Here is a 57,671-nt window from a genome sequence, read left to right on the forward strand (position 1 = left end):
TAGACAGCCAGTAAATCGAATTTATCTTGCTTGGTGGCAATTGCCAGTCGGCCCGCTAAGTCATCGCCCGAAAAATTAGAGTTATCACTTCTGGTACGATTCTTTTTATAAATATCGGGGTCGTATTTCGCCCCGTTCATGTCGATCCAAGGCGTTGTGTCATCGTAGTTTTGGCCTACTTTACTCATGTCTGGCAAAGATGGATCAATTGAGTTGGTTGAGCCTTCTACTCTTAACTCTGCACCAAAAGACTTACCCGGACGAACAATATCATCGGCCTCTAGCGTTTTGACCACCACACCACCGCCAACAGAAGTCGTGGTATTGCGCTCTAAAGATGGGCCTTTAATAACTTCGATGCCCGCAATGAGATTGGGGTCAATATAGTTTCGGTTGTTTACCCCGTTGTAACCACGCCATACGGCAATTGACTGTTCAGTGCCATCAATGGTTAAAGGCACACGGCCAACGCCCTGCACACCACGTACACTTGGGTCGAGTGCACCACTATTACGGGCATCGCCGCTATAGACTCCCACCATGCCTTGTAAAACATCGGCTGGGTTGGTTCCCTTAAAGCGCTCGACATAGTCTTTGCCCGCATAGACCGAAGAACGGCTTGCATCATAAACTTTGTTATAGCCTTCTGTGTCACGGTCTTCTTTGCCGTACACCACAATTGGGGTGAGTCGTACCGATGCATCTTCTTCAATTACGGCACCACTTGGTGGCAGGCTAGCGGCCTGAACCTTAGATGAAGCTACCCGAGGCGTAGATTTTTTGCTGAGTGTGTAGCCCTGCCCAACTTTTACAGCGCTAAATTCAGTTGTCTTTAGAAGCTGCTCAAAACCTTGCTCGACAGCAAAATTGCCTTTTAAGCCTAGGCTATGTAACCCTTGGAGTTGCTGGGCATCCATTGCAATTGAAGTACCGGATTGTTCTGCAAACTGATTGAGTACGTTGGCAAGACGGCCCGCAGGAATGTTATAGCTTTTAACTCCGGCTGTTTGTGCATAGGCCTGCTGCATAGGCAGCACAACAAGCCCACCCATCGACACAGCATGTATGGCAAACGCCAGTGTTGAGAATCGAAAAATCGATCGATTCCGCTTTTGCCCCGTTCCCGCTTTTTTCATTTGCCCGCCCCAGTAAATCGTAATAAGAATCATTCAATACAACAGATTAAAATGATCCATATTTATTGCTTCTACTTACTATGACGGACGACTTTCAAAAAAGTGGAACCTAAAATTGAAAATAAATTTAATTTTTTATTATTTTAAAGAAACCATGACCACAAACGGCGTGATTTGCTTAATTTTCAGGTCAGGAAAAACCGTAGCCAAAAGTTTAAGCGACTCCGTGGTTTGATCTAAAGGCAACACAGCATTGACCCGTACATGTTGCAGTGCCGCATCATTAAAAATAATTTTGCCTTTGTAATTACGTTCTAGCTCTTGTAGCACTTGATTCAGCGGCAGGTTTTCTACCATAAGCTGATGCTTTTGCCATTTTTGTTGTTCGTTATACACATTTAGTGCAGGCAGTTTTTGCACACCGTTTTGGTCCATTTTAATGGCTTGCCCTGCTTCAACAATAGCCTGACGAGTAGTATGCAATTGGGTCTTTTTAACCTGTGTAGCTTCTACTTTTACCTTTGAGTGGACCATTTTGAGTTCGGTTGCCGAAGGGTCATAACGGACACTAAAAGCTGTGCCGAGTGCCTGAATTTGTCCATGGCTGGTTTTGACCAAAAACGGTCTGGTCTTATCTTTGGCAACATCAACATAAATTTGACCTTGCACCAACTCAACCACTCGCTGGTTGGTTTTAAAATCAAGATTGACCGCGCTTTTGCCACGTAAAATTAAACGTGAACCATCTGGTAAGGTTTGCGTAGTCCACTGCCCCGATTGCCCTTGAATGTCGGCCGTAACATAGGCCACTGTAGTATCGGTTAAATAAAATAACGCCCCACTCATGGCAACAAACACAACGGCAAAAGCTGTTCCTGCACGTAAATGTTTATAGGCTTTGCCTGAGCTTAGGCCAGCTTTAAGGGCAACTTTGGTAACTTTTTTATGTCCGCTGGTTTGAGAAAGTTTTTGAATCGAACCAATACACTGTTCAATATCGGCAGCCACTTGACGATGTTGCTCACTGTTTTTTTTCCACTCTTCAAATTTTTGTTTGGCGGTTTTTCGTGAGCTTTCATCATCCGAACTCAGTTGAACAATCCAATGTGCGGCTTCTTCAACCAGTTGGTGATGTTTGCTTTTATCCATGGCCATTTAAATGCAAGCGTCCATGTCTTGTCGGTTTTGGTAGCACTGAATTAAACAGCTCGCCAAATATTTTTGAATCATTTTGGTCGACACATTTAAACGCTCGGCAATTTCTTTATGGGTATAGCCTTCTAGATAATGCAAAATAAAAGCTTGCTGTGCTTTTTCAGATACACCTTCGAGTGCTTTGCAAAGCTGGTTAATTGCCTGAATAATTTGCATTTGGTCTTCGGGCGAAGCCACCGCGTCAAGCATATATTCCATTTGACTCAAGCCATCTAAATAAGCCTGTTCAATGCGTTTACGGCGAACTTGGTCAATCAGCAGGTTTTTAGCAATCGAGGTTAAATAAGCACGCGGTTCCTTAATGCCAAATAGCTCGTCACGCGTTTGTAGCAGTTTAATAAATGTGTCCTGAACCAGATCTGCGGCCTGTTCAGTATTACCTAATTTTTGTCTCAACCATTGGTGAAGCCAACTTTGGTGACTTCTATATAACTGATCTACAAGCAAAGAAGTTTTGTTCACAGCAATTGGACTCAAAACAAGGAACCCACAAATGATAATAATTATCATTTAAACAAGTCAAGCAATAATTCAAGTAAAACTTAAATCACTGTTTAATAAATTGAATTAATTGCTCCCTTACTTTGCTGCACTTCTCTTAAAGCAAATGAGCCAAATTTTTAATTTCTTCCATCACTGCCTTACAAGCAGGCGTTAAATAACCATGCTTAGAAATAGACAAGGAAATATAGCGCTTTAGCTCGGGACTTATAATTTTTGCGGCTTGAATTGAGGTGTATTGACTGGCCTTTTTTAAAGCCTGTGGCCCAAGCATGGTGTAAATGCCAGATTCGGAAACTAAATGCGTTTGTAAACTAATCGAGTCAGCTTCAAACACAATATTGAGCTCCACCCCATTTTCATAGGCCATGTGGTCTAAAAAGTTTCGCCAGTTACTTGGCCTGCAAAACGTGACCAGCGGTAACTGATTTATTGCTTTAAAGTCGACTTCATTTGCCTGAGTGAGCACATCTCCTTCACAGCCCACCAAATAGGTATCGGCTTCGGAAAGATAAACATCGCCCTGTTTAGGCGTCGGGTTAAACCGATAGAGTATAGCTAAATCGACGCTACCATCTTCGAGCCATTTTTCTAAATGCACCCCTTGCCCTTCACGCACCGACAGCTTAATTAGGGGATATTTTTGTTGAAGCACTTTATAGAGGGTCGATAACAACGGATGTGCAGTAGATGGCAAACTGGCAATACGAACCGTCCCGATCGGGGTATCGGTCGAGTGCAAAATTTCATTATTGAGCTGGTCGGTCACGTTCAGCCATGAACGAATTTTAGGAAGTAAATGCTGGCCTAAATCGGTAAGCTCAACACCACGTCCGGTTCGGTTAAACAAACGACCACCACATTGCGCCTCAAGCTCATTCATTTGCCGACTAATTTGCGGTTGGTTGGTGTTATGCAGCATGGCGACTTTGCTTAAGCTACCGAGTTCCACCGCGTCTAAAAATATTTTCCATAAATCATAATTCATCGATTCTTCCTAAATCGTAAACTAGCACTTTTGAGCTATACATTTTCAGTATAACTGAAATTCAAGAATTGGTAATTCCTACATAGCTCACCTATTTCTATACTCCAATCATGTTCTCTACAACACGATTTAAATCAGATTAAGAACCAGAGAATATTTAATTACACTGTATAGGAAGTACGATTATGAGTTTAGATTTACGTGGATTAACCCCAGCACCTGTGACTCCTTTTACCCGTGACGGACAAGTAGACCATGATGCAATTCAACGTTTAGGTTCATGGTTAGGCAGTATTGATGGTGTGAAAGGCTTGGTTGTTCTTGGGCATGCAGGTGAAGGAACATTCTTGTCGCAAAAAGAACAAATGCAGGTCATCGAAAGCTTTGTTAAATCGGTAGATGACAAAATTCCGGTAATTGCAGGGATTACACTCGAAGGTACTTCGGTTGCAGCAGAAGAAGCAAAACGTGCCGTAAGTGCGGGTGCTTCAGCAGGTTTAATTTACCCTTCACATGGCTGGTTGCGTTTTGGCTATCAAAAAGGCGCACCACAAGACCGCTATAAAGCAATTTATGAAGAAAGTGGTTTGCCATCTATTTTATTCCAATATCCAGATGCAACGAAGGCCACTTACGACCTAGAAACTCTACTCGATATTTCTGCACAGCCGGGTGTGTTTGCCATGAAAAATGGCGTGCGTAACATGCGCCGTTGGGATGTCGAAATTCCAATTATTCGCCGTGAACGTCCAGACTTACAGATTTTGACGTGCCACGATGAATATTTGCTTCACACCATGTTTGATGTAGACGGCGCTTTGGTTGGCTATGGCAACATTGCCCCTGAACTATTAATTGAAATGATTAAAGCAGGTAAAGCCAAAGATTATGCCAAAGCGCGCGCACTTCACGATCAGCTTTTACCAGTGACTCGCAATGTCTATCACCGTGGTTCACATATGGAAGGCACGGTAGCGCTTAAACATGCATTGGTTGCTCGCGGAATTTTGGACCATGCCACTGTGCGTTCACCACTGCTTCCACTGGCAGATGGTGCTGAGCAAGAAATTCATGATGCGATGCGTCAAGCCGGAATTGGCAAGGTCGATTTAACCCAAGCCGTTGCTTAAATTCTATTCGGGCTAGCATATACGCTAGCCTTTTTTTCCTGTACGCTGCCTGAGGCCAAACATCGGGCATGTCACTTAAAAATAATAATAAAAGCATGCAAACTGTGGTGAACAGGTAGTGCGAAATAGAACAAAAAAACTACGAGGAATGTAGTCATAAGGAGATAGAAGATGACAAATCTAGCGGATGTAGAACCAATTAGTCATCATCAAAAAAATGCGGAAATTATTGCAAGACTCGAACGGCTTCCTGTGACCGGTCGATTGCAATTTATGCGAATTACCATTGGTATAGCGACCTTTTTTGACGCCTATACTGTTCTTGCGATTGCCTTTGCTTTACCCCAACTCATTACCGAATGGCATCTTACCCCTGCCTATGTCGGTGCGATCATTGCCGCGGGCTATGTCGGTCAACTGGTTGGTGCCATCTTTTTTGGTTCTCTTGCCGAAAAAGTTGGTCGTTTAAAAGTACTGTCTTTTACCATTTTACTGTTTGTGGCAATGGACATTTCTTGTCTGTTTGCGTGGAGCGGAATGTCACTGTTAATTTTCCGTTTCTTACAAGGCATAGGAACAGGTGGCGAAGTGCCTGTTGCCAGTGCCTATATTAACGAGTTTATTGGTGCAGAAAAGCGCGGTAAGTTTTTCTTGCTCTATGAAGTTTTATTTCCAATGGGCCTGATGTTTGCAGGCATGGCAGCATTTTTCCTGATGCCAATTTATGGCTGGAAAGTCATGTTTATTGTAGGCCTAGTTCCATCTTTACTGGTCATTCCTTTACGGTTTTTCTTGCCTGAGTCACCACGTTGGCTTGCTTCAAAAGGCCGTTTTAAAGAAGCCGATAAAGTTGTCAAAAGTTTTGAAGATGGTGCGATTAAAAGCGGTAAAACTTTGCCTGAACCTGTGGTTAAAGACATTAACCCGCAAGGCATGGCAAAAACCGACTGGCGTGAACTGTTCCAAGGCATTTACCGCAAACGTACCTTTACCCTGTGGGGCATGTGGTTCTGCGTCTATATGATTAACAATGCCATGGTGACTTGGCTGCCATCTCTCTACAAACAACACTTTGGTCTGTCGCTTCAAACCAGTTTAGGTTATGGCTGGATTACGTCGGGCGTAGGTGTGATTGCCTCTATTATCTGTGCGTTAATGATTGATAAAGTCGGCCGCCGTCCTTGGTACAGTGCAGCGTTTTTCTTGGCAATCATTCCACTCATGAGCCTCTCGATTTTAGGTGCAAAATCGGCGATGGAAGTTGTGATTTTGGCAACGCTGAGCTATGCCATTTTGCAGACCATTTCATTCTCTTTATATCTTTACGCTGCCGAACTTTACCCAACTCGCCTACGTGCTATGGGTATTGGTTTTAGTACCGCTTGGTTACGGGCAGGCTCTGCGATTGGACCTGTGATGGTCGGTCTGGTGGTTGGTGGCTATGGCATTCAATATGTATTTAGTGTGCTGGCAGTTGTGGCGCTGATTGGTGGCCTAGTGACCTTCTTGTTTGCCATTGAAACCAAAGGCCAAGTGCTCGAAAAACTCTCTCCTTAATTCATCCATTTCATAAAAAGCTTGCCTAACCTCAGCGTTAGGCAAAGGGCTTATTCATGCTTAAAAAAGGAATTTAAAATGAATAAATATTTGCTATGGGGCTGTATTGGTTTAGGCAGTGTGAGCAACGCTTATGCAGAACTTCCTCAAGAATTTGGCAAGTTAGAATTAACACTTAACACCCGTTACTGGAATGATGAAGGCACTGCCCACCCTACACTTGCCAACCCTTCGCCTTCGTCGAGTGAATATGAACAAAGTGCGTTAGGGCTTGAGTTAAATTATCAGTCACCTTACTTGTGGGACTGGCTTGGGGTAGATGGTTCACTCTATGCAGTCACCAAGTTATTTGACTCTGGCAAGCCCAGCGCTCAGCTTATAGAAGTCGAAAATAACGGCAAGCTCGATCAAAACTTTGCAACTTTAGGACAGCTCTACATCAAAGCAAAACTGGGTGATAAAGGCGAAATTAAATTAGGCCGCCAGTTGCAAGACTCGTTGTTACTTAAAAGTACCAATAACCGCGCGGTGCCAGACACTTTTTCGGGTGCGAGTGGTCAGTTTCAACTGAATGATCAGCTACAGACTTACATTGCTTACTATGACCGCTGGAAACCGCGCAGCATGGACAGTTTTGAAAAACTGGTGACTGAAAATGACGAGCACATTGATTATGTGGGTTTGTTTGGTGCCAAATATCAGTACAAAAACTGGAGCGTGAATGCCGAATATTTAAATAGCAAAGATTATTTAAAAAAGTACGGGGCGATTGCTCAATATAAGTTGCCCTTGCATGGCCTTGTGTGGACATTTAACACAGGTGCTTTTTTCTCGCGTGATGATGGCAAGTTGTTTAAATGCGGTGCCGAAACCGAGCTGGACTGTGTAAAAGGCCAAGACATTAACAACCGCGGGCATGGTTATTTTGTCGATGTAAATGTGGCCAAGAATAATATTGAAGGTGGCATTGCCGTTTCAAAGTTTGATGGTTTTTGGATTGAAGATAACTTTGCCGTGCACTCTGACCGCAACTCGGTTTTAACGCAAGACCACGGCACCAACCCGTTTCCAACCTCTGCGACCATTGGCCCAGACTTTACCAATAACGATGAAACTGCGGTTGCCCTTCGCTTGAAATATAACTGGAAAGACTACGTGAAAGGTTTAAAAACCGAAGCGAAGTATATTTATGGCTTTGGCACTCACCAAAGTAACATCAGCAGTGATATTGAAGGTAAAGAGCGTTACTTTGACTTTACAGTGAGTTATGCCTTGCCGTGGGTGAAAAACTTAGATGTGCGTTATTCATTTTTGCATTATGAGTCAAAGTTTGAAAATGCAAACCTAGGTGAGAAAATAAATGGAATGACCCGTAAAGATTGGGACCAGCACCGTGTATTTATTAATTACCGTTATACGTTTTAAAAGTAAGCTAAGCCTTCAGCTTAGCTTTAAAAAACCGTCTTTCAATCTATGGAATTAAACTAGATATGCTTTTTTTACATTCAAAGAATGATTTATAGGCAAATTCTTTACTCGCTTCAAATGTTCCTAATGTTTTTTCATAAGTAGACTTATCATAGGCTTTATTTATTAAATACATTTCATACTTTGTGTACTCAGGAGATCTATAAGGAGTCTGCTGATTTGACTGTAGCTGCATTGTTTTACTTACACCAGCTCGACGCGTTTTCATAATATTTTCAGCCATCTCAAAGACAGCTTTACACAATAAGTCTTTTTTTTCGATCTCACGTTTCTTTATCTCCATTTGAAATAGATCTTCTTTAGTTGGTACTACATTATTTGGTTTAAGATCACTAAAGGATTTATTAGTATTCCAGTTAATCCGACTAAGATCTGTATCATTCGGATTACTTAATCTATAGGTATCATTAATTGAAGTTAAATCTTCAGCATGTAATGTAGTACAAAACACCACAACCCCACATAAAAGTAATTTTTTCATATCATCAAGACCTTTAATTTCGAAATAGAATACTCATTTTTATAGAAATAACAAATAATAAAAATTATATAGACCAAGACCTGCACTTTTTATTTATGAGATACATTCATACATTTTAAATTTTATATAATGGTTTAGTTTAACTTTATTATCTTTATTAATTTACCACTTTAAATCGATAAACTTTTGAGTTTAATTAAAATATAAATTTATATTTTAATTTTTTATAATATTTTATTTAAATTGAATTGACCTGTTAAAAACTTATGATTATTATGGTCTCGCTGGCCTACATTGCCAGTCGGTTTTAGCAGACCGTAGATCCATGGCGGGTTATAGTTCCACTATAAGTCGTTAGACCCTTGCGTCCCTTTTCTTTGCGGTAGGACGGGAGGGGGACGCGCTTGCGCGTGCTGGTTCCTTGGATCCCAGTCTGCTAACCCCTTTTCGTTCTACCACCATAATCAATTGACGGTGATCTTTGGTGGTAGAGCTCCATAAATTCTAGGAGTTGACCATGACTTTTTTTATATTAATCCCCTATCCTCTCTCGTAATTTTATTTATTTAAAATTTAGGCTTTCTCTCACCTAAAATATTTTAAATTTATAAATAATTTTATTTTAAAATTTTAATCATTTTATTTTCCTGTATTACAGGCGGGTTAACTATTCCCTTTTTAAATGATTTTAATACTTTAAATATAAGCGGCTTATTTTTTATTAATAACTTAGTGAAAATTATCACGAGAATAATATGAAACTTTATAAACCTATTTTGGCTTTAAGCCTTTTAATAGGCGATTACGGTGTTTCTGGTTGCGACATTCACACTCAGCAGGATTTTGAAGAAATTTGTCTGTCTGGTGGGCACACCCAAGCCAGTTGCGACTGTATTTACCAACGGCTTGAACAAGTGTATTCGCATAAGCTCATGCAACGTCTAGAACATGTCAGTCTGCAAAGTCCTGCTCTCCCACAGGACTTTGCCCCTACTTTTTTTAACGTGATGCGGCGGTGCGATAAAGAAGATATGGGCTAAGCGTTTGGCTTAGCTCCCTTATCTCTGTGCCGCAATGGTGGATTACTTTAAATCAGCGCAAAAATTAAAGTTCTGTTGTGGCACGGGGGCCTTGGGGGGAAATGATTTCATTACTTCTTTTTCTAAAGATTAGTTCCTACCATTTGTCTTGAAATATCTATGTTAAGCAAAAAATTTAGTCTATTCTTTTTACATAGAAAAAATGCTCAAAAAATTAATCATTTGATTCTAAAAAAATTGCTCATCTAAAATTTAATATTTCAAAGCGAGCCATTCCTATGTCAATAGAAGATTTCTTTATAAAAGACTCTCCCTCTAAGAGATATCTTTTAATGAGCTTAGCCCTATTCATGTTAATAATGGCTTTAATTGCTTACTTTAAGGGAAAGTTGGGATTTGAATATGTATTTTCACTTACTGCAGGGTACGCCTTAATATTCTTTATTTTAAAAAATGCAGCATTACCACTTTTTCCCCCACTTACGGAAAAAAGTAGTGATGCAAACGCTATGGCTAGAACAACAATAGCAATTGTTTACATCCTTGCTTTCATAACTCTAACTATTTCTTATTTTTTATAATTTAATTACTCTTCGATTTTCTTGCTTCGCTCTACAGTAATATATTCATTAGGAATCACAATCTGCTTTTCAATATCTTTCACTTTGTAAGAGACTAAAGTGTTTTTGCCGATTCCTTGAAATGGAACTTCCATTCCCCTAAAAATAAAAATTTGGTTTTGGCTTAGTTCTTTAGTGGTAATTTTGGGTAATTCAATTAAGTTTGCATAAGGTTCTTTTATGTATAAAGTCGCTTTTTCTATTCTCACACCAGTTTTTTGCATAGTGTAATGTAAGAAAATTTTGCCAACATCTCCAATCAAAAACATGAAAATTAGTGGAGTCAGAATAAGAAAAAGAGCTGATTGTATAGAGTTTTTAATCCATATCTCTAATTGCTTTAACTTTGCTTCTGCAAATTTTTTTAGGTTTTCACTCGCTTTAGGATCATTAATTATATCTCCTAAATTTTCAAACTTTAAACGGTATTCTTTGACTCTCTTCTGATTAACGTAAAAAGCATAATAAAATAAAGAGATTAGACTTACAGTAATACCAATATAAGTATTAATTTTCCAATCTAGTAAAAATAAACCACGAATAATGTATAGAAGGTAAACAGATACTCCGAATGTGATAATACTAATCTTTGGAAATGGAAGTTTTTGTCCGATTCTTACATGAGATGGCAAATATCTATCAACCACACTTAAGATGAAATAAGTCACTGGCATTAAAGAGATACCAAAGAAAAATAGCATCATGCAAAATGCAGTATAGACAATAGAAAATGCTGCAAAAATCAGTAAAAAAATGAGTGTATCGCCAAAGCTAATTTCCGATGGGATATAGCTGATCGTCAAAAGATAAGCGACTAAGCACAGCACCCCTATTGCCACTATCGCTTTAGTCGTTGTCAGCGCTACTTCATGCCACTGCCCCAGATTATTTAAATATCTCGTTATCAAGTCGTTCATTTGATCTAACCAAATCTTATAAATTATTTAAGAATCGATGATTACCCTTTTATTAAACAGCTCCCCAGCGGAGTAATCATGTTTTGAAATTTCCCCCAATAAAAAACCTGAAATTCACATTTCAGGTTTCTCTATTTCAATAGAAAATTAGATTGCTAGAGTTCATTTCCATTAAAATCAAATCGTAACTAGCTCAGCAATTTTTTCTGCAATGACAGCCATTGAGTCCTCAGAAGTGTCCAAGCCACTTCTAGAGGCAAGCATAGGGCTGACATTACGGAGTGCTTCATAAGTTGTATTGTGCACGATTGGAATTAATTGGTTACCAGCTAAAAGTGTCGAAAGCTCTTTGTCTGCAACGCTTTCTTTAGGAAGGCGAGCTAAAAGTGCTGGAGTCACTAAAACAAGCCCTATTCTAGAATTTGCTAACCCCTTATCAATGGCACGCATCATTGGTACACCAAGCCCCAAATCCTTCTCACTGAACCAAACTTTAACACCAGATGCTACAAGTAACTGATGCAGGTCCTTGGCTGCACCCTGACGATCATCCCATGCATGGCAGAGGAAAACGTCACGTAGGTCTGGCTGTTCTACTGCTCGTATCTCAATAGTTTGGCGAATTGGCGTAAGTGACATTATTTGAGCAGACGTGTACGAAATAGATGAACCAGCTCTTGCCCAACGTGGCTTTGAACTACTGCTTGATCTACTAGAACTTCCACTATTGCCGTAGCTACTGCCTGTGTAACTACTCCCACTATTACTTGATGAATAGCTTGAACCATAGCCACTATAGCGATAACTACTGCGATTACGGCATGCAGGACAAGCAGCGGCAGCAGCAGCTGAGCTATGTCCGCGGACAGGGGCTGTACATCTAGCCATGTTGTAATTCTCCCATTTGTAATTTTCCTATCAAGTAGAGATGTAATCAGACTAATGTGCTCTTATTGAAACTAAAAGACACATCGAGTATATAAGCACAATAAAATTCTAATATAGCTATTTTACTGATTTATATTTAAAAATTTACAAACCAACAAGTTTTCTTAATTTTTTACCAGTTACAGGCGAGCCTAGAAGCCTGACAAATATCCTTTCCAATCCTTCAGAATCCCCCGCAGATAATTCGTCACCATCAACCTTAATTGTACAAGGATAGCCTTGCGTACCAAATTCAATTACAGTTAGTCGTTCTGAAATTGACTTATCACTCACCAAGACAGCCTTCAAAATTTTATCAGCAGGTTTGTCTGTTCCACTATTTACTTTATTATGTTCTGCAATTGCTATTGTTTTTAAAAATACCCCTAAACCCTCGTAAGGAGATGCTAACTCTAGTGTAACTTTACCTTTAGAAAAACTTTCTACTTCATGTTTAACTTGATCAACCATGCTTAATATTTCTTTAATATTTTTTTCTTTATCCAAGGAGGCTTCTATTCCAGACTCAATAGCCGTTAAAAATTTTGTCATGGTAATTTCCTTGTTAAAATTGCACTTATTGGTAAGTGATCTGATACATTAGGGCTTAATCCATTTTTACAATCTGTCATTAATAAATCAATATCAATGATTTTGACATGCTCATCTTTTAATTCCCAATCTCCAACTAAAAAACCATGGGAGAATAAAACTTGATCTATCGTGTACCAACGATTAAATGCCCCTGATGGATAATAATAAGTCCCCTCTTTCATCACTCCTGAACTGTTTTGAATAGATGATAGAAATTTCCAGCATGGGTTATATAACACTCGTGCTGCAGCTTTATTTAGCACTAATTCTTTTTCTCGAGACGACTGTAAATGATGAACTAGAGCATCATGATAAGGTTCCACATTATAGTCTCCCATCATTATAACCTTTCTTCCCAAGGCTAGCTCTGCTTCAACATCAATCCTCAACCTCTCTGCTATTGATGTTAATTTTAGATATACATCATTCCTCTTACTCGGCCAATGCGAAAGATAAATAATAGCAACATCTCCTAGACTTAGCTGGAAAGTATATTTTTGACCATATTTAAAAGTTCTAGTTGAAGAGTACATTTCAAAATTTTTAACATCTGTATTTCCATGCCTTATTAGTGTGTTTGTTTTTTTATAATAAATACATGTATCAAAATAAACTCTTCCGGATTTTTCAACTCCCTTAGCACAATAATACCCAAGTGATTGGGGAGAAATTTCCATATCAAAAAAATCTAGGTCGCTTTGGCTAACTTCACCCAAGCAAATAAATTCATATCCAATATTCATAAATTTTTCTAATACTAGCGCTACTAATTTTTTTTTATCATTATTAGCAACCCCTCTTTTAGAACTAATAGGAGGAGATAGGCTGGTATTCCACCACAATATAGGATACAAATAATCGTTCATTTAACGTTAAATATTATCATAATAATAGATTGATAATTAATTATAGAGCTAAAAATACAGAAAACCAGTTCTCTTAACCACATGAAGCTAAAAATAATTCTAATACTTAATTCGATGAATCTATAGTTTTTAGTATCTCTATCGAATCTAGCTCTAATCTATAAAAGTAAACTATAAACTCAAAATATATCTAATCACACATTTCCACTTTATCCATAAAATATAAGTAAAAATGTTTAACTAAAGCACATTTTTAAAATCCTAATTATATAAATCCAAGAATAAATGAGAAATAGCAAAAATTATAATAAACTCTAGCCTGTCAAAATTCTGTCAATAAAAAAGCCACTTATGATAAGTGGCTTAATTATATAGAGAATTTTGGTGGAGATGGCGGGAGTTGAACCCGCGTCCGCCAGCATTACGCTCGAGAATACTACATGCTTAGATATCGTCTATTGTTTTAACACCTTGTGACCCGACGAACAGGGTACAAGTTGCGATCCTCTAAGTTTGGTATAAAGCCCCGAGGCTTGACTCTATACGGACTTGTGTGCGTGCGCTACGGTCGGGTTCCTAAACCACAAGTATTCTAGGAAGCGGACAAACTGCCCTTAGGCAGCTAGAGCGTAAGTTTCGTCGTTTGCGACTAAAATATGCAAATTTGATTTACGAGAGAAAATGCGCTCTCGGCATGCATCTATGAGTTTCATCACCAGCGTCGAAGCCAATAACATCCCCATGTATGTATGAGCATCATAGCATAACTAAAATAAAATACTGTGCATTTTATCAACAGTCCGCTACTGATGAACATATTTACATAATTGAGTGTCTTTTGTTTTTTTCAAGGGCCACATAAAAAAGCTGCCAAACATGACAGCTTTTTTTTAAGTTAGGTCTATAAAGCACCATTTCCTAGCACAATACCTTCACGGCGTGGGTCTACCCCACCAGCGTATTTGCTTTGATTATTAATGTTTACTTTCATAATCGTTGAAATACCACTGGTTTGCGCAGTGTTGGCAACACCGTGCCCTTTTGCTTTTAAGCCTTCAATCAAATCAAGCAAAGAAAGCTGCACATTCGAGCTATCAACATTGGTGTTTTTACTATTGGTCGCACCAAAGTTTACAAGCGAGGTGGCTTGCTGTGCATTTAAGTTCCAGTCCAGCGCCCCTACCAAAGTTTTAACCACATATTGAATGATTGTGCCACCACCTGGTGAACCTGTTGCCATATAAAACTCATCTGGCGTGGTGCCTTTAAACACTAAAGTTGGCGCCATGGTACTACGTGGGCGTTTGCCCCCTTCTACACGGTTGGCAACCAGTGCCCCAGTGCTATCAAGCGGGTTAGCGCTAAAGTCAGTTAACTGATTTGACAGCAAGAAACCATCCACCATGTGGAATGAACCCATGCTCGATTCAACCGTCGATGTCATTGAAACCACATTGCCATAGGCATCTACAATCGTGAACTGAGTGGTTCCGTGTTCAACAGTGGTGTCAACACCCGAAGCTGGGTTGAAATTACCCGCTGGCGCAACGCCCATACTTTGGTTCGGGTTAATCAGTGCTGCACGTTGTTTTAAGTAATTTTTATCAATAAAGCTTGCAATACCCTGTGCTGGTAAAGCAACAAAGTCAGTATCTGCCACATATTTGTCACGGTCGGCGTAGGCCAAACGTTCTGCCTCAGACACTAAATGCACGCCCATCACATCTGGCACACCGCCTTCGTTTTCAGGGTTCTTAGGTGGATAGAGCGACATATCAAAGTTTTCTAAAATACCTAGCGTTTGCGCAACCGCAATCCCTCCTGAAGATGGAGGTGGCATAGTGCAAACATAGTAACGATCACGGTAAGTGGTACAAATTGGGTCGCGTTTTTTAACCTGATAGTTCGATAAATCCTGCAAGGTCATCAAGCTTGGAGTAATTGGAGTCCGTGCTGGGTCATCCCCTAACGTCTGTGCTGCTTTCGCTACAATCGCTTGAGCAATTGGTCCCGTGTGCAACGCATTTGCGCCTTGCGTGGCAAGTGCTTCTAGGGTTTTTGCATAGGCTTTATTGGTCATGGTTTCACCCACTTTACGAGGTGAACCATCTGGGTAGAAATAGGTTACCATTGCATTTGCATCAAGCGCTAAGCTGTTTGCATTGTTTGCAATTGCATCTGCTAAACGCCCCGGAATACGGAAACCATTGTCAGCCAAACCAATTGCTTCACCAAAAAGCTGGTTCCACTTAAGCTTGCCATGTTCCTGTTGTGCTTGTTCAAGCAAACGCATCACACCCGGCACACCAATCGAGCGACCACTACGGCGCGCACTTGGTACAGGTGCAGGTGAATTTGGGTCATATATATCTTGGCGAATTAAATAATATTCATTGGCTGCGGCTGGTGCGGTTTCACGACCATCATAAGCCGTGACTTTTTTGGTTTTGGCATCGTAATACATCATAAAACCACTACCAGCAATCGTGCTCGACTGTGGTTCGACCAAACCCAGCACCGCTTGTACGGCAATGGCTGCATCGACTGCACTACCTCCTGCTCTTAAAACATCACAGCCCGCTTTTACCGCAAGTGGGTGTTTGCCACCACCATATATTTATCTGCGTATTTAACCGTGTTACCAAGCCTATAACCCGATGCACCTTCAGGCGCGGCTGGGTCACCATTTTGATTTGAACCGACCACCACGCTTGAACCGTCTTGTGCCAGCTTGCTACAACTGGTGGGATCATTATCAACAATTAAATTGGGCGGGGTTGTATTTGAATCATCCTTGGGCTGGTCTGATGAAGAGTCATCTCCACATCCTTGTAATAAACCGACTGCTAATAAACTACTGAACAAAAATGAATATCTTTTATTCACGTGATAACTCCAATATATACGCCTGCCTATCCATGCAATTGCCATGCAAGCTTCTTTGTTTTCAGGTATTAAGTTTTTTTAATCTTTGATAAAAATAAGGTTTTATAATATTGAATATTTAAGGGCGTTTTATCCTATGCCCCGTCTTATGCCTCCTTGCTTGATATCACACTCTTTTATAACTGATTTGCCCGATTCTGGCATGCTTTATTTCGCTAAATACAGGCAAAATCTGCCATTTGCAGATGCAGTTTATTTTTTAGTGGACCTAAAAAAAGCACCTCCGAAGAGATGCTTTTTTATGTCTAGTGAGAAGGCATTCCGCCGACGTCCCCTTTGGGTTTTGGACACAGCCAAATGACCAACCCCGCAAAGACAAATACCATCGCAAACAGTAAAAACACATGGTTTGCCGACATGGTAATGGCTTCTTTATCAACGAGGTTTGAAATGATGCCTAAAGTCGAGTCAGCCGTAAAACCATTTTGCAAAAGGTTATTTTGAACTTCGGCAGTATTTAGGTTTGACACCATTTCACTACGCGCAACTTTGGCGTGGTCGTCCCACACCGTGACTGCAATTGAAGCACCAATTGCCCCTGCCATGGTTCTTAAAAAGTTCATGAGGCCCGCAGCAGATGCAATTTCTTGCTGCAACACCGAACCGAGAGCAATGTTCGACAGTGGAATAAAGAAGAACGGTACGGCAAAGCCTTGCAGGATTTGTGGCCACGCCAGTGCCATAAAGTCGGCATCTGTGGTCCAAAATGCCCGCATTAAGGTCACAGCACCCAGCAAAATCAGGCCAAAACTCGCAAGTGCTCGTGGGTCATGTTTGGTCGAAAGCTTCGCCACAATCGGTGACATAGTCAAACTACCAAAGCCCATGGTTGCGGTTAAATAGCCGGCCCATGTGGCGGTATAGGAAAGGTTCATTTGCAGCCACTGCGGAATCAGTACAATACTGCCGAAGAACGCCCCAAAGCCCAGCGACAGCGCCAGTACCGAAATTGCAAAGCCCCTATGCCTGAATACCTTCACATCCACGACGGGGTGCTTATCGGTCAGCTCCCATATGAGGAACACCACAAAGCCAATGACGGCGGTTAAAGCGAGTACCACAATGCTGGTGCTGTTAAACCAATCGCGTTCATGCCCTAAGTCGAGCATGAGCTGTAGCGCACCAATCCACAGTATTAACAAACCTAAACCGACCGTATCGATTCTTAAAGAAATCGTTTCTGTTTCGGCTGGTTTGAGCAAACGGATTGCCGCTAAAACACAAATAATGCCGACCGGAATGTTAATAAAGAAAATCCAGTGCCAAGACAGGTTGTCACTAATCAGACCACCCAAAATTGGTCCTAAAATTGGTCCAACGACTGTGGTCATTGCCCAGAGGCCCATCGCCTGTGCATGCTTTTCTTTAGGGAAAATACGCATGAGCAAGGTTTGGCTGAGCGGCATAAGTGGGCCACCGCATAGACCTTGTCCAATACGGAAAAACACCAGCATTCCTAATGAGTTTGCTAGGCCGCACAAGAAAGAAAAAATGGTAAAACCAATCAGGCCAAAAATAAAGACTCGGACGGTTCCAAAGCGGCCCGCAAGCCAACCCGTTAAGGGTACACAAATCGCCTCTGCAACTGCATAGGAGGTAACAACCCATGTCCCTTGTGTACTGGAAACAGCAAGGTTACCGGTAATGTGCGGTACAGATACGTTGGCAATGGTCGTATCGAGTACGACCATAAAGTTCGACAAGGCAATAACAAACGCTGCCAGTAATAAACGGCCACCGCTCAGCTCGGCAAAAGGTGTTTGCGTTTTCATAAGCGTTTACTTCGCAGATAAGTCGACTTTTGCTTCCATCGACAAGCCAACACGCAATGGGTGTTCAGCAAGTTCTTTCGGGTCAAGTGCAATACGTACTGGTAAGCGTTGAACCACTTTAATCCAGTTACCTGTTGCATTTTGAGCCGGAATTAAGGCAAAGGCAGAGCCTGTACCACCAGAGAAGCCCATCACTTTGCCGTGATATTCAACATCATCACCATATAAATCTGAAGTAAGTGTGACGATTTGACCCGGACGGACTTTTTTCAACTGACTTTCTTTAAAGTTCGCATCTACATATAAATCGTTGAGCGGCACAATCATCATCATGCTGGTACCGGGTGCAACACGTTGGCCAACTTGAATATTACGACGCGTCACCACACCATCAACTGGTGCACGGATTACGGTACGTTCCAAATCAAGCTGAGCTTGTTCAACATGTGCTTGTGCAACTTGTACATCGGGTGTTGAAGTCTCGCTTACACCCTGAATTAAAGCTTCATTCGCTGCAAAAGTGCTTTCGGCAGCTTTACGGCTTGAAGATGCTTGCGCTAAACCTGCTTTTGCAAGCTCTAGCCCTGCTTTGGCTGTTTCAACTGCACTTTGTGATTTAGTGAGTTCTTCTTTAGACACTGCACCAGACGCGGCAAGTTGCGCACGGCGATTCAGCTCTAAAGCAGCTCTGTCGTAGTCGGCCTGTGCTTGAGCAACTTGAGCTTTGGCACTGGTAATTTCGTCGGCACGTACCACAACTTGAGAGTTTAAAGAGCTACTGTTTGCCGCAGTTTGTTTGTATTGGCGTTTTGCTTTTGCGAGTTCTGCCTCAGCTTGAGCCAGTGCAATTTTGGCATCACGATCATCAATACGAACCAGCACGTCACCACGATGTACTGTTTGGGTATCTTTTACCACAACCTGAGCGACCTGCCCGCTTACCATTGAAGTGATTTGAGCCGTTTCTGCACCGACATAGGCATTATCCGTACTCACGGAGTTGTTTAAAAATAATGCCCAGATTGCATATAAAATAGCGGCGATCAATAAAATCAGCGCAAAAAAACCAAGAAATTTTTTGCGCTTGTTTTGATTGTTGTCATCCGAGGCAGATGTTGTTGGCACTGTTTCTTGTACATTGCTTTGTGCATCAGTCATGGTATGTTCCTAAAGATGGGTTGGCTTTGCCATCAATCTCGCACTACACCTTGTTATAGAGTTTTTATTTTTCTATAAACAAGACATACCGCATTGTCAAAGGAGCTAATTTTAACGCTAAAACCTCATGATATGAGAATAAAAAATTATAACTAATGCGTTCGTTCTAATTAAATTAATGTTTATCTCAAAGTTTTTGTGAAAATTCCTGCTTTTCAAACACTAAAAAAAGCGCACTTGGCGCTTTTTAACTACTTAAATGAGCAATTTAATAGGCGTATGAAGCAATACCCGCAGCAATTGCTTTGCCTTCATCATTGACCATGGTCATGCGCATGGTGCAGCCTTTACGACCTAAACGCAGAACTTCGGCACGGGCAATAAAGTATTTACCACGCCCCGGCGCCAAATAATCTACACGCATATCGACTGTTGCCAAGCGCGATACTTGCTTAATGGTCTCGGTTAGAGTTTCCGGCGTTGAACGACGATATAAGTGTTCCATTGCCACAATACCGCCAATGCTATCGAGCAAGGTTGCAGCAACTCCACCATGCAAAATCTGAAATGCCAGATTGCCAATCAGGTCGGGTTGCATCTCGATATAGCCTTCAATCTGCCCGTCCACCACACGCATAATCATTCCACTATGCTTAAAAAAAGGAGAGCTATTAAACGCCTTACATAATTGCTTAAGAACTACATTCAGGTCAGTTTTTGCACCTAAATGAATGCTCCCAGTCCAATTTTTCTTTTCATCACTCATACGTTGCCTAAATTTAAAAGCATGATAAACACCCATAATTTTGTACAAATCCAGCATTATGGGGCTACAATACAGCAGTCGGTTGACAGTAATGGAATATCCGCCAACCTCTCCTAGTGTAATACCGAACATCGAGATTGTTATGACTTATACGTTCAATCGTCCTGCATTTCCAGCCACTCGCATGCGCCGTATTCGTAAAAATGACCAGTTGCGTGCGATGGTCAGCGAAACACAGCTCACTACCAATCACTTGATTTATCCAGTATTTGTATTACCGGGACAAAATCAGACCCAAGATATTCCAAGTATGCCAAACATTCAGCGTTTGTCGGCAGATTTATTACTGAAAAAAGCTGAAAGACTTCTGGAATTAGGCGTATCAAAACTGGCTCTTTTTCCAGTTACGCCTCAAGAAGATAAAAGCCTGACCGCAGAAGCTGCATGGCATGAAGATGGTTTAGTCCAAACCACGTGCCGTTTACTTAAAAAAGAATTACCAGAAATGGTGTTAATTACTGATGGCGCACTCGACCCATACACCACACATGGTCAAGACGGCATTATTGATGACACTGGTTATGTGCTGAATGACGAGACTGTAGAATGCTTGATTAAACAAGCGTTGAGTCATGCTGAAGCAGGTGCTGATGTGGTTGCACCAAGTGACATGATGGATGGCCGTATTGGTGCTATTCGTCAAGCTTTAGAAGCCAATGGTCACATCTATACCAACATCATGGCCTACTCTGCGAAATATGCATCTAGCTTCTATGGTCCGTTCCGTGATGCTGTTGGCTCTGCATCCAACCTAAAAGGTGGTAATAAATATAACTACCAGATGGACTTTGCCAACCGTGCCGAAGCTTTACATGAAATCGCACTTGATATTCAAGAAGGTGCCGACATGGTGATTGTAAAACCGGGCATGCCATATCTGGATGTGGTACGTGAAGTGAAAGATACCTTTGGTGTTCCGACATTCATTTACCAAGTGAGTGGCGAATACGCGATGTTAGCTGGCGCAATTCAAAATGGCTGGTTATCAGAATCAGTGATTTTAGAATCACTCATGTGCTGCCGCCGTGCTGGTGCAGATGGAATCTGGACTTACTTTGCAGAAACTGCTGCCGAAAAACTCAAGGAAATGAACTAAGTTCGCAGAGAAAGGATAACACTGCATGCATATTGCAATCATTGGCGCGGGCATTAGTGGATTGATGTCTGCGCTGGAGTTGGTTGAACAAGGCTGTACCATCAGCATTTTTGATCAACAACAAGCGGGACAAGCAGCCTCTTGGGCTGGCGGAGGCATTCTCTCTCCGATGTACCCTTGGCGCTATGTGCATGCAGTGAACCAACTCGCTCAATTTGGTAAAGCCTCTTATCAAGCATGGAACCAAAAACTCTCCCCTGTTACAGGGATTGATTTTGAAATTCATGACACAGGCATGCTAATTTTTGATGAAGAAGATTTTGACGTCGGACTTTCCTACGCCGAGCAGCATCAAGAACCGATGCAACGCTGTGAATATTTACAGCGAGATGCGCTAGAGCAAGTCAATCCGCATATTTCCGATCAGTTTCAACAAGCCATCTATTTCCCTGAACTGTCTAATATTCGCAATCCACGCGTTTTACAGTCGCTGATTAGCTATTTAAAACAACATCCAAATGTTGAGTTTTTCGAACACGCTGCTGTTAAAAAACTGATTCAACAAGGTGATGTGATACAGGCGCTACAAACTGAAGATGGTCGCAAATATACAGCAGATCATTTTGTAATAACTTCGGGCGCTTGGAGCCATTACTGGAACTCACAATTACAACTCGAAATTCCAGTCGAACCTGTTCAAGGTCAAATGTTGTTATTTAAAACCCCTGCTCACTGGCTACCGACCATGTGTATGAATCGAGTGATGTATTTGATTCCACGTATGGACGGTCATATTGTGTGTGGTTCGAGCATGGCACATCGTGGTTTCGACACGTCTACCGATGAAACAACCCAACACAATATTTTAGAAGCGTGTTTAGAAATGGTGCCTGAACTGGCAGATTTTCCAATTGTACATCGCTGGGCAGGACTCAGACCAAGTTCACCAAATGGTGTTCCGTACATTGGCAAAATGCCTGAAATGGACAACCTCTGGGCAAACTTTGGTCATTTTAGAAATGGTTTATGCATGGGCGCAGGATCAGCACAATTGCTCCGTCAGCTTATGCTAGAACAACCAACGTTAGTTGATGCCAAAGCATATTCACCAGAGCGGTTGCAAAATAAAATCTTAGCCTGACGCGAGTATATTCTCTAAAGCCATTTTTAACTGAGGATATGCAAACTCAAATCCTTCAGCTTGTAAGGCAGCAGGTTTAACGTATTGCCCATTTAAGATCAATTGCGATTGCTCCCCTAACAAACAGCGGAAAACCGTGCTTGGCGCTGACAACAGTGGTTTCTTATTTAAAACCTGTGCAGCTTGCTCAACAAATACCTTTTGAGTCACATTTTCTGGTGCCACGATATTGTGAATTTGGGCAGATTGAGGATGCTTAAATATAAACTCGATTGCGTTTAACACGTCTTTAATGTGTACCCAAACCACAGGCTGACGACCGTGACCAATTTGACCGACTAAATTGAGTCGAATTGGAAGCAACATTTTAGGCAAGATGCCACCGCCCTGCCCAAACACTACACCTAAACGAATAATTTTAGTATTTTGCTGAGGATCTGCTAAAGCTGCATGTTCCCACTCTTGGCAAAGCTCGGACATAAAAATAGGCTGTGGCGAGCTTTGTTCTATGCATACCACTGCCCACTTTTCTTGATCATCTATACCGTAATAACCAATCGCAGAACCAGACACAATCACTTCTGGGAAAATTTCAGACTGCTTGAGCCATGCATACAGTTTTCGGGTCGTGTTTACTCGGCTTTCAATCAATTGTTTTTTACGTGACTCGGTCCAACGTTTTTCGCCAATATTTGCACCCGCCAAATTCACGACATAGTCAATTTGACGTGTTGAAATATCTTCAAATTTTTGTACCCACTGTAAAGCAGGATGGTCAGATTCCTTCCCAGCCTGCCGTGTCACAGCAATCACGTTATAATTTTTTTGTAGTAGGAACTTAATTAAATGAGTTCCTATAAAGCCACTAGCACCAGTGATTAATACATTCTTATTCATATTTCCTCCAAAACTGAGGACACAAGTTTTAGTTAATTATATAAGAATCATTTATATTTAATCGTAGCGGTTTCTGTAGTGATCTATTACACATTAAACATTTTGCTTGCCATTCGCTGTGCCTGTTTCCCATAAAACCAGTAGGTAATCAAATAAAGCGGGATCGCTAACATTAAAAGCATAATGAGCATAATGCTTAAAAACTGAGGCTGTTTGAGGTAAAGCATAAAGTTCTGCAAAATCTCTGGGTCTTTTCTTGCAAATAAAAACAGGCCGAATAAAACACCACACAAGTTATAGCCCCAAAAAATCAGGGTAAAACCTAAAGTAAATTTCTTTTTTTCTTGTACAGTTGGTGCACGGCGCTCCTTCTTTAAAAATTTAAACAGGACAAAAATCATTGCGCCTAAATATGGAACGGCTGTTAAAATACCACCTACACTCGCTGGTAATAGTGCTGCAACCACACCTACAATTAAGGTGAGTCCTATGCATAAAGCAAAAAACCAGAGAAAGTAAGAGCGTAATTTGGTCATCTTTTTGCCTAATTTATGGGTTCAAAAAATAATTATAAATTTTTTTCGATTTTTTTTCATTTTTCTGTCAACCAATCCGAATCTCTTGACGTTATATAGGGTAATAAGGTCGCAGCAACCGAATACTTCCTTTGCACGGCATCCGCAAAATTGTATCGGTGACCTTTCATTACGACTCTTTTCTTCCTTCAGATTAGGTTTTGTTAGCAGCCGAAACCCTTGATGAAGTTTTTGACCGACGATTCTCTCATCACTCGAATCGTCGGTTTTTATTTTCTGGCACCTTCATTTATTTTACGCTCAACATACACAATAGTTCTTTCTCGGCTATAAACGCTATGCGTATACTTTTCACACCATAAAAATATGATTTAAATAATATGAACACGATTGCCTATTTTGAAATCCAGTCTTCCAATCCTGCCCGAGACGCGCAGTTTTATCATGCTGTGTTTGGCTGGCAATTTAAACTCGATGAAAGCTTACCAATTGAATATTACCGTATAGAAACACCATCAATCATGGGTGGTCTCTTAAAACGTCCCGCTCAAACGCCTCCAATGGAATATGGCACCAATGCATTTACTTGTTCGGTTCAAGTCGAAAACTTTGATGAAATTGCTGCAAAAATTTTAGCGCAAGGTGGCATTGTGGCTATGGATAAATTCGCCATTCCTGGTCGTGCTTGGCATGGTTACTTTGTCGATTTAGACCATAATGTTTTTGGTATTTTCCAAGTCGATGAAAATGCTGCTTAAAGATCTTATTTAACCAATTTATTCGTTTTTAATTGATAGCCACCGCATTTTTATCGGTGGCTATTTACTATTTATTCTTCGGCAAAGCTAAAACTGGCTTCACATGTAATTGGGAAATTCACCGAATTGGCAATCATACATTCGTGATGCGCTTCTCCATGCAATTTTGCAGCAAGCTCTTGGTCAGCACCTTTTTCTAAAATAACTTCTGGTCTTAAAGTAATTTGAGTAAAGTGACCGCGTTTAACTGGATCTGCATCTTCCATAAATCCAAGTGCATGGTCAACATAACTCAGCACATGAATATGATTGACTGCACACAGGTGTAAATACCAAAGCTTATGACAAGCTGAGGCAGAAGCAACCAATAAATCTTCTGGGTTCCATCTGGTCACATCGCCTAAATAGGCAGGGTCTGATGAACCTTGAATAGTGGCTTTTTGTGGATGTTGAATACTAAAGTCTCTTTTATATGAACGATAAGAAGAAGTGCCAGTTCCTGTATTGCCTTCCCACTGTATTTTTACTTCGTATTCATGAATGGTCATTTTATTCTCAAGATTCATTATTTGAACTGATAGTAACAAAGCAAAGTTTAAAGTGACAAAATTAATTCAGATTTCAGCGTAGGCTTAAATATCGAGCACTTTAAAATGTCTTGATAAAATCTCCTGCCAATTTATGCTAACGTATCTGTGTTTACTTTGGCTTGATGTCTGTTTCTATGTCCGTACATTTTCTACATACTTCTGACTGGCATTTGGGGCAGTTTTTTTATAATCATTCACGTCACTACGAACACCAACAATTTTTAAGTTGGTTACTCACTCAAATTCAAGAAAAACAACCGCATGCCCTGCTCATTGCCGGCGATATTTTTGATGTGATTAATCCTGGTTCACAAGCACAAAAACAACTCTATCAATTTTTAGCAGATGCACATCGCCTTGCACCGCACATGCAAACGCTTATGATTGCCGGTAATCATGACTCAGGCTACCGTATTGAACAGGTCGAACCGCTATTAGAAAAATACAATGCAAAAACCGTGGGCGTGGTTCGTTGGAACGAAGATAAAACCCTAGATCTCGATCGTCTGCTTTTACCTATTTATAATCAAAATCAAGAAATTGTGGCGTGGTGCCTTGCCCTACCTTTTTTACGTTCGGCAGAAATTACGGGCTTTAATGAACATACCACCAATAGCAAAAATGCAATTGCCTATTTGCATGAACAACTCATTGCTGAAGCTAAACGTCGTAAAACACCAGAGCAAGCGCTTATTTTAATGTCGCATGCTCATATGCAAGGTGGAGAAACATCCGACTCTGAACGCCCAATTATTATTGGTAATGAAGAGGCACTTTCAACGACTTTATTTGAAGATGCAATTGATTACGTGGCTTTAGGGCATTTGCATAAACCACAAAAAGTAGGTCAACCGCACATTCGTTATAGCGGCTCACCTATTCCACTTTCTTTTAGTGAAATTAACTATAAGCACCAAGTGGTTGAAGTCAAAATTGACCCTGCTCAAGAGACAGACAACCGTTTGCAGTTTGAAGCTGTTGAAATTCCGCGTTGTATCCAATTACATCGCATTCGTGGTGAGTTAAACGAAGTGCTGCAACAACTCAAAGCTTTGCCACACGGCGTGATTGAAAATATTGACCACCGTGAATATGTCGATATTGAATATTATAGTTTAACGCCACCACAGCCTAATTTACGTCAACAGTTTGAAACCGCATTGCCACCTGACCGCTATCGTTTAGTGCGTATTTCACGTCAATATGTGAGCCAAGATGCTTCGGACACAGATACCTCTCAGCACATTGCACTTGAACCACCAACACCAGAAAAACTCTTTCAAAATATTTGGGAAAAACAAGGTTACAGTGCCGATGATGCCGTCTTAAAAGATTTTCTGAGTCTGGTACAAGAAGCACAAAAAAATCTTGAAAATGATGCAACCCCTTAAGGACATGTCATGAAAATTTTATCTATTCGTATAAAAAATCTGGCATCTCTTTCTGATGAGCACTTTATTGATTTTGAAAGCGCACCTCTAGCTCACGCAGGCTTAATTGCCATTGTGGGTAAAACTGGTGCAGGTAAGTCAACCATTTTAGATGCCATGTGCCTTGCTCTTTTTAATCGCGTTCCTCGCCTTAAAGACAGCGATGGTAAATTAAAAGATGTTGATGGTTCAGAGTTACTCACCAATTCACCTTTAACTGTATTACGCCGTGGCACAGGACATGGTTTTGCTGAACTGTGCTTTATTGCACAAGATCAAAAACGCTATTTAGCACGCTGGGAAATTAAACGTGCACGTGAAAATCCGAATGGTAAATTACAAAGCGTGCAACGCCACTTAAAATGCCTGACCGATGGCGTGGTACTTGCCGATAAAGCCAAAGCAGTTGATGAAAAAGTTAAACAAATTACCCAGCTTTCATTTGAACAATTTACCCGTGCTGTTTTACTTGCCCAGTCAGAAGTCACGGCGTTTTTAAAAGCACGAGATAGTGAACGCGGTGAACTACTTGAGTACCTGACAAACTCCAGCATTTTCTCCAAAATTGGTGAACTGGCTTTTCGTAAAACGGCTGATATTGCCAAACAGCGTAAACAGCTTGAAGAGTTTTTAGGTCATATTGAGATTTTATCTGATGAAGAAATCGCAGCATTTACCGAACAATATCAACAAGCTCAAGAGAACTATCAAAAATTAGAACAACAAAAAAATGTGTTGGATAAACAACAACAATGGTTTGAACGCAAAGCCAAACTTGAGCTTGAAGTTCAAACTAAACAGCAACAGTTTCAAAACCAGCAAAACCAGCATCAGCAACTTGCGGGTGAACGTGAGCAATTAAAACGACTCGAAGTTTTCTCTGAAATACGCCCACAGGTCTTTCAGCAGACGCAAAATTTACAAACCTTGCAACAACTTGAGCCGCAAATTCAGCAAGCTCAAATTAAGTTTAATAATTTGGTGCAAATTTTTGAAACTGAACAAAAACAATATCAATCAGCAGAGCAAGAGCTCAAACAAACGCTCGATTTTGAGCAACAGCATCAACCTGCTTTAAATCAGGTTCGACAGTCCATTCAAGAGCGAACATTTATTGCAGATGAATATAAAAAGTGCAAAGAAAAAAGAAATGTTCTAGAGCAGAAACTCAACCCGTTGCAACAACAGCAAAACACGGTTCAACAACAGATTGAGCAGCTTCAACAAAATCAAATCCATCTGCAACAACAGCTTACTCAGACTGGGCAATATGCTGTATTAGATAAAGGCCTTTCAGCCCATTTACATCAACTCGGGCAATTTATTCAAAACTACGAAGCGATTGAACAACAGCTTGGAAACCCTACTCTAGCTCATCAAAAACTATCGGAAGCTAAAAGTGAACTTGAACAGCTGACGGCTTCGGTGGGGACAGTTGAACAGATTGAGGTAAAACTTGAGCAACAGCGTAAAGCTAAAGAACAAAAGCTTGTTCAAATTACTCAGCTAGACCTCATTCAACAAAAAATTAAAATTTATCATGAGCTATATGCTGAGCTTCAGCAATTCACCGAAAAACATAGCCAAACCTCAGCTCAAGAACAGCAGCTCAAAACCGTTTGCCAGTTAGCTGAGCAAGACTACCAAACAGCAAAAACAGCGCGTGAAAAGTTACAGCACATCTTGCAACAGCAACGCTTATTACATACTGAAAATATTGAACAGTTAAGAGCCAATCTTAAAGAAGGCGAAGCTTGTTTAGTCTGTGGCAGCACGCATCACCCCTACCGCATCGATGACAGCACAGTTTCCAAGGCCCTGTTCGATTTACAGCAGCAACAAGAACAGCAAGCATTAATCCTAGAGCAAACTAAATTTAACGCGTGGCAAAGCCAACAGCATGCTCTCACCCAGTGTCGTGCCGAGCTCGAACAAGTTCAAAAATATTTATCTCAACTTAAAGCAAAACAAGCAAATTTACAGCAAGATCTTGTTCAGAAATTAAGTCTCAACCAATTACAAATTGATCTTGCTCAACCTCCAGAACAAACCTTACAAACTCTTAGCGAGCTTAGACAAGCAGCTCAAATTGCAATAAGTTCATTTGACTCAGAAAACTTGCGTTTAACCCAAGCGATTAAGCAGCAGAACCAGTTACTTCAACATGTTCAGCGTAGTGAAAGCTTGTTCAATACGGCACAGCAATGGCAACAACAAGTTCAGCATATTGTTCAGTGCTTATCTGAGTCCGAGCAGCACGCATGGCAGCAGTCAATTAGCCAAACGGCTAAACAAACTTGGTCTATTCTTGATGCACGTGCTAAACAACTTGAACAACAAGAACAGCTTGCTCAGCGTTTTGAACAGCAACAACAAGAACTAAAAATGTTAGCTGCCAACCTTGAGCAAATGACCAAACAAATTAATGAGATCGATCAAAATCTCAAAGAGATTACGCTCAAGGGGCAACAAAATAATGAAAGAGCGGTATCGCTCATTCAGCAAATGACAGGCCTTTCTGACCTTAAGCCTCATGATTGGTTAATTGAGCATGATGCCAAACGTCAGCATCAACAAACGGCTTATCATGCGTCTAAACAACGTTTTGAACAGACCAGACAGCACTTCGAGCAACAAAAACAGGCGCTAGATCAGCTCAAGCATCAACACCAACACACCGAGCAACAGCAACAACAGATTAATGCGCAAATTCAAAACTGGTTAAGCGAGCATTCTGATTTTCAGGCGCAGGACTTTACGGCGCTCATACAGATTAATTCAGCACAAGAACAAGATATCCGTAACCGCCTTAATCAGGCAGAACGTCTACTCAGTGAAGCTTCATCTGCCCTTAAGACTATGCAAGAGCAATTGTCCGATCACTTACAAACTCAACCAGATATTGAGTTTGAAAAGCTCCTGAACCTGATTCAAGACAATATTGCAGAGCTTAAAGCTCAACTGGAAGTTCGTGATCAGCTCAAACTTAAGTTAGAGCTACACCAGCAAAACCTTGCGAAACAGCAACAATACGCCCAGCAAATTCAAAATATTCAGCAAGAAGAACATCGCTGGAGCAAAATTTCAGGTCTGATTGGTGATGCCAAAGGCAAAGAGTTCCGTGACTATGCCCAGCAATATCATCTGGATATTTTAGTGGAACATGCCAACCAGCAACTGGCGATGCTTTCTCAACGCTATACGTTAAAACGCCTTGACCAATCTTTAAGTCTCGCCATTATCGACCACGATATGGACGGAGAAATGCGTTCGGTTTCGTCTTTATCTGGCGGTGAATCCTTCTTGACAGCCCTCGCCTTGTCTTTAGCTATTGCCAATATGGCTTCAGGTTCAATGAAAATTGAATCTCTGTTTATTGATGAAGGTTTTGGAACCTTAGATGCATCTTCATTGCATATGGTGATGAATGCTTTAGATCAATTACAAAATCAGGGTCGTCAGGTTGTTCTCATCTCACACATTCAAGAAATGCATGAACGTATTCCTGTACAAATTCAAGTGAAACCACTTGGTGCTGGCGCAAGTACTATCGAGGTCATTGGTTAAAACTAAAAAGCCCCGACATCCTGTCGGGGCTTTTTTAGAATCTGCGTTGGTATAACTCCTGTCGTACCTGTATGCATCCATTCATCACTGTTTATTGTTATTCTTAGAAACATCCTGTCTCCTGATGAATTCATAATAAGTGAAAACCACGTCCCGCCATAGCCGCAAAAGGACGCAATGAACGTACGAAATAGCGTACATCATCCTTTTTGCGAATAGTCTCTAGCACCAAATAAAGCAGTTCCCACACGGACCATGGTTGAACCTGCAGCAATTGCAGCCTCTAAATCACCTGACATTCCCATGCTTAAAGTATCCCAGTCTTGAGGGTGAGCATGTTTTTCTTTCACCTCATCAAACAAAAGCTTAGCATCTGCAAAAGCAGCAGTATTGTCTGGCGCTGGAATCACCATCAAACCGCGTAGTCTGATTTTGGGTAATTGGCTAATTTGAGCAATTAACTCGGCAACCTCATCTGGTGCACAACCATCTTTACTATCTTGCCCGTCAATATTCACTTGCAAACAAATATTTAAGTCAGATTGATCTTGAAGCCTTTGATTAGATAATCGTTCAGCAATAATTAAACGATCTACACCGTGTACCCAATCAAACTTTTCAGCCAAATTTTTAGTCTTGTTTCGCTGAACATGACCAATAAAGTGCCATTCAATTTCTAAATCTTGTAAAGCTTCAATTTTTTCCAAAGCTTCCTGTAAATAGTTTTCGCCAAATGCTCTTTGCCCTGCTGCATACATTTCACGCAAACTTTCACTTGGATGTGTTTTTGATACGGCTAAAAGTTGCACAGTTTCAGGCGCACGCTGAGCATGTTCACAGGCACGTCGGATTTGCTGTAATACGTGCTGTCGCGCATCTTGCAGGTAATTCATTGACAAGGTTCTCATTTTCAAAAAACTTTTTTGCTTTTCACCTAAAGCGAGGTGTTGGTAAGCCTCAGTGAAAGCCGTATATTATTCTACAAAATAATGACATATTTTGATTTACTTGGGGAAATTATGGATATTACAGAGCTACTCGCTTTCTCTGTGAAAAATGGCGCGTCCGATTTACACTTATCTGCTGGCATGCCACCAATGATTCGCGTTGATGGTGAAGTCCGTCGCATTAACTTACCAGCTCTAGATCATAAAGATGTTCACCGTCTGGTCTATGACATCATGAATGATAAACAGCGCCGTGACTATGAAGAAAAGCTCGAAACAGACTTTTCTTTTGAAGTGCCAAATGTTGCGCGTTTTCGTGTCAATGCATTTAACCAAAACCGCGGTGCCGGTGCAGTGTTTCGTACCATTCCATCAAAAGTACTCACCATGGAAGATTTAGGCTTAGGGCAAATCTTTAAAGATATTTGTGATTACCCACGTGGCATTGTGTTAGTTACAGGACCAACAGGTTCTGGTAAATCAACCACCCTTGCAGCGATGATGGACTATATTAACGAAAATCGTTATGACCATATTTTAACGGTTGAAGACCCAATCGAATTTGTACACCAGTCGAAGAAATGTTTGATTAACCAACGCGAAGTGCATCGTGATACGCATGGCTTTAATGAAGCACTACGCTCAGCACTGCGTGAAGACCCCGATATTATTTTAGTCGGTGAGATGCGTGACCTTGAAACCATTCGTTTAGCACTTACTGCTGCTGAAACTGGTCACTTGGTTTTTGGTACGCTCCATACGACTTCTGCTGCAAAAACCATTGACCGTGTGATTGACGTATTCCCTGCCGAAGAAAAAGACATGGTTCGTGCCATGTTGTCAGAATCTTTACAGGCTGTTATTTCCCAAACCCTCCTTAAAAAGAATGGTGGCGGACGTGTCGCAGCACATGAAATCATGATTGGTATTCCTGCCATTCGTAACTTAATTCGTGAAAATAAAGTCGCCCAAATGTATTCATCAATTCAGACTGGTGCAAACCATGGCATGACAACACTCGACCAAAGCTTAAAAGGTTTGGTATCTCGTGGTGTGATTAGCCCACAAACTGCACGTACTGCTGCAAAACAGCCTGAATCATTCCTATAAAAATAATTAGAGAATAAATATGGATTTTAATGACCTACTCAACCTCATGGTTGAAAAAAAATCATCCGATCTTTTTATTACAGATGGTGTTGCGCCATCTATGAAAATTAACGGGCAAATTGTTCCAATTTCAAAAAATAGTCTTTCAGGAGACGTTATTGGTCAGCTCTTACATTCCATCATGAGCGAAAAACAGCGCAAAGAATTTGCAGACACTCGTGAATGTAACTTTGCCATTATGAACCGTGATAAAACTGCCCGCTTTCGTGTAAGCGCTTTTCAGCAGCGTGACATGCCAGGCATGGTTCTACGTCGAATTGAAACTAAAATTCCTTCAATTGATGACTTGCAGTTACCGCCCGTTCTTAAAGATTTATCAATGACCAAACGCGGCATCATTATTTTTGTTGGCGCAACAGGTACTGGTAAATCGACTTCATTGGCTTCAATGATCAGCTATCGCAATCACAACACTAAAGGTCATATCATTACTATTGAAGACCCAATCGAGTTTATTCATGAACATGCAGGCTGCATCATTACTCAACGTGAAGTCGGGATCGATACAGACTCATTTGAAATTGCCTTAAAGAATACTTTGCGACAAGCACCAGATGTCATTTTAATTGGTGAGATTCGATCTCGTGAAGTTATGGACTACGCGATTGGCTTTGCTGAAACAGGCCATCTTGTGTTAGCCACGATGCACGCTAACAACGCCAACCAAGCGCTCGATCGTATTATTCACTTCTTTGAAAGTGACCGTCACAGTCAGCTTTACATGGACTTATCGCTTAACTTAAAGGCGATGATTGCGCAGCAACTTATTCCAACACCAGATGGCAATTCACGTCGTGCAGCCATTGAGATTTTGATTAACTCGCCATTAATTTCAGACTACATTCGTAAAGGCGAAATTCATGAAATTAAAGATTTAATGAAGCGTTCGCGTGAACTCGGTATGCAAACCTTTGACCAAGCGTTGTTTGATCTCTATAAAGCAGGCCAAATTACCTATAAAGATGCATTAAAACATGCCGACTCACCGAACGATTTGCGTTTGACCATTAAGCTTGCCGAAGAAGGACCTGATCAAATTTCAGGCACAAATCAGCATTTAACCTTCGACCGACAGTAATTTCTTCATAAAAAAAGGAAGGTTAAACGTAACCTTCCTTTTTTATTTGTTTTCTTTATGTGAAAACGATTATTTCTTGCGCAACACTTCCTGACACTCAGGTTCGTTACAGTAACCGTAGAGGTTTAATGAGTGACCTGTTAAGGTAAACCCATGTTGTTCTGCTACAGCATGCTGTTCCTTCTCGATAACATCATTAGTAAATTCAATAACTTTGTTGCAATTATAGCAAACCAAATGATCATGATGATCTTCTTGCATAATTTCGAAAACAGAATGATTATTTTCGAAATGATGGCGCTGAATGATACCCGCAGCTTCAAATTGTGTTAACACACGGTAAACTGTCGCAAGACCGACATCTTCCCCTTGTTCTAACAAAGTCTTGTAAATATCTTCAGCACTAAGATGATGTTGCTTTGAATTTTCTAATAATTCCAAAATCTTAATTCGTGGAAGGGTAACTTTAAGTCCAGCTTTGCGCAAATCTTGATTGGAAATAGGCATGAAAAAAGGTCTCTCAACAAATCTCAAGTTGGAATAGGCAATAGAATTTAGATGAAGTATGATCTATCCTTTGATCAAATGCATCATAATTTATTGGGATAGTGTAGCAAAATGCAAAAACTCGTGCTGACGTTATTAGTCACTTCACTCCTTGCTGGTTGTTCAATCTTTGGTGTATATAAGGTTGATATTCCTCAAGGGACTCCTTTGACCAAAGCTCAGGCCTCTCAAGTACAAGTCGGCATGAATTTCCAGCAAGTGCGTTTTTTGCTTGGTAGTCCAACTGTGACTGATCCCCTCAATCCTCAACGTTGGGACTACATTTACAACTATATCCCGGGAACTTATGCTAAAAAGGCAAAAATCCCCGCAGCACATGGTCAGCATTTAAAAATTTACTTTGATGGCACTGGCACAGTAACTAAAATTGAAGGTTTAGAAACTATTCCAGAATCGCAACCAGGTTTACCTGCTTCTAAAGAAGCGATTTTAACTGCTCCACCACTATAATCGTTTTTTCTAATAAAAATAAACCCCTCAAGTGAAATACTTCGAGGGGTTTTATTTATGGGACTTATTACTTTAAGCGATTACTTTTAATATATCGTCCCACAGGATTCTTCTCGGCGCGGTTACGGCGTATATCTTTAGGGTTAATAGTTAAAGGTCGATAGACCTCTACCCGATCACCTGCTTGCAAAATCGCATGTGCCTCAACTTTTGCACCAAAGATGCCAAGTTGTAATGGCTCAGGCAAACTCACCTGTGTCTGCAACCCGCTTGCCTCAACCGCTTGTAATGCAGTCATACCAGCTTCAAATGAAATAGCAACTAAAAACTGTTGCTCTGGGGCTGCAAAAGCAACCCACACTTGCTGAGCTTTTTCCATCAGATCATTTGTCCAATGACCGCAATCATGGCAATGACAATTGAAAGCGGTAAAATAATACGCACTGCAATACGCCACAAGTTATAGAACAACTCATTGCTAAAATTCATCGATTTACGCAAGTGGCTAATTTTCATAATCCAACCAGCAAAAATTGCATAGATAAGGCAAATGAGTAATCCCCAAAGCATCAAAATCAACGTAAAGATGCCATGAAGTTCAGGCACAGCCCAAACCGCAATTGCCAAAATAATGACGACCCATTGTAAAACGTACATCAGTTGACGTTGAGCAAGCTGTTCTTTAGCAAGTTGAATAAACAAAGCTGTTGTCATTACCGCAGTAAAAATCCAGGTAAAAACAGGAAGCTGTGCTTGAAGAGAAAAGAAACCAAACGCAACGACAGCAATTAACTGAGCCAACCAGATTGGAAGTGCAGTTTTTGTAGCACCTTCTTGAGAGTGAATTACAGACAAGCTATTTTGCCAGTAAAGTCCTAAGCCTAAACCACTCGCAACAAGTGCAAGTACGGTCGCATTACCCCATTCTTTAAACTCAACATTTGTCCAATGCCAAGGCTGTAAAGTCGTTCCCATTGTATTAGCTAAAACAAGAGAAGCGATTACGCCAACTGTCATTAGCACAATTAAAATCTGACGCGGAATAAAAGATAAAATTAAAGCTGCAACAGCAAGACCAGCAAAAATAATTTGCCCAGAAACACTATTATTGAGCTGTGCTGTCAGTAAGTTGCCAGCAGTACTCAGTACACTTCCTGCTAAAAATGGAATAAAAATAACTGCAAGCCAACCAGCCAAACGCCATTTTGGTGAACTATCTGCTTCACGAGTTAAACTTGATAAAGCATTTAAGGCAGTAGTCTTCGACCGTTTTGCTAAGGCAATTTCCAAATAACAAACTGGCAGAGCCAATAACAGCATTGTGCCTAACCACAATAACCAGAAATCGATTTGACGATCAATCTGGATTCCCATAGCGGGTGCCAATGTCGCCATAATGATGAAAGATAAGCAAAACGCCATCAGGGGCGATAACCATCGTGACATAGGTATGTCCTGCATTATGCATTCCTTGAAAAAGACTATAGATATTTTGCCCGTCTCATGGCTGAAAATCAAAGTTTGCTCAATAAAAAAAGCAAACTACCGAAACGATAGTTTGCTGCGCTAACTAAAATTATAAGTTTTGTTATTTAAGTTATGCGAAAAACCGAGCAAACCAGTTTTTCCCTTTCTTCTTTTCTTTTTCTCTAATAATTCCCATCATGTTTTCTTTTACTGCCCCCACATAATCGGCATCGTCATGTTGAATATGATTGATTAACCATTTTGCTAAAATTTCTTGTAGCTCTTTTTCAACAGTATGTCCCATTTCAAAACGCTCACGATATAACTCTATTTTTTTAATAAATAAATCATGAACACGTTTATGTGGTACACGATATTTATAATCGGCTTCCTCTTGCAAACTTTCCTCGAAAGTAAAATGTGATTGCGTATAATCAATAATGTTGTCTAAAACGTCTTTAATACGACGTCTATCTTCATCATCTTTTACATCATCAATTTCATTAATATAATCAAGTATTCGTTTATGTTGCTCATCAATAACCTCGATACCCGTATTATATTCTGAAGCCCATTTCATTTTCATACATCTCCCCAATGATGTTCAATGACTGTTGCATAAACCTCATGATATATTTAAAGAATATAAATAAAAACAAAGCTATTTTGTCGGCTTTATCATATAAAAATTATATTTAAATCAAGTTATTGTTTTTATTTGTTTTTATTTGTTTTTATTTGTTTTTAAAAAATTAACCAACTAAAATAATAAAGTATTTTTTAAACAAAATACCTTATTATTAAATGCTAAATATATATAAATATCTCTATTCATACATTTTAAATATACTTTATATTAATACTGATCTGCTCGAGTAATACGTTTAAGCTCTGGATTTTCCTGCTCACGTTTTAATCTTTCCACATGAGTAATTGCTTTTTTAATCGGCTTACCATGTTGAAATAAAATCATTTCACCTGGTTGATAAGCAGTCCAGTTTTCATTATGTGTTAAAGGTTCTGTCGTTATAACTGCCACACGATCTTCAGGTGTAGTGACCTGACTAAAATCAACCTCAACATCTAAGTCAATTAAATGAGCCTGATTAAATGGATATTCTCGAACCAACCAATGTAATTTAGTTATCGCGTAACTAAATAATGCCTTCCCATTCGACAAACAATAATTAAATGTGCCGTATTCAGCAATTTGTGGAGAAATTTTTTCTAATACTTCAAATATCTCATCAAGACTCGGTTCTTCATAACCGAAAGCTTCAACCAGTTGATCAAGCAAATAACAAAATGCACGTTCACTGTCTGTATTACCCACAGGGGTAAAACGTCCACTTAGTGGTGGGTTAAAATCATGTAAATCACCATTATGGGCAAAAATCCAATGACGCCCCCACAACTCTCTAATAAAGGGATGAGAGTTTTCTAAAGTGATTTTACCTTGAGTTGCTTTACGGATATGCGCGATCACGTTACGCGATTTAATAGGATAATTACGGATAAGATCGGCAATTGGAGATTCAACTGCCGACTGGTTATCGACAAATAGTCGGCAAGCTTTGTCTTCGAAAAATGCAATACCAAATCCATCACTATGATCTGAGGTAATTCCTGCACGCTGTGAAAAACCACGGAAAGAAAAAGTGATATCCGTTGGTGTTGCACAATTCATTCCTAATAGCTGGCACATATCGCTTTTAAACTACTTCTAATTACCTCATATACTCTATTGTGCATGAGAGTAAAATTGCTTGCAAATCTCAATATGTGCTGGCTATTAGAAAATAAGACATATTATTAACGCTGCCCCATTTTATTCATAACAAATGAAGTCGCCACTTTATTCACTTCCAGAAATACAAAATAATCTAGACAGTTAAATTCTTCATCAAAAAATGCCTGTTTCGATAGTTTTGACTGCATGCTCAAATACATTTGGAACAGTTTTGGCATACGCTCATCTTGTGGAAAACTGAACTCAGGATATTCAGGTTCATAGATTTTTTTCGAACGAATATCAATTGTTTTGCTTTCAGATAATTGCTGAATCTGGCGATGCGTATAGTACGCTCTAGCCAAATTATCTTGCAGATGAATACTGACACAGCCCATCAAATATTTAGCACGCATTGACCATAGCACTTTGGGTGCAAGGTTCAACCACAGCATCGATAACGCTTTACCATTACGAAAGCGAGGATGGACACAGGTACGCCCTATTTCTAACACATTAGGAAGGTGCGATAACTGAGGAACAATATCAAACTCATGTGCGCTGTAGCTTTGTGCGATCTCATGACCTTGAAATAATTTTAGACGGGTATACGCTACAATTTCTCCAGTCCACTTTTCACGTAAGACTGCATGCTCACAACCAAAATCATAAATGTCTTGATCTAAGTTATCTTCAAAATGAATTCCAAATTGTTGGCTAAATTGTTGTGCACGAAATCTTTGTACATCTTGTAATTCTTTTAAATTATCAACCCACTCAAAACGAAATTGCGTTTGATTTATTGCTTTATTACGATTTAAAGGTAAAGTCCAGGTTTGGCGATATTGATTAAATTTTTCCAGCATAATGAACGCTCCTAGTGACACCCCTTACACTAGTCAAAGCTCATGACAAAAAAATGACCAAATTAAATTGGTATAAAAAAAGACCACCTAGAGTGATCTTTTTATTGAGAATAACGGTTTTATTAGGCAGTTTTTGCGCGATTAGAAATCAGTGTTCCAACCCCGTGATCAGTAAAGATTTCAAGCAATGTTGCATGTGGTACGCGACCATCAACAATATGCGCACTAACAACGCCACCTTTAACAGCATCAAGTGCACAACCTACTTTAGGAATCATACCGCCATAGATCACACCCGTTTCAATGAGACGATCAACTTCTTGCGTAGTAAGGCCAGTTAACAGATTTTTGTTTTCATCCAGCACGCCACTAATGTTTGTGAGCAAGATTAATTTTTCAGCACCTAATGCTTCTGCCACCTTACCAGCCACTAAATCGGCATTAATATTATAAGTATTGCCTTCTTCATCTACGCCTAATGGCGCAATAACTGGAATAAAGTCACTTTGGGTAAACATTTCAAGCACATCAGTTTTAACGCCAGTTACTTCACCAACCATACCTAAATCAATATGTTTGATAGAACCGTCTTCTTCTTGCTTTTCCATAAGTAATTTACGAGCACGAAGTAAATTACCATCTTTACCTGTTAAACCAATAGCACGGCCACCATGTTTATTAATCAGGTTAACAATCGATTTATTTACGCTACCACCTAATACCATTTCAACCACTTCCATGGTTGCAGCATCGGTTACACGCATACCGTCAATACGGTCAGATTCACGACCTAACTGCTTTAAAAATGAGTCTACTTGTGGCCCACCACCGTGAACAACAATCGGATTTAACCCTACCGTTTTAAGTAAAACGATGTCTCGGGCAAATGAACTTTCTAGCTCCGGATCAGTCATCGCATTGCCACCGTATTTCACCACCAGCGTTTTACCAGTAAAACGTTGAATATACGGCAAAGCTTCAATCAAGATTTTTGCTTTGTCGACACCGATATGCTGATGTTGGGGCATTACGCCTCTCCTTACTTAGGCCTCTGAAAGTTCTTGTGCAATTTGCGGATAGTGCTCTTGCAACATATCTACAAATTTTTGCTGGATTTCCTTTAATCGTAAAGGATTATCTGCGTCAAATCTTACTGTAAAATATTCACCAGTATTTGATGCTCGAATAATGCCAAAACCATCATCAAAATCAAGACGTACGCCATCGATTTTACTGATACGAGCACCTAAACGATGACTTAAAATTTCAATATCTTGTAATACATACTTTGGATCGGACTGATACGTACCAATATAGGTATCTTCTGTACAACATCTTTCTGGATAAGGAGCAAACAATTCCGAAATTGTTGTAGCATCAGATTGGGTAAAATATTCCATTACACGTAATGCAGCATATAAACCGTCGTCATAGCCAAAACCACGCCCATCATTAAAAACGTAGTGGCCTGCATATTCTCCACCAAAAATGGCGCGTCCATTCGACTGAGATAAATAAGCCCGTAAAAAACTACTTCCTGTGCGGATCATTTTTGCTTTTCCGCCGAGTTGTTCGACCGTTTTTTGAACCATGCGTGAACATTTCACATCGAAAACAATTTCTTGCTCAGGGTGCTGCTCTAGACACATTTGTGCAAAAAGTGACAACAATCGGTCTGCAGTCAATATCTGGGCTTTTTCATCTACTAAAACAACACGGTCACCATCACCATCAAGAGCAATGCCTATATCTGCTTGTTGCTCAATAATTGCTTTTCGTAAATCACTTAAATGTGCTGCATGTGAAGGATCAGGTGCATGGTCTGGAAACTCTCCATTTGGATTGGTTCGTAAAGCAATCACTTCGCAGCCCATTTTTTCCAATATTATTTTTGAGCAGTGTCCAGCAGAGCCATGTAAACCATCTAAAACAACTTTTAAAGGACGTTTTAACTGAATATCTTTAAAAATGGCTTGCTGGTATTTCTGGCAAAACTCAGCTTTAAATTGAGCCGCCGTTAACTCAAGAACAGAAATTGAATGGGCTGGTACATAAGTTTGAGCTTCATCACCAACCTGCTGAATCATTTCTGGAGACGGCGGCTCACCTTTTAAAATCCACTTAATACCATTATCCGATTTTGGGTTATGGCTTGCGGTCACCATAATGCCATTGCCGCCAAACTCTCGCGCAATGTAATACATCATTGGGGTGGAGCAACAGCCAATATTGGTGACGTTTAAACCTTGTTCTATTAAAATTTCTTCAATTAAGTGTGCATAGGCTGGACTTGTGAGACGAGCATCATAGCCAATCACTAATTGAGTTTGTTTTGCTTGTTTGTATTGTTGTGCCAATCCGTAGGCAATCGAACGAACAACGTCCGTGGTCAAGTAAGAAAGTTTGCCTCTAATATCGTAAGCACGAAAAATACTTTTTGGAAATGAGTGTCTTACATTCATAGCGTATCTTCTATTTAAAGATCAATTCGATATTTTTGAAGGGTTTGTTTGCTAAAAAAGTTAAAAGAATATGAGTAAAGCGTGTTGTAATATAATCCAGTGTAACATTCAAGATGTAAAAAGAAACGCCTGTTCAACAGGCGTTTGATTTTCGTTAATATTTTCAAAAAACTTATTGTTTACCTGTGTGACCAAAGCCACCAGCGCCACGTAAAGTTTCTTCAAATTCTTCCACTTGTTCAAATTCAGCTTGAACAACTGGAACTAAAACGTATTGTGCTAGGCGCTCACCTGGTTCTAGACGGAATGTGGTTTGACCACGGTTCCAAACTGAAACCATCAATTCACCTTGATAATCCGAATCAATCAAACCAACTAAATTGCCAAGCACGATACCGTGTTTATGGCCTAAACCTGAACGTGGTAAAATTAAACCAGCAAAATTTACATCATGAATATAAATTGCCATACCTGTTTTCACTAAAACAGTTTGTCCTGGTTCAATATCAATTGCTTCATCGACGCAGGCACGTAAATCTAAACCCGCTGAACCTGCTGTTGCATATGAAGGTAAAGGCCATTCTTTACCTAAACGCGGATCGAGCAATTTCACTTGAACTTTCATGGGATTTCCTAAAAATTAAAAAATTAACGCTTTAATAAAGCTTTTAAATTTGCCAGATATTGTTGAGCCTGCTCTTTAGGATCAACATTAGCCGCAATTTTCTTTTTACGCCCTAACCACTCCAACTCATCTTGAGGGAGTTCATCAAGGAAACGGCTTGGGGTCATCTGTCTCATCTGCCCACCATTTTTACGCTGCTCCGCCAGAGTCAAAGTTAAACCTTGGCGTGCACGGGTAATTCCCACGTACATCAGACGGCGTTCTTCCTCAATAGTTTCTGCTGCAATTGAGTTTTTATGGGGTAAAAGTTCTTCTTCAAGTCCCATAATATAAACATATGGGAATTCCAAACCTTTTGCCGCATGTAACGTAAGTAAGTTGACTTTGTCTGTATCTTCTTCTTCCTGCTGCTGTTCTAACAGATCTAGTAGCACCAGTTTTCGGATTACACTTTCAATGTTCTTTTCATCAACATCTTCTGCGCGATTAATCAGGTTTTGAATACTGTTAAATAAGTTCTCTATATTATCGAGTTTACTTTTCTCTTGCGCAGGTGTTGCTGACTGTTCACGAACGTAATCCATATAGCCTGCTTCGTTCATCATTTGACGAACTTTAGGCACAGGCTCATCATCTTCAAGCAATTCACGGGTAAACGTCGCAATAAAGTCGGCAAACTCATGAAGTTGAGTTTCGGCTTTTTTAGGAAGCACCATGCTTAAACGCTGGTCAGCAGAAGCACCAAGTAAAGACAAATTATTTTCTTGTGAGAATAAACCTAACTTCTCAAGAGTAACCGGCCCAATGGCGCGTTTAGGTGTATTAATAATACGTAAGAACGCACTATCATCTTCAGGGTTAATAATAAGACGCAAGTAACTCATTACATCTTTAATTTCTGCACGAGCAAAGAAAGATGTACCGCCAGATAGCTTGTAAGGAATCTGCATTTGGCGAAGCTGGGTTTCTAATACACGCGCCTGAAAGTTACCGCGGTATAAAACTGCATAATCTTTCCAGTTTTTACCGTTCATCAGCTTGTGAGTCAGTAAGTCTTTTACCACGCGCTCTGCTTCATCATCATCATTACGACAAGTAATAATTCTGATGACTTCCCCATGCCCTTTATCACTCCACAATTTCTTATCAAAAATATGTGGGTTATTTTGAATCACACAGTTCGCTGCTTTTAAAATACGGCTCGTTGAACGATAGTTCTGTTCAAGTTTAATAATATGTAAATTTGGGAAATCTTGTTTAAGCAAAGCCATATTTTCAGGCTTAGCCCCACGCCATGCGTAGATCGACTGGTCATCGTCACCTACCGCAGTGAACTGCCCCATTACCCCAACTAAAAGTTTGACCAAAATATACTGAGCTGTGTTGGTATCTTGATATTCATCGACCAATAAATAGCGAACACGGTTTTGCCATTTATCACGTACTTCTGCATTTTCTTGCAATAAGCGCGTTGGCATAACAATCAAGTCATCAAAATCAACAGCGTTGTAAGCACGTAAATTACGTTCATAAAGTTGGTAAAGATGCGCAAACTGTACATCTTCAGGTGTTTCACAAGTCGAATGTGCTTGCTCTGGCACGATCAGATCGTTTTTCCAATCTGAAATTTTCTTCATTGCCTTGGCAATTAATTCTTTACTTTCTGCACCCGACAAATTGTCGCGATGCATCAGATCCATCAAAATACGTTTACAGTCATCTGCATCTAAAATCGAAAAATTAGCTTTTAAAGGTAAATTTTTAAGTTCTAAACGTAAAAGGTTTAAACCAAAAGTATGGAAAGTGGAGACAGATAGACCTTTTGATTCTTCACGTGACAAAAGCTTGGTCACACGCTCTTTCATTTCACGTGCAGCTTTGTTTGTGAAGGTCATCGCGGTTATACGATGCGCTGGAATACGGCAATGCTGCACTAAATAGGCAATTTTACGAGTAATTACCGATGTTTTACCTGAACCAGCGCCAGCAAGCACCAATAAAGGGCCCTGAGTATATTTCATGGCTTCTTCTTGCTTGTTGTTCAATTGACTGGCAGATGACATCGCGTATTACCTCTTAATTTTTCGAGCATGATTATAGTCATCTCTGTTTTAGAATCCCAATAGTAAATCTACGGATATGTATAAATGATGTCTAATAATGCAATTTATGCGCCGCAGTTTGTCGTGGTTATTTATTATTCAGAGCCCATAAAAAAACCACCCGAGGGTGGTTTTTAACACAATAAATTAAATCTTATTGTTTTGCATAGATGCTGATTTCTACACGGCGGTTTTGTTCACGGCCAGATGCAGTTGAGTTATCTGCGATCGGGTTAGAAGAACCATAACCTTGTGCATCGATACGGCTAGATGAAAGGCCTTTACCAGCTAAATAGTTTTTAACTGATTGTGCACGTGATTGAGATAACGGAATGTTGATAGAGTCATTACCAGTGTTATCAGTATAACCAGTAACCAAAATCGCGCTCTTGTTATCTTCAGCCAATGTTTGAGCTACTTTGTCTAAAGTTGAATAGAAGTTTGGTTTGATGTTTGATTTGTTTGTATCAAAAGTAATGCTACCAGGCATAATCAATTGAACAGAACCATCTGGATTACGGCCAACGTCTACGCCAGTACCTGCCATTTGTTGACGTAATTTTTTCTCTTTCTGGTCAAGGTATACACCACCAGCGGCACCAAGAACTGCACCGATTGCTGCAGCACGGTTATTTTGACGGCTTGAGTTTGCATTTGACTTAGAAATACCGTAGCCAGCTGCTGCTCCAATTAAAGTACCTAATGCGGCTTTATCGTATTCAACGCCACCAAGATTATTACCAGTTGTTTGACAACCAGATAGTACTACTGCTGCCCCTACCACTGTTGAAATAACTAATGCACGCATTGCATGCCTCCTCACTTTGTGTGTTTTGTTGTCTGGATGAATAATGAAACAAAAACGAAGTATAAAACATTGATATTTTGTTAATAATAAACACTTTAGTTACTTTTTTGTAATATTTTGATGCACTTTCAGATGCTAGCTCATCACAATTTCTTCATTGTTGTCTAAGATGTCGTTGTATTTCATATTACGATAGTTATAGTTAAACAACTTTTCTATGGATTTTAGACATTCGGGGTCATTCATATGTCAACTGCACCCAATAAGCAATCTGCGCTAAAAAAAATTACACGTGGACTCACTGTAGGTACAGTCATTACAGGAAGTACGTTTTTTCATGGTCCACCTGTTTTGGCATTAGGTCTGACCAAGCTATTAAAAAAATCATCGAAAATAGATGAAACCAATATCCAAATTACAAATAGCTGGTTAGGTGTTAATAATTGGTTGATTGATCATGTCTTACCAAATCTAAAATGGGACATTACGATCGATGAGGGACTTGACCTAAATATGCAAGGTCGCTACCTCATGACTTGTAATCACCAAAGTTGGGTAGATACAACGGTAAACCAATATTTTGGTTTAACCCGTATGCCACTCACCCGCTTTTTTACTAAATGGGAACTCATCTTTATTCCTTTTGTTGGGCAAGCATTTAAAATTTTAGGCTTCCCGATGATGAAGCGTCACACCAAAGAACAGGTTGCAAAGAATCCTGAGCTCAAAGACCGTGACATGATGGAAGCACGTAAAGCCTGCGAGCAGCTTTTAAGTCAACCATTTACATTATTAAATTATTTAGAAGGTACTCGTTTTACTCAAGAAAAACATGACCAGCAAAAATCACCATATAAGCATTTACTTAAACCTAAAGCAGGTGGTTTAGCCCTGGCATTAAATATCTTGGGTGACAAAATTGATGCTTTGGTTGACATGACGATTGTCTACCCTAATGGCGTACCTGGATATAGTAATTTCTGGCTAGGTGATGTTTCAAAAATTGCGGTAAATTTGCGTAAAATTGAAATTCCAGATTGGGTTCTTGGTGGAAACTATGAAGATGACGCGGTTTACCGTGAACGTTTCCAACAATGGGTCCATGAAATTTGGACCGAAAAAGATCAACTTATTGAGCAAATAAAATCTCAATATCTCACTACGAACATTTAAGAAAGCACCCGTTATTATGCAAAACAGTTCTGGGAAAAAAACGAAATATCACCATGTCGACCCAAACAGTCTTTCATTTAAGCTGTTTTTGATCTATGACATCTTTATGGTGTTCATTATCATTTTTAACCTGTTCTGTCTGGCTGCAAATTTCTTTTTAATGAGCAGTATTGGGGCATGGTTCTTCGAACACATTCATTTGCCCCAAATTGTGAGCTTTTACCGTAATTCCCTTCACCCATGGGTAATCACATCAGAAGCATGGTTTATTGGTTTTTTAATTGTTGAGTTACTTGTCCGCTGGGGCATTGCGATTATTTATAATCATCATAAACGTTGGTTCTTTTTCCCTTTTATTCACTGGTATGAAATTTTAGCCATTATTCCTCAGCTTCGTTTTTTACGTTTGTTTCGAGCAGGAATTATTGCTTATCGCTTACATGAGCTGGGCTATCCGGTTGTTCCGCCAAGCTGGCGAAAGACAGGTTTGTTTTACTATCGCGTCGTCATGGAAGAGCTGTCTGATCGTGTTGTTATTACGGTAATTGATGGTATTAGATATGAACTTGAAACCAGTTCTAGCCATAAACAAATTATTCACGACTTGGTTAATCATCATCGTGAACAATTTACTGCCACCCTAACAGTATTATTACAAGAGTCTTTAGCCACTGCTTTAAAAGAACAAAAGCCAGCAATTACAAAAGGTGTTGGGAAAATTGTAGATCAAGCTATTATCGATACACCTGAGCTAACCCAGTTATTACGCTTAATTCCTTTAGTGGGTGGTCGCATTGAGCAACAGATTCAAAGTATTGGTCAAAGATTAGGTGAAAATATTAGTGCAGGTTTAATTGAACCTTTAATTGAGGGTTCATCGGCGCACCCAAATCCGACTTATCAATTAATTTCTCAAAAAGTGAGTGAAATAAATATTAATAATCGTCAGCTTGAGCAATTAGTTGAATCTGTTGTGTTCGAGACACTCGAGTCTGTACGAAAACAAGTCAAGGTCAAACAATGGCAACAAACGCTTGCGGAGTATGATCGAATCAAAGAATAAGCATTTACTTAATTTTTTATGAATCTCGCTAGAGAATTGGCACAAATTGTTCTAGCATTTGCCCTATTTACAATAAACTTAACGCTATTACAGCTCGTTTAACGCCTTGAAGGAAGACTTATGGCTGATATACGGATTACCGGCAGAATGGTTAACTTTAGCAGGATAACCTTCGATACCAATGATCATGATGTGATCCGCCAGCAATTATCAAATATATTAAATGAAGGTTCCTATCAGGGAACTTTAGTGATTATTGACAGTACAGTTGAGCAAGAATTAATTGCATTAATTCAACTTCTGGTGAGCTTAGGTTTGCAACCTATGGCGGTAATCGATGGTATTTTAGGAAATGAGGCTCGCGCTATTCAATTCCCTGTTTTACCAGCAGATCAACCATTACAGCGTATTAAAGCCACAACCGAACAAGTCGCGATTGTAGAAAAACCGGCTACCGCTCCTGCCTCGTCTTCAGCAGAAACAAAAAAACCACTAAACAAGATAGCGGTTGCCCATATTACCTCTTATCATGATGAAATTTTGCGTACAGGCCAATCCCTTGTACAAGATAACGGCGATATTATTTTAAAAGCTGGCATGAATAGTGGTTCTGAAGTTATTGCATCAGGAAATATACATATTTATGGCACAGTTCGTGGTAGAGTCATTGCTGGTGCGGGCGGGCACGCAGCTGCACGCATTTTTTGCCAATCTTTAGAGGCTGAGCTCGTTTCCATTGCCGGAACGTATTGTGTCGCAGATGATATCCCTAAACATGTGGTAAAAAAGCCAGTACATATATATTTAAATGAAAAGCAAGAGCTTGAATTTGAAGCGATTGAACTTTAGTTTATTAAGTAAATCACCAAAAAACAGCCCTTTTAAGGGTGAATGACCATAATAGGAGTGGATTCGGTGGCCAAAATTGTTGTCGTAACATCAGGCAAAGGTGGTGTAGGTAAAACTACAACGAGCGCATCTTTTGCAACAGGTTTAGCCCTTCGTGGTCATAAAACTGTTGTGATTGATTTTGATGTAGGCTTACGTAACCTTGATTTGATTATGGGTTGTGAGCGTCGTGTTGTTTATGATTTTGTCAATGTTATTAACAACGAAGCACGTCTGCAGCAAGCCCTTATTCGTGATAAAGATATCGAAAACCTTTATATTTTACCGGCTTCACAAACACGTGATAAAGATGCGTTGAGCGACGAAGGTGTTGCTCGTGTTATTGATGAGCTATCTCAAGAATTTGATTACGTTATTTGTGACTCACCTGCGGGTATTGAACGTGGTGCGATTTTAGCCATGTATCATGCAGATGAAGCAATCATTGTAACGAACCCTGAAATCTCTTCAGTACGTGACTCTGACCGCATTATTGGTATGTTAGATAGCAAAACCAAAAAAGTTGAACAAAACGAAGGACGTATACGTAAACATTTATGTATTACTCGTTTTAACCCTGAACGTGCTGACCGTCAGGAAATGCTAACAATTGATGATATTTCTAAAGATATTCTACGCGTACCGACATTAGGTGTTATTCCAGAATGTCCAAGTGTATTACAAGCATCAAACGAGGGTAAGCCAGTAATTCTATATTCAGAAACTAAAGCTGGTCAGGGTTATGATGATTTGGTTGCACGCTTTCTTGGCGAAGACCGTCCTTATCGACACATCACAGCTCAACCTAAAGGCTGGTTAGCACGACTATTTGGAGCGTAGTTATGGCAGGATTCTGGAGTAAATTATTTAGCAGTGACGAAAAGCCATCAAGTGCTCAAACTGCAAAAGATCGTTTGAAAGTTATTGTTGCTTCTGAACAAGGTTTAGGCCGCCGTTTAAGCCAAGACAAGATTGATCAGATGAAGAAAGAAATCATGCAAGTGGTCAGTCGTTATGTAAGTGGTGTAGGTGAACAGCATATCCAAATGCAGGTTCGCTCTGAAGCAAATATTGAAATGTTAGAAATGAATATCAATTTACCTGAAGAACGATAATTCTATTTCTGACTATTCAATAAAACAGAATCAAGGCAAAATAACGCAAGTTATTTTGCCTTTTTTAAAACTGAGGAGATTGTCATGGCATTATCACAGCCAGCAACTTTCAATGAAGAATGGTCCGATGAGCGTGTTTTTGCCTACCTCAACCAACTTCCGCCAACGGGTGTGAACGCAGATTTTCATGTGCTCTACCATGCATTCAAACATATGCGTCCAACAGACTATGAACGTCTTTTGACTCAATTTATTGCGGACGGACGCGATATTAATGCCAAAGACCCGGAAGGCCAACGCATCCATGATGTGATTGCCAAATTTCCGCGTCAATCGGCACCCTTTTTAGAAGTTCTAGCAAAGTTTGCCTAGCTTTTCTATTTGAATAAGGCTGCATAATCTATCTTAGTAAAATTTAAGAGATAGATTATGTGGTTTATTCAATTACCTAAATTATTTACATTTATTACAAATAATCTTAAAGTCATCAACACCATTTTATTCTAAATATAAATTTATGAACCCAGAACATATTAATTTAAAACAAACACAATCCATCCAATCAAATCATATAGAAAATTTAAAAATTATTAGCGCTAATAAATTTATCTTTCTATCCTTAATTTCCTTAGGCTTATATCCAATTTGGTGGATATTTAAAGCATGGCGATTTTTTCTAATCAAAGATAAATTAAATATTATGCCCGCTGCTCGTGCAATTTTTTCTATATTCTTTTTATATTCTCTATTTAATCACATAAAAACCTATGCAAAAGAACAAGGGTATACTAATAATTTCTCTTCAAGTTGGATGTACTTAGCATATCTAATTACATTTTTACTGGTTTACTTACCTGATCCTTATTGGCTTATCTCTCTCTGCCAAATTATATTTTTAATACCAGCATTTAAAGCACTCAACTATGCACAAAAACAATTAGAAACAACAATTGAGCAGGAAAAATTTAATACGCCTCAAATCATTTTAACTATTATAGGATCTATCATGTGGCTACTGATTTTTATCAGTTTTTTTATATAAACCCAATACAAGCAATCTAAAAATTTAATCATTAAAAAGGCCTCTTCAAGAGGCCTTTCTCTTATCTAGACTTATCGATTACCAATCAGGAAAATACCAAACACAGTAAAAATACCGCCTGAAATACCATCAATCCATTTTGAAAAATTACGATAAGCTGATCTAAAACTCGGTAACGAAAAAATAAAAGTTACAAAGCAGAACCATAAAATCGTTTCAACAGTGACAATAATAAACAGTAACCAATGAACCTGATCAAGTTGAGGATTGGCTAGAAATAAAGAGAAAACACTACCAAAATAAATAACAGCTTTAGGATTTGATAGATTCGTTATAAGACCTTTAATAAAAAATAAATAAGGTGCTTTGGGCAGCTCGACAGCAACAACATCTTCTTGTTGATTTTTTGAAAATGCTGAACGTAACATCTGATAGCCCAGCCAACATAGATATAAGCCACCAGCAATGAGTAAACCTTGCTTTAACCAAGCCATTTTCTCAAAAATAAGATTTAATCCCATCAGTGCCAAACAAGCCCAAAACATAACACCTGCTGTTATGCCAGCAACCACTAACATAGCGTCCTTACGTGATCGACTAATCGCTGTTTGAGATACAAGGAAAAAATCAGGCCCTGGAGTAATAAGTGCACAAAAATGGATAAAAGCTAAAGTAATTAGAGCAAGTAACATGTTTTCCTCCAGATTTAATTCATTGTTATTTATTTAGGAAAAATACATTAGCATTTTTTACTATACGATAAAATCTTTAAGTCATTTTATGGAAATTTTTATTTAAATCATAAAAAAAGCCTCCGAAGAGGCTTTTTAGCTATTTCATATTAAACCAATATATCTCGCTTACCATTAGGGCCCATTGCGCTCACAATGCCGTTCTCTTCCATTTGGTCAATGATACGAGCAGCACGGTTATAACCAAGGCTAAATTTACGCTGTAGCGATGAAGTAGAAGCTTTTCTTGTTTCTAAAACAAATGAAACACATTGGTCATAAAGTGCATCACGGTCAGAACCACCCTCACCCTCTTCAAAACCACGTGAAGTTTGTTCTTCATCAAATGGAGTCAAGATTTCGTCGACATAATCCGGTTCACCACGTTCACGCCAAGCATCACAAATGCGGTTTACTTCATCATCACTAATGAATGCACCATGCACACGCTCAGGCTCGATTTTACCAGGCCCCAAGAACAGCATATCACCATGGCCTAACAGATCTTCTGCACCACCTGCATCCAAAATCGTACGCGAGTCAATTTTACTGTTTACACGTAATGCGACACGCGTTGGAATATTGGCTTTAATCAAACCCGTGATCACATCAACAGATGGGCGTTGAGTTGCAAGCAATAGGTGAATACCAGCAGCACGAGATTTTTGCGCTAAACGCGTAATCATTTCTTCCGCTTTTTTACCGACCTGCATAATCATGTCGGCAAACTCATCTGCCACAATCACAATAGATGGTAACGGTGTTAAACGAGGCGCACGTTCTTGTGTTACCGAGTCACTTGGTTTCCAAGTTGGATCAATTAGATCTTCTCCATTCGCAATTGCTTCTTCAACTTTACGGTTGTAGTCACTTAATTTACGAATTTTAAGAAATGACATCAGCTTATAACGACGTTCCATCTCATTCACACACCAGTTCAACGCGCTTACTGCATCTTTCATGTCAGTAACAACTGGAGTTAATAAATGTGGAATATCATTATAGTTTGCAAGTTCTAGCTGTTTTGGATCGATTAAAATCAAACGCAACTGGTCGGGTGTATATTTAAGCAACATCGATAAAATCATCGAGTTTACCGCAACCGATTTACCCGAACCTGTTGTACCAGCAACTAACATGTGTGGTGCTTTCGCTAAATCAGTTAATACAGGATTACCTGAAATATCTTTACCCATTGCCATACTGATTAATGCGCTTGGATCTCGATAGGTTGGCGTTTCCAATAGCTCAATCAAACGTACCATTTCACGGGCACTGTTTGGCACTTCAATACCAATATATGGTTTACCAGGAATAACCTCTACCACACGCACAGAAGCCATCGACATTGAACGGGCTAAATCACGCGAGATATTCGTTACCTTAGATGCTTTAACACCCGGTGCCAAATCTAATTCGAAACGGGTGACTACTGGCCCTGGTTGAGCTTCAACGACTTGAGCCTTAACATTAAATTCTTGTAACTTAATTTCAAGTAATTCAGATAAGCGCGAAAGCTGCTCTTCAGTGAAGTTAACTTTCTTATTCGGATCAACCCTATCGAGTAGATCAAGACCTGGCAAAGTTGGTAAATCCAAACGCTTCTTGGCAACCTGCATTGCACGAGACATTGGTCGACCAGCTGCATCTGTTAATGGTGCATCTAAATCGAAATCATCTTCATCAATATCAGGATTTTCCTGAGGTTTCCCTGCGGTTTCCTGCCAAGCCTCAATAAACTCTTCTTTTGAAAGTTTATCGGCCTGAATAGTCGTTTGAATAGGAGCTTTTACAAATGCTGAAGACTGAGCATAACTGCTTGCTCTTACAGGTTCTACTGGCGCAATATCTTCATCTATTAATAAATCATCAAAGTCTTCAAAAACTTGTTCGTTTGCTAAATTTTTAGGTGACTGGTTTACATTCGATAAAGGTGAAGAAGTTTCTTTCGCAATATTCACCGATTGCGAAGTAGGTTCTACATCTACATGTTGCTCTTGAACAAATGGTGTATGCACATCTGTTGCAGTTTTGCTGTTTGGAACCGCAGCAAGTAATTCATCAAAAATCTCATCATCATTCCAATCAAGACCATGTAAGTCTTGTTTAGGTGTAGGTTGAGTTTGATGAACTTGAGAAATTGTTTGCTGGAATTGCTCATGAGCAGGAGCTTGTTCTGTTGAATCATCAGCTGCTCTCAAAAGTGCATCAATTTCTTGCTTATGGCTCGCATCATCACGTTGTAAAGCCCGCCATACCTCACCAGTAGCAACTAAACGTTGGCTGTCTTTTTCAAGCTTATGGGCTTGTTCAAGTGTATGCTCGAAGTTTTGAGTATTTGCAACTGGTGTATCAACTACGGGTTCAGGTCGGCTCTGCTCTTTTGCTAATACATCGGCAAATAAACGCTCAGCAACCGCATCATGTCGTGTTGCCGCAGATTGTGGTTGAGTACTTTCAGATTGGACTGATGCTACTTTCTCATTTGAAGCATTTGTCTCTGCATTTTCTGCTTCTGCAACTTTAACCGCGGCTGCTTTATTAGCTGGCTGAGTTGTTAAATCATAATCCGATTCGTTCGGTGATACGTTTTTATAAAATAAATCTTGTAAATAACTTGGTGTAGCTTTAAGCGTAATCCATGTTTTGCTCCATTGCACCCCAAATGCAAGAGTAAACAAGACCACTCCGAAAACCAGTAAAAATAAGGTCGCACCGTAAATTGTTAGCAATTGAGATAAGCTCTGACCTAACTCGTAACCAATAATTCCCCCAGCTGCATTATCTAAAGTATCAGCAGGCACACTCCAGTGTAAATAAAGTAGGCTAGACACAACCAGAATTAAAAAGAATTGTGCAGCATAACGAAATGGGCGGTTTAAAAAACTACGCGGCCACCACACCTGAATTGCTTCAATGAAAAGGAAAATTGGAATAAGCAAACTTGCCCATCCTAAAAAACCAAACAGCAAATCTGCAATCCATGCACCAGCAATACCACTTGCATTGGATACTTGCTGAGTATCACTGGAAATATGCATCCAGCCCGGGTCAAATGGTGTATATGTTACTGTTGCCAGAAACATATAAATGCCAAAAGAAACCAAGAATAATGTCATCAATAAGCGCTGTGCATAAACACTCGACACCGCAGTCATATACTGTCCTGTAACCCATTTAATTATTGGTTTAGAGATGTGAAGAACTACACTTAGATCTTCAACGAATGAACTTTATATTATGCACCTGTTCTTACAAAAAAGGTGCATGATTCTTTACAGTTGTTGTTAACATGAGCCACTTCTATATTGTTATATAACTTAATTCGATTGACCTGATCAATATTATCTACATTGATTTCACGCTATTGATCGACAAATTCACGTATAATTTTCAAAATTCTCGAAATTAATAAGGATACCCTCAATGAGTGCTCGTCATTCTCGGTTAATTATTCTCGGTTCTGGTCCTGCTGGTTATAGTGCAGCTGTCTATGCGGCACGTGCCAACCTTAAACCTACTTTAATTGCAGGTTTACAACTAGGTGGCCAACTTACAACAACAACCGAAGTTGACAACTGGCCGGGTGATCCTGAAGGTTTAACAGGTCCTGCATTAATGGATCGTATGCAAGCACATGCTGAACGCTTTGGTACAGAACTCGTCTATGACCATATTAACGAAGTGGACTTAAATGTACGTCCTTTTGTTCTTAAAGGTGATATGGAAGAGTACACATGTGACGCTTTGATTATTGCAACTGGTGCTACGGCTCAGTACCTTGGTCTAGAGTCTGAACAGAAATTTATGGGCCAAGGCGTAAGTGCCTGTGCAACATGTGATGGTTTCTTCTACAAAAATCAAAAAGTGATGGTTGTAGGTGGTGGTAACACTGCAGTTGAAGAAGCGCTTTATTTATCAAATATTGCTGCACATGTAACGCTAGTACACCGCCGTGATAGCTTACGTTCTGAAAAGATTTTGCAAGATCATTTATTTGCCAAAGAAAAAGAAGGCAAAATCAGCATCATCTGGAATCATGAAGTTGAAGAAGTATTGGGTGACAATACTGGCGTAACAAGTGTTCGCCTTAAATCAACTCAAGATGACTCTAAGCAAGACGTACAGGTTCACGGTCTATTCGTTGCAATCGGTCATAAACCGAACACTGCAATGTTTGATGGTCAATTAAACTTACGTGATGGCTATATTCAAGTGCAAAGCGGCACTTCAGGTAATGCAACAGCAACGTCTGTAGCTGGTGTTTTTGCTGCTGGTGACGTAGCTGACAGTATTTATCGTCAAGCCATTACTTCTGCTGGGTCAGGTTGTATGGCGGCACTTGATGCTGAAAAATATTTAGATAATCTCGGTTAATTCAATTAGCACAAAAGACATTCAATGCTCTATTGAATGTCTTTTTTAATAGTGTTTTATTTCATCCTATTTTCAAAATGCTCCAAATGCGTAAAACGTCCCGACCTCTTCTGATATTGGTCAATCTGAGGAACTAACCGTTGAAAGTGTTCAGACTGGACATGTCGATCTAATGCAGCTCGATCTACCCATTCTTCAATAAAAACAAAATGTCCTAAATTTTTATATCATGATATAAATCGTACGCAATACACCCTTCTTCACATCTCGTTTTTTCAACGAGTTCTTGATAAAGCGGCAAAACAAAATCAATTTTTTTAATATCAATAAAATCTTCTGCAATAAGTTTTAGCATTAAGTAAACCTTTTCTTTTCATTCCGTCATGCTAAAGATGAACAATAAAAATTGTCAATGAAGCTCAGTTACGTTAATTTTGAATCATTCTATTTCATTTTATCTTCTATGCAGAAACTTCCACTTTCTCAATTCATTTTCCCTGACCCCATTGAATCTGATCCGGATGGTCATGGTTTAATTTGTATTGGTGCTGATCTCTCCCCTTCTACTCTCTATGAAGCGTACACCCATGGATTATTTCCGTGGTTTAATGAAGATGAGCCCATTTGTTGGTGGAGTCCCGAACCTCGTTGTGTTATCTACCCTCAGAATTACAAGCCGAGCAAGTCACTACTTAGAAATATGAAAAAATATGACTATGCGATTACGGTAAATCATGCCTTTGAAGAAGTTATTCGTTCATGTTCTCTACCAAGAAGTTATGCAGACGAAACATGGATTAGCGAAGATATTATTCAGGGCTACTGTGAGATGTTTAAAGCTGGCTATGGATATAGTGTGGAGGTTTGGGAACAAGATAAACTTGTTGGAGGTTTGTACGGCATTACGATTGGCAAAGGATGCTTCGGTGAGTCAATGTTTAGCAATGAAACAGATGTTTCAAAAATGGCTTTTTACACATTAATGCTGATTGGACAAGAAAATCAGCTCCCTTGGGTAGACTGTCAACTTGTAAATAGTCACTTAATTAGCTTGGGCGCTTGTACACTTTCTCGTCAAGACTACTTAAAATCGTTACAAGATGTAATTATTCACCCCTCTATCAATTGGAAAAAGTATCAAGAACGTGTATTTTCAAGTAAAACAATAGCATTAGATGCAAAATTAATGGAATGATAACAGGAGGGACCAATCATGAAATCATATCACCCGAAGTCCCTTTTAAATGATCTGCAGTATTATATTACTCCACCTCATGATTGCAGCTACCTAGAAAATAAATCGGCGCGCATGGTGTTTTTAGACCCTATTCATCGGATTGATGTGGTCACTCTTTCAGAACTTTCTCGTTTAGGATTTCGTCGTAGCGGTGACTTCGTTTATCGCCCTGAATGCCATTTATGTAGACAATGTTTGTCTTGTCGTGTTCCAGTTGCCGACTTCCAAATGAATGGAATTCAAAAAAAAGCATGGAAACGAAATCAAGACCTCACCATGACTGTTCTGCCCACTCAGCAAGCGGCACAAATTCATTACGATTTATATGAACGCTATATTAATGAACGCCATGCTGATGGTGATATGTTTCCACCTAGCTTAGATCAGTTTGAAAAGTTTTTAGTACATAGTTGTACAGATAGCTTTTTTCTTGAGCTTTGGAAAGATAGCCGTTTAATCAGTGTGTCTACCTGCGATCTAATGGATGATGGGCTATCTGCGGTTTATACTTTCTTCGACCCAGATGAGCACCGAAGATCACTTGGTGTGTACTCAATTCTTAACCAAATCGAATATGTTAAATCGCTTGGTTTAGAATATCTTTATTTAGGTTATTGGGTGCCCCACTCAGCCAAAATGAATTATAAATCGCAATATACCCCTTTAGAACTTCTATTAGATGGACAATGGCGCCGTTTAAACAGATCCTTATCACCAGAAGAAATTCAACAGTTAGGTACCTCTCTGATGACCACATTACCTTCTGAATGGAATAATTTAATTATTAAATGATTTTAATCCTGTCTTTTTGTTTGGTCAGCAACTAGACAGGTGTTTTAAAACAACGATGCAAAATCGTCGGTACAGGTTTTTACCATAATTACAGCATGTTCACGCCCACCTTCTTGGGTAGGATAATAATTGCGACGTAGATCTATTTGGTGAAAACCTGTTTTCTCATACAGAGCAATAGCTGCTTTATTACTTTCACGAACTTCTAAAAATATTTGTACGGGCTGATTTTTTAACTGATCAATTGATGCATTTAATAATTCATATCCTAGGCCTTGTCCTTGCATTTTAGGATCAACTGCCATGAGTAATAGATTCGCTTCATCTAGCACTGGCTGTAAAATACAAAATCCAACTACTCTATCTTGTGACTCAATGACTGTACATTGATAGGAATTCAGAGATTCTACAAATTGCTGTCTTGACCATGGATGTGTTTGCACTGATTTTTCGATTTGTACAACAATATCAATATCAGTGTTTTGCATAGTACGAATCATGAGTTCCAACACAATCAGAGTTTTAAAGGAATGCGTATTATAAAAACTTCACAAGAAAAAACGAGCAAAAAAAAGGACAATTAAATTGTCCTTTTTATCGTTCTTTTTAAAGACCTAACTTTTCACGCCAAGTTGCCAGCAATGCTGTAGTGTCAGAATCATTTGGATGAAACTTTGGTCTTAAGAAATCAAGTAACTCTGGAATCTGGCGGGTCATAAAACCTTTACGTCCATACATGAACTTAAGCATGTATTTAGTATCTTTCAATGTTAATTTTCCATCGGTTTTTAATAACTTGGCAGTA

At 39.7% G+C, this 57,671-nt stretch carries 54 protein-coding genes, 1 other RNA gene and 2 pseudogenes (2 of these 57 running past the window's edge); 23 read left to right on the forward strand and 34 right to left on the reverse strand.

Annotated features, from left to right (window positions below):
• The 4 genes from RMB13_RS21475 to RMB13_RS21490 form a co-directional block, all read right to left on the reverse strand.
• Positions 1 to 1,136, reverse strand: partial view of a TonB-dependent receptor domain-containing protein gene (locus RMB13_RS21475; protein WP_311086320.1) — the start only. Its footprint begins 2,038 nt before the window's first position; only the first 1,136 of its 3,174 coding nucleotides appear in the window; its start codon is at positions 1,134 to 1,136; its stop codon lies beyond the left edge, outside the window.
• Positions 1,137 to 1,274: 138 nt separating this feature from the next.
• A complete protein-coding gene (locus RMB13_RS21480; RefSeq protein ID WP_311086321.1) occupies positions 1,275 to 2,291 on the reverse strand; it encodes a FecR domain-containing protein in 1,017 nt (338 codons plus the stop codon).
• Entirely contained in the window at positions 2,292 to 2,813 is a 522-nt protein-coding gene (locus RMB13_RS21485; protein ID WP_081409543.1) for a sigma-70 family RNA polymerase sigma factor, read from the reverse strand.
• A 136-nt stretch (positions 2,814 to 2,949) separates the two neighbouring features.
• Positions 2,950 to 3,840: a LysR family transcriptional regulator gene (locus RMB13_RS21490; RefSeq protein WP_311086322.1), complete on the reverse strand. Its 891-nt coding sequence runs from the start codon at positions 3,838 to 3,840 to the stop codon at positions 2,950 to 2,952.
• Positions 3,841 to 4,025: 185 nt separating this feature from the next.
• Between RMB13_RS21490 and RMB13_RS21495 the strand changes: the two genes are divergently transcribed.
• The 3 genes from RMB13_RS21495 to RMB13_RS21505 all read left to right on the forward strand — a co-directional run bounded on the left by RMB13_RS21495 (position 4,026) and on the right by RMB13_RS21505 (position 7,952).
• Entirely contained in the window at positions 4,026 to 4,970 is a 945-nt protein-coding gene (locus tag RMB13_RS21495; protein WP_003653186.1) for a dihydrodipicolinate synthase family protein, read from the forward strand.
• Positions 4,971 to 5,141: 171 nt separating this feature from the next.
• Positions 5,142 to 6,527 (forward strand): MFS transporter, encoded by a 1,386-nt coding sequence (locus tag RMB13_RS21500; protein WP_005048525.1) that lies wholly within the window; start codon positions 5,142 to 5,144, stop codon positions 6,525 to 6,527.
• Between the two features lie 78 nt (positions 6,528 to 6,605).
• Positions 6,606 to 7,952, forward strand: a complete 1,347-nt coding sequence (locus tag RMB13_RS21505) for an OprD family outer membrane porin (protein ID WP_311086323.1) — start codon at positions 6,606 to 6,608, stop codon at positions 7,950 to 7,952.
• Positions 7,953 to 7,998: 46 nt separating this feature from the next.
• On the opposite strand, the gene RMB13_RS21510 is transcribed toward RMB13_RS21505, so the two are convergent.
• Positions 7,999 to 8,496 (reverse strand): hypothetical protein, encoded by a 498-nt coding sequence (locus RMB13_RS21510; protein WP_311086324.1) that lies wholly within the window; start codon positions 8,494 to 8,496, stop codon positions 7,999 to 8,001.
• Positions 8,497 to 9,251: 755 nt separating this feature from the next.
• On the opposite strand from RMB13_RS21510, the gene RMB13_RS21515 reads away from it, so the two are divergent.
• Together RMB13_RS21515 and RMB13_RS21520 are read left to right on the forward strand one after the other, a co-directional pair.
• Positions 9,252 to 9,536: a hypothetical protein gene (locus tag RMB13_RS21515; protein ID WP_108011879.1), complete on the forward strand. Its 285-nt coding sequence runs from the start codon at positions 9,252 to 9,254 to the stop codon at positions 9,534 to 9,536.
• Positions 9,537 to 9,814: 278 nt separating this feature from the next.
• Positions 9,815 to 10,117, forward strand: a complete 303-nt coding sequence (locus RMB13_RS21520) for a hypothetical protein (RefSeq protein WP_311086325.1) — start codon at positions 9,815 to 9,817, stop codon at positions 10,115 to 10,117.
• Between the two features lie 5 nt (positions 10,118 to 10,122).
• Here RMB13_RS21520 and RMB13_RS21525 read toward each other — a convergent pair whose 3' ends face one another.
• The 9 genes and pseudogenes from RMB13_RS21525 to RMB13_RS21565 form a co-directional block, all read right to left on the reverse strand.
• Complete coding sequence (locus RMB13_RS21525; protein ID WP_311086326.1) at positions 10,123 to 11,073, reverse strand: hypothetical protein; 951 nt, start codon at positions 11,071 to 11,073, stop codon at positions 10,123 to 10,125.
• A gap of 177 nt (positions 11,074 to 11,250) precedes the next feature.
• Positions 11,251 to 11,961, reverse strand: a complete 711-nt coding sequence (locus RMB13_RS21530) for a toll/interleukin-1 receptor domain-containing protein (protein WP_199111781.1) — start codon at positions 11,959 to 11,961, stop codon at positions 11,251 to 11,253.
• 144 nt (positions 11,962 to 12,105) lie between these two features.
• Positions 12,106 to 12,552, reverse strand: a complete 447-nt coding sequence (locus RMB13_RS21535; RefSeq protein WP_311086327.1) for a hypothetical protein — start codon at positions 12,550 to 12,552, stop codon at positions 12,106 to 12,108.
• Positions 12,549 to 13,436 carry an endonuclease/exonuclease/phosphatase family protein gene (locus RMB13_RS21540; RefSeq protein ID WP_227616437.1) on the reverse strand — a complete coding sequence of 296 codons (888 nt, stop codon included), beginning with the start codon at positions 13,434 to 13,436 and terminating at the stop codon, positions 12,549 to 12,551. The genes RMB13_RS21535 and RMB13_RS21540 overlap by 4 nt, the downstream gene beginning before the upstream one ends.
• A 406-nt stretch (positions 13,437 to 13,842) precedes the next feature.
• Positions 13,843 to 14,201, reverse strand: a transfer-messenger RNA (tmRNA) gene (gene ssrA, locus RMB13_RS21545).
• 160 nt (positions 14,202 to 14,361) lie between these two features.
• Positions 14,362 to 16,346, reverse strand: a pseudogene (ggt, locus tag RMB13_RS21550) (gamma-glutamyltransferase).
• Positions 16,347 to 16,651: 305 nt separating this feature from the next.
• Positions 16,652 to 18,178, reverse strand: a complete 1,527-nt coding sequence (locus RMB13_RS21555; RefSeq protein WP_004641676.1) for a DHA2 family efflux MFS transporter permease subunit — start codon at positions 18,176 to 18,178, stop codon at positions 16,652 to 16,654.
• A gap of 6 nt (positions 18,179 to 18,184) precedes the next feature.
• The gene (locus RMB13_RS21560; protein WP_132071987.1) at positions 18,185 to 19,336 is read right to left on the reverse strand and encodes an EmrA/EmrK family multidrug efflux transporter periplasmic adaptor subunit; all 1,152 of its coding nucleotides are present in this window, start codon (positions 19,334 to 19,336) and stop codon (positions 18,185 to 18,187) included.
• Between the two features lie 268 nt (positions 19,337 to 19,604).
• A complete protein-coding gene (locus RMB13_RS21565; RefSeq protein WP_004641674.1) occupies positions 19,605 to 20,102 on the reverse strand; it encodes a thioesterase family protein in 498 nt (165 codons plus the stop codon).
• Between the two features lie 142 nt (positions 20,103 to 20,244).
• Here RMB13_RS21565 and hemB point away from each other — a divergent pair, with 142 nt between their 5' ends.
• Together hemB and RMB13_RS21575 are read left to right on the forward strand one after the other, a co-directional pair.
• Complete coding sequence (gene hemB, locus RMB13_RS21570; RefSeq protein WP_004641673.1) at positions 20,245 to 21,258, forward strand: porphobilinogen synthase; 1,014 nt, start codon at positions 20,245 to 20,247, stop codon at positions 21,256 to 21,258.
• Between the two features lie 25 nt (positions 21,259 to 21,283).
• Entirely contained in the window at positions 21,284 to 22,399 is a 1,116-nt protein-coding gene (locus RMB13_RS21575; protein ID WP_311086328.1) for an FAD-dependent oxidoreductase, read from the forward strand.
• Here the strand turns inward: RMB13_RS21575 and RMB13_RS21580 are convergent.
• Both RMB13_RS21580 and RMB13_RS21585 read right to left on the reverse strand, forming a co-directional pair.
• Positions 22,391 to 23,296, reverse strand: coding sequence for a TIGR01777 family oxidoreductase (locus RMB13_RS21580; protein ID WP_311086329.1), 906 nt, complete (start codon positions 23,294 to 23,296; stop codon positions 22,391 to 22,393). The genes RMB13_RS21575 and RMB13_RS21580 overlap by 9 nt on opposite strands.
• 86 nt (positions 23,297 to 23,382) lie before the next feature.
• Positions 23,383 to 23,832, reverse strand: coding sequence for an ABZJ_00895 family protein (locus RMB13_RS21585; RefSeq protein WP_004641670.1), 450 nt, complete (start codon positions 23,830 to 23,832; stop codon positions 23,383 to 23,385).
• Between the two features lie 380 nt (positions 23,833 to 24,212).
• Here RMB13_RS21585 and RMB13_RS21590 point away from each other — a divergent pair, with 380 nt between their 5' ends.
• Complete coding sequence (locus tag RMB13_RS21590; protein ID WP_017391773.1) at positions 24,213 to 24,590, forward strand: VOC family protein; 378 nt, start codon at positions 24,213 to 24,215, stop codon at positions 24,588 to 24,590.
• 71 nt (positions 24,591 to 24,661) lie between these two features.
• Here the strand turns inward: RMB13_RS21590 and RMB13_RS21595 are convergent, their stop codons facing one another.
• On the reverse strand, positions 24,662 to 25,138 hold the full coding sequence (locus tag RMB13_RS21595) for an OsmC family protein (RefSeq protein ID WP_311086330.1): 477 nt from the start codon (positions 25,136 to 25,138) through the stop codon (positions 24,662 to 24,664).
• A 164-nt stretch (positions 25,139 to 25,302) separates the two neighbouring features.
• Between RMB13_RS21595 and RMB13_RS21600 the strand changes: the two genes are divergently transcribed.
• Both RMB13_RS21600 and RMB13_RS21605 read left to right on the forward strand, forming a co-directional pair.
• Positions 25,303 to 26,571, forward strand: a complete 1,269-nt coding sequence (locus RMB13_RS21600; protein WP_311086331.1) for an exonuclease SbcCD subunit D C-terminal domain-containing protein — start codon at positions 25,303 to 25,305, stop codon at positions 26,569 to 26,571.
• Between the two features lie 9 nt (positions 26,572 to 26,580).
• On the forward strand, positions 26,581 to 30,177 hold the full coding sequence (locus RMB13_RS21605) for an AAA family ATPase (RefSeq protein WP_311086332.1): 3,597 nt from the start codon (positions 26,581 to 26,583) through the stop codon (positions 30,175 to 30,177).
• 200 nt (positions 30,178 to 30,377) lie between these two features.
• On the opposite strand, the gene RMB13_RS21610 is transcribed toward RMB13_RS21605, so the two are convergent.
• The gene (locus RMB13_RS21610) at positions 30,378 to 31,070 is read right to left on the reverse strand and encodes a YggS family pyridoxal phosphate-dependent enzyme (protein ID WP_311086333.1); all 693 of its coding nucleotides are present in this window, start codon (positions 31,068 to 31,070) and stop codon (positions 30,378 to 30,380) included.
• 126 nt (positions 31,071 to 31,196) lie between these two features.
• On the opposite strand from RMB13_RS21610, the gene RMB13_RS21615 reads away from it, so the two are divergent.
• Both RMB13_RS21615 and RMB13_RS21620 read left to right on the forward strand, forming a co-directional pair.
• Positions 31,197 to 32,234: a type IV pilus twitching motility protein PilT gene (locus RMB13_RS21615; RefSeq protein WP_003653239.1), complete on the forward strand. Its 1,038-nt coding sequence runs from the start codon at positions 31,197 to 31,199 to the stop codon at positions 32,232 to 32,234.
• A 19-nt stretch (positions 32,235 to 32,253) separates the two neighbouring features.
• Entirely contained in the window at positions 32,254 to 33,372 is a 1,119-nt protein-coding gene (locus RMB13_RS21620; RefSeq protein WP_003653241.1) for a PilT/PilU family type 4a pilus ATPase, read from the forward strand.
• Between the two features lie 69 nt (positions 33,373 to 33,441).
• Here RMB13_RS21620 and fur read toward each other — a convergent pair whose 3' ends face one another.
• Complete coding sequence (fur, locus tag RMB13_RS21625) at positions 33,442 to 33,879, reverse strand: ferric iron uptake transcriptional regulator (RefSeq protein ID WP_003653242.1); 438 nt, start codon at positions 33,877 to 33,879, stop codon at positions 33,442 to 33,444.
• 111 nt (positions 33,880 to 33,990) lie between these two features.
• Between fur and RMB13_RS21630 the strand changes: the two genes are divergently transcribed.
• The gene (locus RMB13_RS21630; protein ID WP_003653245.1) at positions 33,991 to 34,389 is read left to right on the forward strand and encodes an outer membrane protein assembly factor BamE; all 399 of its coding nucleotides are present in this window, start codon (positions 33,991 to 33,993) and stop codon (positions 34,387 to 34,389) included.
• A 67-nt stretch (positions 34,390 to 34,456) separates the two neighbouring features.
• Here the strand turns inward: RMB13_RS21630 and RMB13_RS21635 are convergent, their stop codons facing one another.
• From RMB13_RS21635 to RMB13_RS21680, 10 genes are all read right to left on the reverse strand, one after another.
• Positions 34,457 to 34,768: an RnfH family protein gene (locus tag RMB13_RS21635; protein ID WP_080026441.1), complete on the reverse strand. Its 312-nt coding sequence runs from the start codon at positions 34,766 to 34,768 to the stop codon at positions 34,457 to 34,459.
• Complete coding sequence (locus RMB13_RS21640) at positions 34,768 to 35,835, reverse strand: hypothetical protein (protein ID WP_311086334.1); 1,068 nt, start codon at positions 35,833 to 35,835, stop codon at positions 34,768 to 34,770. Before RMB13_RS21640 ends, RMB13_RS21635 begins: the two co-directional genes overlap by 1 nt.
• Positions 35,836 to 35,986: 151 nt before the next feature.
• Positions 35,987 to 36,442 carry a bacteriohemerythrin gene (locus tag RMB13_RS21645; protein WP_017388663.1) on the reverse strand — a complete coding sequence of 152 codons (456 nt, stop codon included), beginning with the start codon at positions 36,440 to 36,442 and terminating at the stop codon, positions 35,987 to 35,989.
• Positions 36,443 to 36,712: 270 nt separating this feature from the next.
• Entirely contained in the window at positions 36,713 to 37,561 is an 849-nt protein-coding gene (locus RMB13_RS21650; RefSeq protein ID WP_003653249.1) for a class II glutamine amidotransferase, read from the reverse strand.
• Between the two features lie 107 nt (positions 37,562 to 37,668).
• On the reverse strand, positions 37,669 to 38,451 hold the full coding sequence (locus RMB13_RS21655; protein WP_004641657.1) for a GNAT family N-acetyltransferase: 783 nt from the start codon (positions 38,449 to 38,451) through the stop codon (positions 37,669 to 37,671).
• Positions 38,452 to 38,573: 122 nt separating this feature from the next.
• Positions 38,574 to 39,479 (reverse strand): acetylglutamate kinase, encoded by a 906-nt coding sequence (gene argB / locus RMB13_RS21660; protein WP_003653251.1) that lies wholly within the window; start codon positions 39,477 to 39,479, stop codon positions 38,574 to 38,576.
• A gap of 15 nt (positions 39,480 to 39,494) precedes the next feature.
• On the reverse strand, positions 39,495 to 40,913 hold the full coding sequence (locus RMB13_RS21665) for a phosphomannomutase/phosphoglucomutase (RefSeq protein ID WP_132072005.1): 1,419 nt from the start codon (positions 40,911 to 40,913) through the stop codon (positions 39,495 to 39,497).
• Between the two features lie 172 nt (positions 40,914 to 41,085).
• Entirely contained in the window at positions 41,086 to 41,538 is a 453-nt protein-coding gene (gene dut / locus RMB13_RS21670) for a dUTP diphosphatase (protein ID WP_003653255.1), read from the reverse strand.
• A 23-nt stretch (positions 41,539 to 41,561) separates the two neighbouring features.
• Positions 41,562 to 43,601: a UvrD-helicase domain-containing protein gene (locus RMB13_RS21675; RefSeq protein WP_005042641.1), complete on the reverse strand. Its 2,040-nt coding sequence runs from the start codon at positions 43,599 to 43,601 to the stop codon at positions 41,562 to 41,564.
• 193 nt (positions 43,602 to 43,794) lie between these two features.
• The gene (locus tag RMB13_RS21680; RefSeq protein ID WP_005042643.1) at positions 43,795 to 44,448 is read right to left on the reverse strand and encodes an OmpA family protein; all 654 of its coding nucleotides are present in this window, start codon (positions 44,446 to 44,448) and stop codon (positions 43,795 to 43,797) included.
• A 246-nt stretch (positions 44,449 to 44,694) separates the two neighbouring features.
• Here RMB13_RS21680 and RMB13_RS21685 point away from each other — a divergent pair, with 246 nt between their 5' ends.
• The 7 genes from RMB13_RS21685 (at position 44,695) to RMB13_RS21715 (ending at position 49,729) form a co-directional block, all read left to right on the forward strand.
• Positions 44,695 to 45,621 (forward strand): acyltransferase, encoded by a 927-nt coding sequence (locus RMB13_RS21685; protein WP_005042645.1) that lies wholly within the window; start codon positions 44,695 to 44,697, stop codon positions 45,619 to 45,621.
• Between the two features lie 16 nt (positions 45,622 to 45,637).
• Positions 45,638 to 46,684: a preprotein translocase subunit SecA gene (locus RMB13_RS21690; RefSeq protein WP_311086335.1), complete on the forward strand. Its 1,047-nt coding sequence runs from the start codon at positions 45,638 to 45,640 to the stop codon at positions 46,682 to 46,684.
• A gap of 120 nt (positions 46,685 to 46,804) precedes the next feature.
• On the forward strand, positions 46,805 to 47,533 hold the full coding sequence (minC, locus tag RMB13_RS21695; protein ID WP_311086336.1) for a septum site-determining protein MinC: 729 nt from the start codon (positions 46,805 to 46,807) through the stop codon (positions 47,531 to 47,533).
• Positions 47,534 to 47,599: 66 nt separating this feature from the next.
• A complete protein-coding gene (minD, locus tag RMB13_RS21700; protein WP_004641647.1) occupies positions 47,600 to 48,412 on the forward strand; it encodes a septum site-determining protein MinD in 813 nt (270 codons plus the stop codon).
• Positions 48,413 to 48,414: 2 nt separating this feature from the next.
• Positions 48,415 to 48,687: a cell division topological specificity factor MinE gene (gene minE / locus RMB13_RS21705; protein WP_003653273.1), complete on the forward strand. Its 273-nt coding sequence runs from the start codon at positions 48,415 to 48,417 to the stop codon at positions 48,685 to 48,687.
• An 84-nt stretch (positions 48,688 to 48,771) separates the two neighbouring features.
• Complete coding sequence (locus tag RMB13_RS21710) at positions 48,772 to 49,059, forward strand: PA4642 family protein (RefSeq protein ID WP_005048600.1); 288 nt, start codon at positions 48,772 to 48,774, stop codon at positions 49,057 to 49,059.
• Positions 49,060 to 49,204: 145 nt separating this feature from the next.
• The gene (locus RMB13_RS21715; protein WP_311086337.1) at positions 49,205 to 49,729 is read left to right on the forward strand and encodes a hypothetical protein; all 525 of its coding nucleotides are present in this window, start codon (positions 49,205 to 49,207) and stop codon (positions 49,727 to 49,729) included.
• Between the two features lie 71 nt (positions 49,730 to 49,800).
• On the opposite strand, the gene rhtC is transcribed toward RMB13_RS21715, so the two are convergent.
• The gene (gene rhtC / locus RMB13_RS21720; protein ID WP_004641642.1) at positions 49,801 to 50,421 is read right to left on the reverse strand and encodes a threonine export protein RhtC; all 621 of its coding nucleotides are present in this window, start codon (positions 50,419 to 50,421) and stop codon (positions 49,801 to 49,803) included.
• A 149-nt stretch (positions 50,422 to 50,570) separates the two neighbouring features.
• Positions 50,571 to 53,618, reverse strand: coding sequence for a DNA translocase FtsK 4TM domain-containing protein (locus RMB13_RS21725; RefSeq protein WP_311086338.1), 3,048 nt, complete (start codon positions 53,616 to 53,618; stop codon positions 50,571 to 50,573).
• Between the two features lie 268 nt (positions 53,619 to 53,886).
• Here RMB13_RS21725 and trxB point away from each other — a divergent pair, with 268 nt between their 5' ends.
• Positions 53,887 to 54,837, forward strand: coding sequence for a thioredoxin-disulfide reductase (gene trxB, locus RMB13_RS21730; RefSeq protein ID WP_311086339.1), 951 nt, complete (start codon positions 53,887 to 53,889; stop codon positions 54,835 to 54,837).
• 56 nt (positions 54,838 to 54,893) lie between these two features.
• On the opposite strand, the pseudogene RMB13_RS21735 reads toward trxB, so the two are convergent.
• Positions 54,894 to 55,192 (reverse strand): annotated as a pseudogene (locus RMB13_RS21735) (putative quinol monooxygenase).
• 108 nt (positions 55,193 to 55,300) lie between these two features.
• Between RMB13_RS21735 and aat the strand changes: the two are divergent.
• Together aat and RMB13_RS21745 are read left to right on the forward strand one after the other, a co-directional pair.
• Positions 55,301 to 56,032, forward strand: coding sequence for a leucyl/phenylalanyl-tRNA--protein transferase (gene aat / locus RMB13_RS21740; protein WP_205470144.1), 732 nt, complete (start codon positions 55,301 to 55,303; stop codon positions 56,030 to 56,032).
• Between the two features lie 18 nt (positions 56,033 to 56,050).
• Positions 56,051 to 56,866 carry an arginyltransferase gene (locus RMB13_RS21745; RefSeq protein WP_311086340.1) on the forward strand — a complete coding sequence of 272 codons (816 nt, stop codon included), beginning with the start codon at positions 56,051 to 56,053 and terminating at the stop codon, positions 56,864 to 56,866.
• 44 nt (positions 56,867 to 56,910) lie between these two features.
• On the opposite strand, the gene rimI is transcribed toward RMB13_RS21745, so the two are convergent.
• Both rimI and RMB13_RS21755 read right to left on the reverse strand, forming a co-directional pair.
• Positions 56,911 to 57,366 carry a ribosomal protein S18-alanine N-acetyltransferase gene (gene rimI, locus RMB13_RS21750; protein WP_311086341.1) on the reverse strand — a complete coding sequence of 152 codons (456 nt, stop codon included), beginning with the start codon at positions 57,364 to 57,366 and terminating at the stop codon, positions 56,911 to 56,913.
• A gap of 106 nt (positions 57,367 to 57,472) precedes the next feature.
• Positions 57,473 to 57,671 carry the end of a metal-dependent hydrolase gene (locus tag RMB13_RS21755; RefSeq protein WP_311086342.1) on the reverse strand. Its footprint extends 677 nt past the window's final position, so the window shows 199 of its 876 coding nt (coding positions 678–876); its start codon lies beyond the right edge, outside the window; the stop codon is at positions 57,473 to 57,475.

It is taken from the genome of Acinetobacter sp. V102_4 (assembly GCF_031799005.1).
Taxonomy (GTDB): domain Bacteria; phylum Pseudomonadota; class Gammaproteobacteria; order Pseudomonadales; family Moraxellaceae; genus Acinetobacter; species Acinetobacter calcoaceticus.

Bases quoted from the DNA above. Each gene is read 5' to 3' on its own strand.
- RMB13_RS21745 (WP_311086340.1), top strand. From the start codon at position 56,051: ATGAAATCATATCACCCGAAGTCCCTTTTAAATGATCTGCAGTATTAT.
- trxB (WP_311086339.1), top strand. From the start codon at position 53,887: ATGAGTGCTCGTCATTCTCGGTTAATTATTCTCGGTTCTGGTCCTGCT.
- RMB13_RS21490 (WP_311086322.1), bottom strand. From the start codon at position 3,840: ATGAATTATGATTTATGGAAAATATTTTTAGACGCGGTGGAACTCGGT.
- RMB13_RS21710 (WP_005048600.1), top strand. From the start codon at position 48,772: ATGGCATTATCACAGCCAGCAACTTTCAATGAAGAATGGTCCGATGAG.
- argB (WP_003653251.1), bottom strand. From the start codon at position 39,479: ATGCCCCAACATCAGCATATCGGTGTCGACAAAGCAAAAATCTTGATT.
- RMB13_RS21500 (WP_005048525.1), top strand. From the start codon at position 5,142: ATGACAAATCTAGCGGATGTAGAACCAATTAGTCATCATCAAAAAAAT.
- RMB13_RS21605 (WP_311086332.1), top strand. From the start codon at position 26,581: ATGAAAATTTTATCTATTCGTATAAAAAATCTGGCATCTCTTTCTGAT.
- RMB13_RS21665 (WP_132072005.1), bottom strand. From the start codon at position 40,913: ATGAATGTAAGACACTCATTTCCAAAAAGTATTTTTCGTGCTTACGAT.
- RMB13_RS21630 (WP_003653245.1), top strand. From the start codon at position 33,991: ATGCAAAAACTCGTGCTGACGTTATTAGTCACTTCACTCCTTGCTGGT.
- dut (WP_003653255.1), bottom strand. From the start codon at position 41,538: ATGAAAGTTCAAGTGAAATTGCTCGATCCGCGTTTAGGTAAAGAATGG.
- RMB13_RS21655 (WP_004641657.1), bottom strand. From the start codon at position 38,451: ATGCTGGAAAAATTTAATCAATATCGCCAAACCTGGACTTTACCTTTA.
- RMB13_RS21685 (WP_005042645.1), top strand. From the start codon at position 44,695: ATGTCAACTGCACCCAATAAGCAATCTGCGCTAAAAAAAATTACACGT.
- RMB13_RS21640 (WP_311086334.1), bottom strand. From the start codon at position 35,835: ATGTCACGATGGTTATCGCCCCTGATGGCGTTTTGCTTATCTTTCATC.
- rimI (WP_311086341.1), bottom strand. From the start codon at position 57,366: ATGATTCGTACTATGCAAAACACTGATATTGATATTGTTGTACAAATC.
- RMB13_RS21725 (WP_311086338.1), bottom strand. From the start codon at position 53,618: ATGACTGCGGTGTCGAGTGTTTATGCACAGCGCTTATTGATGACATTA.
- RMB13_RS21565 (WP_004641674.1), bottom strand. From the start codon at position 20,102: ATGAGTGATGAAAAGAAAAATTGGACTGGGAGCATTCATTTAGGTGCA.
- RMB13_RS21620 (WP_003653241.1), top strand. From the start codon at position 32,254: ATGGATTTTAATGACCTACTCAACCTCATGGTTGAAAAAAAATCATCC.
- RMB13_RS21650 (WP_003653249.1), bottom strand. From the start codon at position 37,561: ATGTGCCAGCTATTAGGAATGAATTGTGCAACACCAACGGATATCACT.
- RMB13_RS21505 (WP_311086323.1), top strand. From the start codon at position 6,606: ATGAATAAATATTTGCTATGGGGCTGTATTGGTTTAGGCAGTGTGAGC.
- RMB13_RS21480 (WP_311086321.1), bottom strand. From the start codon at position 2,291: ATGGCCATGGATAAAAGCAAACATCACCAACTGGTTGAAGAAGCCGCA.
- hemB (WP_004641673.1), top strand. From the start codon at position 20,245: ATGACTTATACGTTCAATCGTCCTGCATTTCCAGCCACTCGCATGCGC.
- RMB13_RS21535 (WP_311086327.1), bottom strand. From the start codon at position 12,552: ATGACAAAATTTTTAACGGCTATTGAGTCTGGAATAGAAGCCTCCTTG.
- RMB13_RS21645 (WP_017388663.1), bottom strand. From the start codon at position 36,442: ATGAAAATGAAATGGGCTTCAGAATATAATACGGGTATCGAGGTTATT.
- fur (WP_003653242.1), bottom strand. From the start codon at position 33,879: ATGCCTATTTCCAATCAAGATTTGCGCAAAGCTGGACTTAAAGTTACC.
- RMB13_RS21580 (WP_311086329.1), bottom strand. From the start codon at position 23,296: ATGAATAAGAATGTATTAATCACTGGTGCTAGTGGCTTTATAGGAACT.
- RMB13_RS21515 (WP_108011879.1), top strand. From the start codon at position 9,252: ATGAAACTTTATAAACCTATTTTGGCTTTAAGCCTTTTAATAGGCGAT.
- RMB13_RS21525 (WP_311086326.1), bottom strand. From the start codon at position 11,073: ATGAACGACTTGATAACGAGATATTTAAATAATCTGGGGCAGTGGCAT.
- RMB13_RS21635 (WP_080026441.1), bottom strand. From the start codon at position 34,768: ATGGAAAAAGCTCAGCAAGTGTGGGTTGCTTTTGCAGCCCCAGAGCAA.
- aat (WP_205470144.1), top strand. From the start codon at position 55,301: ATGCAGAAACTTCCACTTTCTCAATTCATTTTCCCTGACCCCATTGAA.
- RMB13_RS21520 (WP_311086325.1), top strand. From the start codon at position 9,815: ATGTCAATAGAAGATTTCTTTATAAAAGACTCTCCCTCTAAGAGATAT.
- RMB13_RS21590 (WP_017391773.1), top strand. From the start codon at position 24,213: ATGAACACGATTGCCTATTTTGAAATCCAGTCTTCCAATCCTGCCCGA.
- RMB13_RS21610 (WP_311086333.1), bottom strand. From the start codon at position 31,070: ATGAATTACCTGCAAGATGCGCGACAGCACGTATTACAGCAAATCCGA.
- minC (WP_311086336.1), top strand. From the start codon at position 46,805: ATGGCTGATATACGGATTACCGGCAGAATGGTTAACTTTAGCAGGATA.
- RMB13_RS21595 (WP_311086330.1), bottom strand. From the start codon at position 25,138: ATGACCATTCATGAATACGAAGTAAAAATACAGTGGGAAGGCAATACA.
- RMB13_RS21715 (WP_311086337.1), top strand. From the start codon at position 49,205: ATGAACCCAGAACATATTAATTTAAAACAAACACAATCCATCCAATCA.
- RMB13_RS21510 (WP_311086324.1), bottom strand. From the start codon at position 8,496: ATGAAAAAATTACTTTTATGTGGGGTTGTGGTGTTTTGTACTACATTA.
- RMB13_RS21555 (WP_004641676.1), bottom strand. From the start codon at position 18,178: ATGAAAACGCAAACACCTTTTGCCGAGCTGAGCGGTGGCCGTTTATTA.
- rhtC (WP_004641642.1), bottom strand. From the start codon at position 50,421: ATGTTACTTGCTCTAATTACTTTAGCTTTTATCCATTTTTGTGCACTT.
- RMB13_RS21680 (WP_005042643.1), bottom strand. From the start codon at position 44,448: ATGCGTGCATTAGTTATTTCAACAGTGGTAGGGGCAGCAGTAGTACTA.
- RMB13_RS21675 (WP_005042641.1), bottom strand. From the start codon at position 43,601: ATGTCATCTGCCAGTCAATTGAACAACAAGCAAGAAGAAGCCATGAAA.
- RMB13_RS21615 (WP_003653239.1), top strand. From the start codon at position 31,197: ATGGATATTACAGAGCTACTCGCTTTCTCTGTGAAAAATGGCGCGTCC.
- RMB13_RS21495 (WP_003653186.1), top strand. From the start codon at position 4,026: ATGAGTTTAGATTTACGTGGATTAACCCCAGCACCTGTGACTCCTTTT.
- minE (WP_003653273.1), top strand. From the start codon at position 48,415: ATGGCAGGATTCTGGAGTAAATTATTTAGCAGTGACGAAAAGCCATCA.
- RMB13_RS21690 (WP_311086335.1), top strand. From the start codon at position 45,638: ATGCAAAACAGTTCTGGGAAAAAAACGAAATATCACCATGTCGACCCA.
- RMB13_RS21530 (WP_199111781.1), bottom strand. From the start codon at position 11,961: ATGGCTAGATGTACAGCCCCTGTCCGCGGACATAGCTCAGCTGCTGCT.
- RMB13_RS21600 (WP_311086331.1), top strand. From the start codon at position 25,303: ATGTCTGTTTCTATGTCCGTACATTTTCTACATACTTCTGACTGGCAT.
- RMB13_RS21575 (WP_311086328.1), top strand. From the start codon at position 21,284: ATGCATATTGCAATCATTGGCGCGGGCATTAGTGGATTGATGTCTGCG.
- RMB13_RS21585 (WP_004641670.1), bottom strand. From the start codon at position 23,832: ATGACCAAATTACGCTCTTACTTTCTCTGGTTTTTTGCTTTATGCATA.
- RMB13_RS21560 (WP_132071987.1), bottom strand. From the start codon at position 19,336: ATGACTGATGCACAAAGCAATGTACAAGAAACAGTGCCAACAACATCT.